49 protein-coding genes, 1 other RNA gene and 1 pseudogene (2 of these 51 only partly in view) are annotated in these 57,671 nt (G+C 45.3%); 37 read left to right on the forward strand and 14 right to left on the reverse strand.

Annotation, left to right across the window (positions count from 1 at the left end):
* The 4 genes and pseudogenes from tnpB to J8N69_RS12150 all read left to right on the forward strand — a co-directional run.
* On the forward strand, nt 1-37 hold the 3' end of the coding sequence (gene tnpB, locus J8N69_RS12135) for an IS66 family insertion sequence element accessory protein TnpB (RefSeq protein ID WP_168827675.1). It extends 329 nt beyond the left edge of the window; the window shows 37 of its 366 coding nt (coding positions 330-366); its start codon lies off the left edge, out of view; the stop codon is at nt 35-37.
* A 218-nt stretch (nt 38-255) separates the two neighbouring features.
* Nucleotides 256-1,737: pseudogene (gene tnpC / locus J8N69_RS12140) on the forward strand (IS66 family transposase); the annotation flags it as partial.
* Between the two features lie 783 nt (nt 1,738-2,520).
* A complete protein-coding gene (locus J8N69_RS12145) occupies nt 2,521-3,681 on the forward strand; it encodes an alpha/beta hydrolase family protein (protein ID WP_168825872.1) in 1,161 nt (386 codons plus the stop codon).
* Between the two features lie 4 nt (nt 3,682-3,685).
* Nucleotides 3,686-4,465, forward strand: coding sequence for a cyclase family protein (locus J8N69_RS12150; protein WP_168825874.1), 780 nt, complete (start codon nt 3,686-3,688; stop codon nt 4,463-4,465).
* A 79-nt stretch (nt 4,466-4,544) separates the two neighbouring features.
* Here the strand turns inward: J8N69_RS12150 and J8N69_RS12155 are convergent, their stop codons facing one another.
* The gene (locus J8N69_RS12155; protein ID WP_168825876.1) at nt 4,545-5,462 is read right to left on the reverse strand and encodes a LysR substrate-binding domain-containing protein; all 918 of its coding nucleotides are present in this window, start codon (nt 5,460-5,462) and stop codon (nt 4,545-4,547) included.
* Nucleotides 5,463-5,604: 142 nt separating this feature from the next.
* Here J8N69_RS12155 and J8N69_RS12160 point away from each other — a divergent pair, with 142 nt between their 5' ends.
* The 11 genes from J8N69_RS12160 to J8N69_RS12210 all read left to right on the forward strand — a co-directional run bounded on the left by J8N69_RS12160 (nt 5,605) and on the right by J8N69_RS12210 (nt 18,928).
* Nucleotides 5,605-7,218, forward strand: coding sequence for a DUF1302 domain-containing protein (locus J8N69_RS12160; protein ID WP_168825878.1), 1,614 nt, complete (start codon nt 5,605-5,607; stop codon nt 7,216-7,218).
* A 47-nt stretch (nt 7,219-7,265) separates the two neighbouring features.
* Nucleotides 7,266-8,597, forward strand: a complete 1,332-nt coding sequence (locus J8N69_RS12165) for a DUF1329 domain-containing protein (RefSeq protein WP_227803885.1) — start codon at nt 7,266-7,268, stop codon at nt 8,595-8,597.
* A gap of 271 nt (nt 8,598-8,868) precedes the next feature.
* Nucleotides 8,869-9,822 (forward strand): VOC family protein, encoded by a 954-nt coding sequence (locus J8N69_RS12170; protein WP_168825883.1) that lies wholly within the window; start codon nt 8,869-8,871, stop codon nt 9,820-9,822.
* A 235-nt stretch (nt 9,823-10,057) separates the two neighbouring features.
* Nucleotides 10,058-11,227, forward strand: a complete 1,170-nt coding sequence (locus J8N69_RS12175) for an MFS transporter (RefSeq protein ID WP_168825884.1) — start codon at nt 10,058-10,060, stop codon at nt 11,225-11,227.
* A gap of 8 nt (nt 11,228-11,235) precedes the next feature.
* A complete protein-coding gene (locus J8N69_RS12180) occupies nt 11,236-12,321 on the forward strand; it encodes a WD40/YVTN/BNR-like repeat-containing protein (protein WP_168825886.1) in 1,086 nt (361 codons plus the stop codon).
* Complete coding sequence (locus tag J8N69_RS12185) at nt 12,318-14,714, forward strand: efflux RND transporter permease subunit (RefSeq protein ID WP_168825888.1); 2,397 nt, start codon at nt 12,318-12,320, stop codon at nt 14,712-14,714. The genes J8N69_RS12180 and J8N69_RS12185 overlap by 4 nt, the downstream gene beginning before the upstream one ends.
* Nucleotides 14,711-15,070, forward strand: a complete 360-nt coding sequence (locus J8N69_RS12190; RefSeq protein ID WP_168825890.1) for a Rieske (2Fe-2S) protein — start codon at nt 14,711-14,713, stop codon at nt 15,068-15,070. The genes J8N69_RS12185 and J8N69_RS12190 overlap by 4 nt, the downstream gene beginning before the upstream one ends.
* Nucleotides 15,071-15,132: 62 nt before the next feature.
* The gene (locus tag J8N69_RS12195) at nt 15,133-16,263 is read left to right on the forward strand and encodes an FAD-dependent oxidoreductase (RefSeq protein WP_168825892.1); all 1,131 of its coding nucleotides are present in this window, start codon (nt 15,133-15,135) and stop codon (nt 16,261-16,263) included.
* Nucleotides 16,264-16,353: 90 nt separating this feature from the next.
* Nucleotides 16,354-16,929 (forward strand): cupin domain-containing protein, encoded by a 576-nt coding sequence (locus tag J8N69_RS12200; RefSeq protein WP_168825894.1) that lies wholly within the window; start codon nt 16,354-16,356, stop codon nt 16,927-16,929.
* Nucleotides 16,930-16,953: 24 nt separating this feature from the next.
* On the forward strand, nt 16,954-17,934 hold the full coding sequence (locus J8N69_RS12205; RefSeq protein ID WP_168825896.1) for a fumarylacetoacetate hydrolase family protein: 981 nt from the start codon (nt 16,954-16,956) through the stop codon (nt 17,932-17,934).
* Between the two features lie 16 nt (nt 17,935-17,950).
* Nucleotides 17,951-18,928, forward strand: a complete 978-nt coding sequence (locus J8N69_RS12210) for an NAD-dependent epimerase/dehydratase family protein (protein WP_168825898.1) — start codon at nt 17,951-17,953, stop codon at nt 18,926-18,928.
* Between the two features lie 302 nt (nt 18,929-19,230).
* Here the strand turns inward: J8N69_RS12210 and J8N69_RS12215 are convergent, their stop codons facing one another.
* Nucleotides 19,231-19,317: a cyclase family protein gene (locus J8N69_RS12215; protein WP_227804040.1), complete on the reverse strand. Its 87-nt coding sequence runs from the start codon at nt 19,315-19,317 to the stop codon at nt 19,231-19,233.
* A 322-nt stretch (nt 19,318-19,639) separates the two neighbouring features.
* Between J8N69_RS12215 and J8N69_RS12220 the strand changes: the two genes are divergently transcribed.
* The 4 genes from J8N69_RS12220 (at nt 19,640) to J8N69_RS12235 (ending at nt 23,522) form a co-directional block, all read left to right on the forward strand.
* Nucleotides 19,640-20,128 carry a MarR family winged helix-turn-helix transcriptional regulator gene (locus tag J8N69_RS12220; protein ID WP_168825900.1) on the forward strand — a complete coding sequence of 163 codons (489 nt, stop codon included), beginning with the start codon at nt 19,640-19,642 and terminating at the stop codon, nt 20,126-20,128.
* Between the two features lie 222 nt (nt 20,129-20,350).
* Nucleotides 20,351-21,295, forward strand: a complete 945-nt coding sequence (locus J8N69_RS12225) for a PDR/VanB family oxidoreductase (protein ID WP_168825902.1) — start codon at nt 20,351-20,353, stop codon at nt 21,293-21,295.
* Nucleotides 21,296-21,347: 52 nt separating this feature from the next.
* Nucleotides 21,348-22,442, forward strand: a complete 1,095-nt coding sequence (locus tag J8N69_RS12230) for an aromatic ring-hydroxylating dioxygenase subunit alpha (RefSeq protein ID WP_168825904.1) — start codon at nt 21,348-21,350, stop codon at nt 22,440-22,442.
* Nucleotides 22,443-22,496: 54 nt separating this feature from the next.
* Entirely contained in the window at nt 22,497-23,522 is a 1,026-nt protein-coding gene (locus J8N69_RS12235) for a TRAP transporter substrate-binding protein (RefSeq protein ID WP_211085085.1), read from the forward strand.
* A gap of 157 nt (nt 23,523-23,679) precedes the next feature.
* On the opposite strand, the gene sbmA is transcribed toward J8N69_RS12235, so the two are convergent.
* Nucleotides 23,680-24,969 (reverse strand): peptide antibiotic transporter SbmA, encoded by a 1,290-nt coding sequence (gene sbmA, locus J8N69_RS12240; RefSeq protein ID WP_168825908.1) that lies wholly within the window; start codon nt 24,967-24,969, stop codon nt 23,680-23,682.
* A gap of 214 nt (nt 24,970-25,183) precedes the next feature.
* Between sbmA and J8N69_RS12245 the strand changes: the two genes are divergently transcribed.
* Nucleotides 25,184-26,044 (forward strand): PhzF family phenazine biosynthesis protein, encoded by an 861-nt coding sequence (locus J8N69_RS12245; protein ID WP_168825910.1) that lies wholly within the window; start codon nt 25,184-25,186, stop codon nt 26,042-26,044.
* A 59-nt stretch (nt 26,045-26,103) separates the two neighbouring features.
* On the opposite strand, the gene J8N69_RS12250 is transcribed toward J8N69_RS12245, so the two are convergent.
* Both J8N69_RS12250 and J8N69_RS12255 read right to left on the reverse strand, forming a co-directional pair.
* Complete coding sequence (locus J8N69_RS12250) at nt 26,104-27,339, reverse strand: aspartate aminotransferase family protein (RefSeq protein ID WP_168825912.1); 1,236 nt, start codon at nt 27,337-27,339, stop codon at nt 26,104-26,106.
* Between the two features lie 54 nt (nt 27,340-27,393).
* The gene (locus J8N69_RS12255; RefSeq protein WP_168825914.1) at nt 27,394-32,211 is read right to left on the reverse strand and encodes an NAD-glutamate dehydrogenase; all 4,818 of its coding nucleotides are present in this window, start codon (nt 32,209-32,211) and stop codon (nt 27,394-27,396) included.
* Nucleotides 32,212-32,528: 317 nt separating this feature from the next.
* Between J8N69_RS12255 and J8N69_RS12260 the strand changes: the two genes are divergently transcribed.
* The 5 genes from J8N69_RS12260 (at nt 32,529) to J8N69_RS12280 (ending at nt 37,164) form a co-directional block, all read left to right on the forward strand.
* Complete coding sequence (locus tag J8N69_RS12260; protein ID WP_168825916.1) at nt 32,529-33,548, forward strand: GlxA family transcriptional regulator; 1,020 nt, start codon at nt 32,529-32,531, stop codon at nt 33,546-33,548.
* A 481-nt stretch (nt 33,549-34,029) separates the two neighbouring features.
* The gene (locus tag J8N69_RS12265) at nt 34,030-34,797 is read left to right on the forward strand and encodes an ABC transporter ATP-binding protein (protein ID WP_168825917.1); all 768 of its coding nucleotides are present in this window, start codon (nt 34,030-34,032) and stop codon (nt 34,795-34,797) included.
* Nucleotides 34,798-34,927: 130 nt separating this feature from the next.
* Nucleotides 34,928-35,686 carry a transporter substrate-binding domain-containing protein gene (locus tag J8N69_RS12270; RefSeq protein ID WP_168825918.1) on the forward strand — a complete coding sequence of 253 codons (759 nt, stop codon included), beginning with the start codon at nt 34,928-34,930 and terminating at the stop codon, nt 35,684-35,686.
* Between the two features lie 74 nt (nt 35,687-35,760).
* Complete coding sequence (locus tag J8N69_RS12275) at nt 35,761-36,450, forward strand: ABC transporter permease (RefSeq protein WP_168825919.1); 690 nt, start codon at nt 35,761-35,763, stop codon at nt 36,448-36,450.
* A 3-nt stretch (nt 36,451-36,453) separates the two neighbouring features.
* Nucleotides 36,454-37,164, forward strand: coding sequence for an ABC transporter permease (locus tag J8N69_RS12280; protein ID WP_168825921.1), 711 nt, complete (start codon nt 36,454-36,456; stop codon nt 37,162-37,164).
* A 114-nt stretch (nt 37,165-37,278) separates the two neighbouring features.
* Here J8N69_RS12280 and J8N69_RS12285 read toward each other — a convergent pair whose 3' ends face one another.
* The 4 genes from J8N69_RS12285 to J8N69_RS12300 form a co-directional block, all read right to left on the reverse strand.
* A complete protein-coding gene (locus J8N69_RS12285; RefSeq protein WP_168825923.1) occupies nt 37,279-37,617 on the reverse strand; it encodes a P-II family nitrogen regulator in 339 nt (112 codons plus the stop codon).
* Nucleotides 37,618-37,775: 158 nt separating this feature from the next.
* Nucleotides 37,776-38,876 carry a uroporphyrinogen decarboxylase gene (gene hemE / locus J8N69_RS12290; RefSeq protein WP_168825926.1) on the reverse strand — a complete coding sequence of 367 codons (1,101 nt, stop codon included), beginning with the start codon at nt 38,874-38,876 and terminating at the stop codon, nt 37,776-37,778.
* A gap of 188 nt (nt 38,877-39,064) precedes the next feature.
* Nucleotides 39,065-39,844 carry a DUF2927 domain-containing protein gene (locus J8N69_RS12295; RefSeq protein ID WP_168825928.1) on the reverse strand — a complete coding sequence of 260 codons (780 nt, stop codon included), beginning with the start codon at nt 39,842-39,844 and terminating at the stop codon, nt 39,065-39,067.
* On the reverse strand, nt 39,831-40,367 hold the full coding sequence (locus tag J8N69_RS12300; protein ID WP_168825930.1) for an NUDIX hydrolase: 537 nt from the start codon (nt 40,365-40,367) through the stop codon (nt 39,831-39,833). The genes J8N69_RS12295 and J8N69_RS12300 overlap by 14 nt, the downstream gene beginning before the upstream one ends.
* A 222-nt stretch (nt 40,368-40,589) precedes the next feature.
* Here J8N69_RS12300 and astE point away from each other — a divergent pair, with 222 nt between their 5' ends.
* From astE to traF (J8N69_RS12340), 8 genes are all read left to right on the forward strand, one after another.
* On the forward strand, nt 40,590-41,606 hold the full coding sequence (gene astE / locus J8N69_RS12305; RefSeq protein WP_168825931.1) for a succinylglutamate desuccinylase: 1,017 nt from the start codon (nt 40,590-40,592) through the stop codon (nt 41,604-41,606).
* Nucleotides 41,607-41,775: 169 nt separating this feature from the next.
* The gene (gene znuA / locus J8N69_RS12310; protein WP_168825933.1) at nt 41,776-42,759 is read left to right on the forward strand and encodes a zinc ABC transporter substrate-binding protein ZnuA; all 984 of its coding nucleotides are present in this window, start codon (nt 41,776-41,778) and stop codon (nt 42,757-42,759) included.
* Between the two features lie 115 nt (nt 42,760-42,874).
* Nucleotides 42,875-43,861, forward strand: coding sequence for a KpsF/GutQ family sugar-phosphate isomerase (locus tag J8N69_RS12315; protein WP_168825935.1), 987 nt, complete (start codon nt 42,875-42,877; stop codon nt 43,859-43,861).
* Nucleotides 43,862-43,932: 71 nt separating this feature from the next.
* Nucleotides 43,933-44,799 carry a 3-deoxy-8-phosphooctulonate synthase gene (gene kdsA / locus J8N69_RS12320; RefSeq protein ID WP_168825936.1) on the forward strand — a complete coding sequence of 289 codons (867 nt, stop codon included), beginning with the start codon at nt 43,933-43,935 and terminating at the stop codon, nt 44,797-44,799.
* Between the two features lie 3 nt (nt 44,800-44,802).
* Nucleotides 44,803-45,384: a KdsC family phosphatase gene (locus tag J8N69_RS12325; RefSeq protein ID WP_168825937.1), complete on the forward strand. Its 582-nt coding sequence runs from the start codon at nt 44,803-44,805 to the stop codon at nt 45,382-45,384.
* Nucleotides 45,384-46,184 (forward strand): 3-deoxy-manno-octulosonate cytidylyltransferase, encoded by an 801-nt coding sequence (kdsB, locus tag J8N69_RS12330; protein ID WP_211085087.1) that lies wholly within the window; start codon nt 45,384-45,386, stop codon nt 46,182-46,184. The genes J8N69_RS12325 and kdsB overlap by 1 nt, the downstream gene beginning before the upstream one ends.
* A gap of 336 nt (nt 46,185-46,520) precedes the next feature.
* Complete coding sequence (gene traF / locus J8N69_RS12335) at nt 46,521-47,813, forward strand: conjugal transfer protein TraF (protein ID WP_168825938.1); 1,293 nt, start codon at nt 46,521-46,523, stop codon at nt 47,811-47,813.
* 116 nt (nt 47,814-47,929) lie between these two features.
* Nucleotides 47,930-49,381, forward strand: coding sequence for a conjugal transfer protein TraF (traF, locus tag J8N69_RS12340; protein WP_168825939.1), 1,452 nt, complete (start codon nt 47,930-47,932; stop codon nt 49,379-49,381).
* 15 nt (nt 49,382-49,396) lie between these two features.
* Here the strand turns inward: traF (J8N69_RS12340) and J8N69_RS12345 are convergent, their stop codons facing one another.
* The 3 genes from J8N69_RS12345 to J8N69_RS12355 all read right to left on the reverse strand — a co-directional run bounded on the left by J8N69_RS12345 (nt 49,397) and on the right by J8N69_RS12355 (nt 50,589).
* Nucleotides 49,397-49,978 (reverse strand): 5-formyltetrahydrofolate cyclo-ligase, encoded by a 582-nt coding sequence (locus J8N69_RS12345; protein WP_168825940.1) that lies wholly within the window; start codon nt 49,976-49,978, stop codon nt 49,397-49,399.
* Between the two features lie 4 nt (nt 49,979-49,982).
* A non-coding RNA gene (gene ssrS, locus J8N69_RS12350) (6S RNA) lies at nt 49,983-50,160 on the reverse strand.
* 129 nt (nt 50,161-50,289) lie between these two features.
* Nucleotides 50,290-50,589: a cell division protein ZapA gene (locus tag J8N69_RS12355; protein WP_168825941.1), complete on the reverse strand. Its 300-nt coding sequence runs from the start codon at nt 50,587-50,589 to the stop codon at nt 50,290-50,292.
* Nucleotides 50,590-50,733: 144 nt separating this feature from the next.
* Between J8N69_RS12355 and prfB the strand changes: the two genes are divergently transcribed.
* From prfB to J8N69_RS12375, 4 genes are all read left to right on the forward strand, one after another.
* A protein-coding gene (prfB, locus tag J8N69_RS12360) for a peptide chain release factor 2 (protein WP_168825942.1) occupies nt 50,734-51,829 on the forward strand; the annotation gives its coding sequence in 2 pieces (ribosomal slippage) (nt 50,734-50,805 and nt 50,807-51,829; 1,095 coding nt in all).
* 88 nt (nt 51,830-51,917) lie between these two features.
* Nucleotides 51,918-53,420, forward strand: a complete 1,503-nt coding sequence (gene lysS, locus J8N69_RS12365) for a lysine--tRNA ligase (RefSeq protein ID WP_168825944.1) — start codon at nt 51,918-51,920, stop codon at nt 53,418-53,420.
* Between the two features lie 111 nt (nt 53,421-53,531).
* Nucleotides 53,532-54,590: a histidinol-phosphate transaminase gene (hisC, locus tag J8N69_RS12370; RefSeq protein WP_168825946.1), complete on the forward strand. Its 1,059-nt coding sequence runs from the start codon at nt 53,532-53,534 to the stop codon at nt 54,588-54,590.
* A 165-nt stretch (nt 54,591-54,755) separates the two neighbouring features.
* Nucleotides 54,756-55,667, forward strand: a complete 912-nt coding sequence (locus J8N69_RS12375) for a pirin family protein (RefSeq protein WP_168825947.1) — start codon at nt 54,756-54,758, stop codon at nt 55,665-55,667.
* Nucleotides 55,668-55,765: 98 nt separating this feature from the next.
* Here the strand turns inward: J8N69_RS12375 and J8N69_RS12380 are convergent, their stop codons facing one another.
* Both J8N69_RS12380 and J8N69_RS12385 read right to left on the reverse strand, forming a co-directional pair.
* Nucleotides 55,766-56,716 (reverse strand): D-ribose ABC transporter substrate-binding protein, encoded by a 951-nt coding sequence (locus tag J8N69_RS12380; protein ID WP_168825949.1) that lies wholly within the window; start codon nt 56,714-56,716, stop codon nt 55,766-55,768.
* 101 nt (nt 56,717-56,817) lie between these two features.
* Nucleotides 56,818-57,671, reverse strand: partial view of an ABC transporter permease gene (locus tag J8N69_RS12385; protein WP_168825951.1) — the 3' portion only. The gene runs 181 nt beyond the window's last position; 854 of the gene's 1,035 nt are visible here — the last part of the coding sequence; its start codon lies off the right edge, out of view; it ends in the stop codon at nt 56,818-56,820.

The following is a 57,671-nucleotide window of genomic DNA, read 5'->3' on the forward strand; positions in this document are numbered from 1 at the left end:
AGGCCATAAAAAATTGCATTATGAGTCTGTTTTTTAACGCGTTTTAGGGGCTGTTATGATAAAATAACGTACATGAAAACAGCCCCTAATACGCACAACATCTCGGTCAATTATGCGACTCTGTCACAGGCGGAGTTGTTGTCGTTGCTGGTCAAAAAAGACCAAGATCTCGTGCAAAAAGATCAGGTGTTAGCGCAAAGAGATCAGGTACTAGAGCTGAAAAATCAGCTCCTTGATGATCACCATCAGGTTATTCAGCATCAAAAAGCCTTGCTGGATGAAAGAGACCGTAAAATTGCACAGTTAGAGGAGCTCCTGCGCTTAGCCAAGGCTCAGAAGTTTGCGGCAAGCAGTGAAAAGTCCGTCTATCAAATCGATCTGTTTGATGAGGTGGAATTGGAAGCGGCCATTGCGGCTCTGATCGAACAACTGCCCGAAGACGTGCTTCCAGAAGCGGTTCGATCTCGTAAACGCCAACGTGGCTTCTCTGACAAACTGACTCGCGTACGGGTGGAACTGCGTTTGTCAGAAGAAGAAAAAGCCGGTGCCACGTCTACCTTTTTCAGCAAGGTCAAAGAAGAACTGGACATCATACCCGCCCAGGTTCGAGTGTTAGAGTACTGGCAGGAAAAAGCCGTCTTTAAAACACAAGAGGACCAAGCAGACCACATCGTTGTCGCCAAACGTCCTCTTCACCCACTCGGTAAATGTGCCATTAGCATCAGCGCGCTGGCTTACATCATCGCTGGAAAATATGCGGATGGCCTGCCCTTGTATCGCTTGGAAAAACAGATCGAACGTTACGGAGGGCATTATGACCGCACCAGCATGGCCCACCACGTCATCCTGCTGACTGACAGAGTCCAGTCCCTACTGAATCTTGCTTGGGAAACCCAATTGGAAGCGGGGTACCTACAGGGTGACGAAACCCGTATCCAAGTGCTCAAAGAAGACGGCAAAACCGCCCAATCGGATAAATGGATGTGGGTGATACGCGGCGGACCGCCAGACAAACCTATCGTGCGTTTTGAATACAACCCTTCCCGAAATGGGGAGGTACCCGTGCAGCTGCTCGATGGGTTTAAAGGTGTCCTGCAAGCCGATGGCTATGGCGGCTACAATGCCGTGTGCCAGAAATACAACCTAACTCGCATTGGTTGCTGGGATCACGTGCGCCGTAAATTTATTGAGGCCAGCAAAGGCGCTGACACCAAAAAGAAAAACAAAAACTCACCCCCTACCAAAGCCGAGGTGGCATTAAGCCATATCCGTAAACTCTACAGGATTGAAACACAGATAAAAGACCTGAGCGACGCTGAGAAACATCGCGTGCGCCAAGAGCAAAGCCTTCCGGCCCTCAACACCTTTAAAGAATGGCTCGGCAATAATGTCGATAAAACCCCAAAAGACCAGCTGACCTACAAGGCCATCCGCTACGCCCTCAACCAATGGGAGACACTCACGGGATACTGCGAGGATGGGCAATTGCACATCAGCAATGTCTTGGCTGAGAACGCCATCCGCCCCTTCGCAATTGGACGTAAGAATTGGTTATTCGCCGACACCTCACAAGGGGCCAAAGCCAGCGCGGCTTGGTACAGTCTTGTCGAAACCGCCAAAGCCAACGGCCTAGAGCCTCATGCGTATATTTTGCATATCCTGCAGCACATCGCTAGCGCCGACACCGTTGAAAAATTAGAAGCCTTATTGCCTTGGCGTGTTAAAGCGGCGCTGTAAAGGCACACGCCCATCAAGCAAACGGACACAACAGCAAAAAGCACGGGATAAAAAAGAAACGGGTAGGCGTAAAATAAAAAAGTAAAATAAAAAAATAGAAATCGTAAAAGCAAAGAAGAGAAATCAAAGAAAGGCTTTACCGCCGCATCCCTGCAGCCACTGAATCTTCCTGAAAAGAGACAGAGCCTCCCTCCTGGAGGCGTAGGCAAATCCGTTCGCCCTCTGTCTATATTTACCCTAGCCTTTTTTGACACCTGATGCAACCTCACGTATCAATTTACATTATCGATGGATGATCACTACAAGGTCATTTACAACAACACAAAACAAATTAAACGACAAGAATGCTGATTTAAGGGCGCTTACCCTCTAATGAGGCTTTTCTAAGCTAACAGAGTGTCTAATAGTACTAACAAGTTGAGATCTGATTTCTTAAATTTTCTAAAAACTCATAATATTTTTTCTAAGACCTTTCGATCAGATCGAATGGTTGATTCTGTTTAAAGGTTTTTTATGAAAAGCTGAAGTGGTTTATAGTAAATGTGTTTTTTAAATGATAGTAGACTGTTTGTTTGTTTTGTTGCTGATGTTAGCTCATTCATTAAATGTATAAAAATATAAAATTATTTTTATACAGATATCTAATTTTATTGTGATTTTAATGTCTTTTAAATTAAGTTTTGATGAAAATGTATTAATTTTTAAATCACTGTTTATAAAATTATAAGTGTTTTTCTGTTCGATGAATGATCTGACATTATTATAAAAATTAGAGGTGTAGGTATGGCGTTATTTGAATATTTCCCAAATTATGTTTGGAACTTGTCTGTTTCTATTGCGGTAGAGAGCGGCGCTAGAATGGGCGAAATTATCGATATGTGTAAGCCACTGCGCGAAGCTGCGGCAAACGGTGACGACGCCGGCACTGTCGAGTTTCTCCAGCAGTGGGTGAAAATGGCGGACAAGCTTATTGGTCTGGCCGATGAAGATGAAGCGGCAGGCTGTTATTTTTCTGCTGGCAGTAAGTTAAAAAGAGCCGCTCTGTACCTGATGGTTGCTGAAAGAATGCAGGGCCAAGGTCACCCTAATCGCATGGAAACATGGCGCAATGCACAGGCTGCTTTTCGTAAAAGTATCCAACTTAGCCAAGACAATTGCGAATACGTTGAGGTGCCGTTGGAAAATGGTGGCACCATGCCAGCATTGTATGTTCGAGCGCCTGGTGAGGGTCCTCATCCTACTGTGGTTTATTGTAACGGTTTGGACAGCTGTAAAGAGATGTTGTATTGGTCAAACTTGCCGCAAGCCTTGGCCAAACGCGGCATATCGACCCTTTGTGTTGATCAGCCGGGCACTGGTGAAACCTTGCGTACATATGGACTGCCTGCGGTACCCAATAGCGAAGTTTGGGCATCAAAAGCAGTGGACTGGCTAGAGCAGCAAGACGATGTTGACACCGCTCGTATCGGAATGACAGGTATCTCCCTCGGTGGCCATTTTGCCCCGCGTGCCGTTGCTTTTGAACCTAGATTCGCCGCTGGCGCCGTGTGGGGAGCTAACCACAACTGGGCAGAAGTACAGCAAAAACGTCTAAAACGCGAGGGAGAAAACCCCGTTCCGCATTATTGGGCACATGTCATGTGGGTATTTGGCGCAACCGATATGGACGATTTTTTTGCTAAAGCGGAAGGTATGAACCTGAATGGCGTGATGGAAAAAATACAGGTTCCTTTCCTCGTGACGCATGGTGAAAAAGATCGCCAGATTAGCCTTGATTACGCTCATCAAAGTTACGATCAGCTGATCAACTCACCCCATCGTGAATTTAAAATCTTTACCGAACGCGAAGGCGGCGTCGAGCATGTTGGCGCCGACAATATGAGTTTTGGCTGCGATTATATTGCTGATTGGTTCGCGAAAACGTTAGGCGGCAAACGGGGGTAAAAACATGTCTCGTCAATTTATTGATTTATCGATTTATCTTGAGAACGATGTCATCACCGATCCGCCGTTTATGCGTCCAGAGATTACCTATCAGACGCACGCGGAAACCGTTCCTGAAGCGAATCACTTTTTTCCGGGTGTTGCGGCGGATGAATTTCCAGGAGGTCATGGATTTGCGGCGGCTGAGACGGTGAAGCTCACCACTCACAATGGCACGCATTTGGACGCTCCTTGGCACTTTCACCCGACGATGAACAATGGCGAAAGGGCGATTACCATAGATGAAGTGCCATTGGATTGGTGTTTTCGCCCCGGCGTAAAGCTGGATTTTCGTCACTTTGAAGACGGCTATGTCGTCACCGCGGCGGATGTCGAGGCGGAACTGAAGCGCATTGGGTATGAGCTGCAGCCCATGGATATTGTCTTGGTTAATACGGCGGCAGGAAGCGCCGTAGGGAATCCTGATTTTTGTAATATCGGTTGCGGTATGGGCTATGAAGCGACCATGTATTTATTGGAGCGCGGGGTGCGAGTAACAGGTACGGATGCTTGGTCGTGGGATGCCCCCTTTAGCCATACTGCTAAGCGTGTGGCCGAAACCGGTGATTACTCTTTAATCTGGGAAGGCCACAAAGCGGGTCGGGATGTGGGGTATTGTCATCTGGAAAAACTGCACAACCTTGAAGCCTTGCCAGCCTTTGGTTATACCGTGGTTTGTTTTCCTCATAAGGTGCGCGGTGGTTCGGCTGGCTGGACTCGCGCTGTTGCTATTATCGATGGTTAAGCGAAAAGTTCACTAAGCGAGCAATTCAAGGCGGAAGTAAGCACGTGTTTTACTTCCGCTTTTAATTGCAATGCTGTGTTTATTCTACACCCATATTAAGAGCCGCTTCTTTTAATATATTGCGTAACCAAATCAGTCCTTCGTCATTGTTTCTATATTGATGCCATTGTACGCATTGTTGCATTGGTGGGATGTCAAAAGGCAGGGGGAGAATTTCTAATGGCCATACCTTGGCCATTTTTTTCGCTAATCTGGCGTGGATGGTCGCGATGTTTTCCGAGCCTATGACCAAGGCGGGTAGAGAGGCGAAGCTAAAGGTTGTGGCGACTAAGCGGCGTTTGATTCCGTATTTCTCTGTGATCGAGGTTTCCAGAAAGTCTTTTTTAATATCCCCTGGGCGCATTAATACATGACCCGCTGCCGCGTATTTTTCAGTGGTTAGCGGGTCTTTTGCTATTTGGCTGTGCTTCCAAACGACACAGACAAACTCTTCTTCATACAGCACTTCGCTAGGGTGTTGTGCCGACATAAAATTAGAGGGAATGATTAATAGATCGGCTTTGCCTTGCTCTAGTTGCTCATGTGGGTTGTTTTCTACTTGAGCTAAGAGCTGAAAGCGAGCTGTGCTTTTTTGTTTGCCAACGATTTCTAAAGCATGGGGAATAAGTACGGTTTGTGTGTAATCGGAACAAAAAATACTAAAAATTCGATCTGTTGTTTTTGGGTTGAAGCTGGGTTGCACAAGTATGGTGCTTTCGATGTTGTTGAGAGCATTTCGTACGTGTATTTTTAAATTTTCGCCTAACGGGGTAATGACCATCCTCCTGCCTATTTGCGTGAGCAAATCGTCTTCAAAATACTCTCGTAATCTTGATAAAGAGTTGCTCAGGGCTGAAGGGCTCATATTGAGCTTTTTGGCACCTTTAGTGATGCTTTGCTCGGAAAGCAGAGTATCTAATGCTACCAATAGATTGAGGTCGAGTTTTTTAAATCGCATAGTTTTTTCGTTGCTTGTTATTTTTGATCATTCGATCATATCGAATGGTCGATTCTATTTAAAGGGTTTTTCCGAAAGGTTGCAGTAATTTACATTGGACTTGTTCTTAAAGCATAAAAATAAAATTTGAGAGGAAGGACAAGTGAAAATAATCAACTCGACGCCATTTCGGCTGAAGGTCGTTGCGTTAGCAATTGCCTCAAGCGCAAGTACAGGGTACGCCTTTAATATTGAGACAGGTAATCGAGACGTAAGAATCAGTTTCGATAATACGGTGAAGTATAGTGCCGCCGCTCGCCTCAAAGATCAGTCTGACACCCTTACATCTGATGATAACTATGACGATGGTAATAATAACTTTGATAAAGGTCTGGTATCTAATCGTTTAGACCTACTTTCAGAGTTTGATGCCTCATACGACGGTTTTGGTGTTCGTATTAGTGGTGCAGCTTGGTATGACGATGTCTATCAGCAAGACACTGATAATATGACTAGCACCAATAATAACTATGGTTCCGCAAGGAAGTTTTCTGGTCAAACCAAAGATATTATGGGTGGCGGCGCTGAGTTATTAGATGCGTTTGTGTATGGTCGTTTTCCTGTGGTTGATGGCATGGAGGGTACGTTACGCGTAGGCCGCCACTCCCTTTTGTGGGGGGAAAGCTTGTTCTTTGGTGCTAACGGTATCGCGGGTACGCAAGGTCCTGTGGATGTTGTGAAGCTGATGTCTGTTCCAAACTCTCAATTTAAAGAGACGATGATACCAACCGGTAAAGTGTCTGTTGATCTACCAGTGTCTGAAACAGTCTCCGTTGGTGCTTATTACGCCTATGAATGGCAGAAGTCACAATTGCAACCAGCCGGGGCTTACCTTTCTTCAGGAGATTCGGTTGACGGGGATCGAATTCTCGCAGGCACAATCGGTAACTTTGATCATAGTGATGATGTTGAGCCATCTGACTCAGGACAGTACGGTGTTCAAGTCAAGTTTAGCGACTATGAAAGCGATATTGACTATGGTCTGTATGCCATCCGTTTTCACGCCTATGCGCCAAGTGGAAACTATACAACCACGATACCTCAAATGGGCCCTCCTAAAGCGCGGGATTATCGTTGGGCCTATGCCGAAGGTATTGAAGCTTATGGCTTTAGTATGTCGAAAACCATTGGCGGATGGGGTTGGGCTGGTGAAGTGTCTTATCGTACCAACAGTCCATTAGGTACTAAGCCTCAAGGTCGAACTACCTCTCAAGAGCCCTATAACAATAACAGTAACCCAGGTTATGCGATTGGTGATACCGCTCATGCGCAAGTTAGCTGGATTGCCAGTGTGCCTAGCTTTATTTCTCAGGAAGCCTCCTTTGTTGGTGAGCTTGCATGGAACACTCGCGTAAAAACGACAGAAAATGAAGACTTGCTGAATCCGAATGCAGATAAGTCGGCGGCGTCTCTGCGAGTGGTGTTTACGCCTACGTATCGACAAGCTTTCGACGGGGTGGATTTAAGCCCATCTATTGGTGCTAGCTATACAGTCGGTAACTCCTCGGCGCTTGGGTCTTCATTTGGTACCGACAAAGGCGGTGATATCAACATAGGTGTGAAAGCGCTTTATCTGAATCGTTGGAACGCCTCTTTAAACTACATGAAGTTTTATGGGCCTGAAGGTGTTTTTAATGATGACACCAATAGCCAAACCTATAAACAGTCCCTCAAAGATCGCGACTTTATCTCCGCTTCTATTAGCACCACCTTTTAATTCTTTGGAGAATGATGATGTATAACAATAAAAAACACGCTCTTAGTATGTTAGCTACCTCGGTAGTACTAGGTTGCTTTTCGCTGGCTTCTTATGCGGCCGTTAGCCCAGAGCAAGCGGCTCGACTGGGGGCAGACCTAACCCCGTTTGGTGGTGAAAAAGCGGGTAACAGTGACGGTTCTATCCCTGCCTGGACGGGCGGTTTTAATGATCCGATTGAAGGTGAAGTATTAGGTGGGAAGCGCTTAGACCCTCTTGCTGATGAGAAGCCTTTATACACAGTGACTGCAGCAAATATGGACAAGTATGCTGAGAAGTTAACCGATGGTGTGAAGGCAATGCTGCAAAAGTATCCGGATACTTATCGTCTAGATGTTTATCCAACCCATAGAACGGCGACGGCGCCTGAATGGGTATACAACTACACCATGCAGAATGCTTTAAAAGCTAAATTAGATGGTCATAAAATCCTTGATGCGTTTGGCGGTGTGCCTTTTCCCATTCCTCAAAACGGATTGGAAGCCATCAATAACCATCGCCTTTCTTGGAAAGGGGTGAGTTGGGAAGCCGATATTAACCAGTATCAAATTACCTCAAGTGGCAAGGCTGTGTTAACCACCGATGGTTTATTGAAGAACCAAATGCCCTATTACTTTGAAGAAGGTTCCAGTGAAGGGTTTGATGGCTTTTTTTGGGAAATCAACCTTGAAAACTACGGCCCACCAATTCGTGCGGGTGAAAGAATAGCAGGTCGTACCAATTTGGATGAGGGCAAAACTCAGTCTTATGTTTATTTAGCGGGCCAACGTCGTGTGCGTAAGCTCCCCAATGCTTGTTGTGACACGCCGACGCCAGCAACCGCGGGGTTAATGTCCTTTGATGAGTTAAGCGTATTTTCGGGCACGACTGAAGTGTTTGATTGGAAGTTGCTCGGTAAGAAAGAGATTCTGATTCCCTACAATGAAAACCGTTTTTTACAGTACAGCGATGAAGAAGCGATTGCCGCTAGCCACTTAAATCCTGATGCTGTTCGTTGGGAGTTGCATCGAGTATGGGTGGTTGAAGCAACGCTTGCTGAGGGTAAACGCCATCAGGCTGTGCGTAGTAAATACTACCTTGATGAAGATACTTGGCAAGCTTCTTTGGCGGATCGTTGGGACTCAAATGGTGACTTATGGAAAACCCTATGGCAGTTCAATTACATCATGCCTGAGTTCCCAGGCACGATTCCGCAAACCTTTGGTTTTTATAACTTACTGTCCGGTGAGGCTTATGTGGCCAATATGATGAATGATAAGTCATTCCACAATAGACCGGTTGCTCGTTTTCCTACCAGTACTTTTACTGGTCAAGGTTTAGCGCGTCAGGGTACTCGATAGGTTCATTTAATACTCAGTTAATCCGATTATTTTTGTATCAAAGGGAGAGCGTTGCCTTACCCCTTTTGGCCGCGCTCGTCCTTTGATGCAGGTTTTGGACTGACTGAAAAAGTGTATTTTACAAAAGAGAATTGAAGATATTTACCGATTGTGAAGGTGATATTCAGCACTCTAGTTTTGATCATTCTGCCAATGCTGGGGCGTATATCGCCGATTGGGTGGCAGAGACATTGAATGGTCATACGACCTAATCGCAAAGAGGATAGAAATAATGAAAATAGTGGGTTTAGAAACTATCGTTTTTGGTGTTGAAGATGTCGCTTCTTGCGCTATTTTTCTAACCGACTACGGTTTGTTTCCTGTTGATGTCACGGAAACAGGCGGGCGTTTTGAAGCATTAGATGGTACTGCAGTCGTGTTGGCGCATGTCTCTGATACCAGTCTTCCTGCCAGTATTGGTAATGGTTGTATGATGCGAAAAACCGTCATGGGCGTTGCTGATAGCGCGACGATTGAGGCGATTACTGAAGAATTACGTAAAGATCGAGAGGTACGACAACTAGCCGATGGCTCTATTGAATCGACAGATGACTCTGGTTTTGTGATTGGCTTTCAGGTGACTGCTCGTAAAGAATTGAATTTGGCGGGTGAAATTTCTAATGTGCCGGGATCGCCATTTCAACGTCCCGTTAACCACCAAGCAGTACAGTTAGAGGTGGACTCAATTCGTCCTCGAACCTTGTCTCATATTGTGTATTTTGTGCCTGACCCGGTAAAAGCAGAAGCGTTTTATGTCGAGCGATTGGGCTTTCGTTGTACCGATAGATTTGAAGGTGCAGGGCCATTTCTACAACCAGCAGGAACGTTAGATCACCACACCCATTTCTTGATTGGTGCGCCACCATTTATGCAAGGCGTTGAGCATTTCACTTTCCATTTTGCCGGGCCTACTGAAGTGATGCAAAACGGTTCTCAGTTTATTGAAAAAGGTTATCAAGCTTTTTGGGGGCCGGGTCGACATATTATGGGATCGAACTGGTTCTGGTATTTCAACAGCCCTTTTGCATGCCATATCGAGATGGATGCCGACATGGATTTACATGATCAAAACTGGAGCCCTCGTTCGCTCCCTATGGGTGCAGACAACTCACAAGCCTTCTTGCTGCGTTACAGAAAAAAATGGTCACCAGGAAAAGATACCCCTCATAACGGCGATTATGAGTAGTGGTATTTAAGTAACAAAATGTGTAAACAAGTCGTTGGTATAAGAGATAACGTTTTATGGGGGGAGCGGTAATTCTTTATTACTGCCCATAAAAACGGAAGGTGACGATACGTCGCTACCACGCAATAACAATAAACAAAGTGGATGGTAATAGTATGTTGATGATGTCTGTGAGATACGGGATTTTTTGCTTTACGGATCGAAGAGAACCAACCTTTCTTATGGGAGGTGTGCAATGAGCCATCGTTTTGGATTTAAAGGCAATTTTGCTTTGATGGTGTCTCATAGTGCCGGCATGTTAGACCTAGTGGCGTTGCCTTTATGGATTGGTGTTTTGGTGACTTCGTATCATTTTGATAGCCAGCAAGCCGGTGGTTTAGTGACGTTGTTTTTAATCGGGGCGGTGTGCGCAAGTGTGTTAATTGCTCCGCGTTTTAAACAATTAAATCGACGTATGGTGGCGAGCGTTGGCTTTTTGGCGTCAGGGTTATGCTTTTTTACCGCTTCTCAAACCAATGATTATGTTCAGTTAGCCGTACTGCATGTGGTGGCAGGTATCACGGCAAGCGCCGCACTCAGTATGGCGCATGGCACTTTTGCACGAGCTGAAAATCCGCATCAGTTGTTTGCTATTGCCGGCCTTACGTTAGGTATTATGGCGTTCGTCTTTATGGGCGCGACACCCAATATTACTAAGGCTGCGGGCGGGCATTCATTGTTCATTATCTTTGGCGGAATTATGACGTTTGCTGCGCTTGTTTGTGCTGTGGCCTTTCCTTCGCTGGTGTTTGATCATGAAGAAAGTACGAAGGCTAAACCGGTTGCCACTAAAATCTCATCTAGCGTTTGGTATGGCATTGTCGGCATTAGCTTAATGGCAGTGACTCAAGCCATGACGTTTAGCTTTATGGAGCGCGTCGGTAATGAGCGAGGTTTTGCGGCGGATTCTGTGACCTTAGTGTTGGTCGTGCTTGCGCTGATTAATATTTTTGCAGCGGTGTTTGCTGGGTTTTTTGAAAAGCGTCTTTCGGTCCGGGTTGTGTTATGCGCGGGCCCTGTGCTGCAAATTATCTTGTCTAATATTATGATGAACGCAACCAGCTTCGCTTTTTATGCCGCGTCAGCATCCTTCTTTGTTGCCCTGATGATATTCACTCATACCTTTGTTTTTGGCTTATTGGCTCGTTTAGACGCGTCGGGTCGCGCCATGGCGGCAACACCGGCGATGTTAATGATAGGCGCCGCGATTGGTCCAATTTTGGGGGGAACCATCATTAAGTTTGTGGGCTATCAAGGTATTGGTATCGCTGCTTTTATATTCGGTACGATTTCACTTGTGTGCTTTTTGCGTGTTTTTCAGCGCAGCGCCGATGTCATTCAATCTGAATCTGAATCTGTGGCGTGAGGTGAATAATGTTTAATCAGAAGAAAGCGATAACACACCCTGCTAGCTTCTTACGTAAGCTCGCTAGGTTCACTCTGATGGCTTTGCTACTTTGTCGTATTGAGTGGAGCATAGCGGCCGTGGCGGATGCGATGGATCGACCTGCTATAGCGTCTAACTTGGGCGCGCATTCTGCCTTAATGTCGGTGGCATCGGTGGGGGATCATTATATTGCCGTTGGTGAACGGGGTTTGATTCTTCGTTCAGATGCCGAGGGAAAAAACTGGCAGCAGCGGCCTTCGCCAGTCAGTGTCACGTTAACTGGCGTAAGTTTTACGGATGAACATAACGGCTATGCGATTGGTCATGGCGGTATTGTATTACGCACCACTAATGGCGGCGAAGCATGGCAGGTTCAGCTTGATGGTCGCACATTAGCTGAAAACCTTTTGCTTGAGGCTGAGAAATCCAATGATCAGGAGGCCATTCAACAGGCTAATTTTTTGTTATCGGATGGCCCTGATAAACCTTTTTTAGATGTGTTGGTGCTGGAGCGAGAGCATCTTGTGGTCGTTGGTGCTTATGGCTTGGCCTTTGAAAGTGAAGACGGCGGCCAGACTTGGACGTCTTGGATGGAGCGTATTGAGAACCCATTTGGCCTGCATTTATACAGCATCCGTAAACAAGGTGAGCGTATTTTAATTGCCGGTGAGCAGGGCTTTGTTGCCCTTTCAATGGATGACGGCCAGTCGTTTGAAACCATCGAAACGCCTTATGGCGGCAGCTTTTTTACCGCTCAACTATTAGGACAAAGTGACATAGTGCTGGCTGGTTTGCGCGGTAATACCTTGCTATCCAATGATAATGGACAACACTGGAAAATCATTAAAAACCCTATTGGTTCGTCGATTATGGCGTCTTTTATCCACTCTAATGGCCAAGTCGTCATGGCTAATCAAGCGGGAACCTTGCTGGGTCTGAAAGAGAATCGACTGGTCCCACTTACCCGTAAACGCCTTCCACCTTTAACCGCTATGCTAGAAAAAGTGAACGGTAGTGTACTTGCTTTAAGCATCAATGGGCCTGTTTCTATTGATGTAGGAGATTTCAAATGAAACATCACTCATCGGCTTCATCAGAGCATGAATTTGACCCTAGTTCTGGTTCTTTTATTGAGCGAACGTTATTTAATCATCGTTTAATCGTTATTATCATTTGTGCCTTGGTGACGGGGTTATTGGGTTGGCAAGCAACCAAGTTAACCATTAATGCGAGCTTTGAAAAAACGTTACCAACTCATCAAGAGTATATTCAAAACTATTTGGAATATGAAAATGAGTTAACCGGTTTAGGCAATGCGTTACGCATTGCCGTGGTGAACCCCGAAGGCAGTATTTATGACGCTCACTATCTAGAGCTATTGCGCCAGTTTAGTGATGAAGTGTTTCTATTGCCTAGCGTAGACCGAGTGCAAATGAAATCGCTTTGGACGCCTTCAACTCGTTGGATTGGCGTGACCGAAGAGGGTCTAGATGGCGGTCCAGTGATTCCTGAAAATTACGATGGCTCCGCGGCGAGTTTACAAGAGTTGAAAGCCAACGTGGCTCGCTCTGGGCAAATTGGTCAGTTAATCGCCGCCGATGAAGAATCCACCATTATCTATATGCCACTGTTAAGCGAAGAAGCGACAGGGGAAGCGTTGGATTATGCCAAGTATTCAGACCTCATTGAAGGCCTGCGCGCCAAGTACCAAGCCAAAGGTTTGGACATTCATATTACCGGTTTTACCAAGGTCATGGGGGACTTGATCGAAGGCGTACAGGCGGTTTTGTGGTTTTTTGCCTTAGCGGTGGTGATTGCGACCTTTATGGTGTTTTGGTACACCCGCTGTGTGCGTTCAACCTTTCTAGTAGTGTTTGCCTCTTTGTTAGCCGTGGTATGGCAACTGGGTATTTTGCCGACGCTAGGTTACGTCTTGGACCCTTATTCAATCCTAGTGCCTTTTTTGGTGTTTGCTATCGGTATGAGTCATGGCGCCCAGAAAATGAACGGCATTATGCAGGATGTTGGCCGTGGTTTTGACAAGCTAGTCGCGGCGCGTTTTACCTTTAGGCGTTTGTTTCTTGCCGGCTTAACCGCGTTGTTGGCCGACGCCGTTGGTTTTGCGGTTTTGTTGGTGATTGATATTAAAGTCATTCAAGAATTGGCGATCGCGGCTTCTATTGGTGTGGCGGTGTTGATTTTTACCAATTTGATTTTGTTGCCCATTATGCTGTCTTATGTTGGTGTCAGTCAAAAAGCAGCAGACCGCAGTGTTATCAATGATATTGATGCTGAAAATATTAAAAAAGTGCCTGCTCTTTGGGTATTTTTAGACAAGTTTACCCAACGTAAATGGGCCATTGGCGCCTTGATAGCAGGGGCAGTTCTGGCCGTTGGGGCTTTCTCCCTAAGCACTCAATTGAAGATCGGCGACCTGGATCAAGGGGCGCCTGAACTACGTCAAGACAGCCGCTATAATCAAGATATCGCCTTTATGAATCAGCATTATGGCGCTTCCAGTGATGTGATGGCCATCATGGTTAAAACACCTGAAGGTCAGTGTTCCCAGTACGATACCTTGAAGAAAATAGACACGCTTGAGTGGCAATTACGTCAGTTGGCTGGCGTGGAGTCCACCAACTCTTTGGCGCTATTGTCTCGTCGTGTATTGTCTGGTTTAAATGAAGGTAACCCTAAATGGTACGAATTTTTACCCAACCAAGGAATGTTGAATTACATCACCGCGGGCGCACCACGGGGGTTGTACAACAGCAGCTGTAGTCTATTGACGGTTTATGTCTATCTGCAAGATCACAAAGCCGACACCTTGAGTAACATCGTTAATCATGTGGAAGCTTTTGCTAAAGACAATAATACCGACGATGTGCAGTTCCTTTTGGCGGCGGGCAGTGCGGGGATTCAAGCGGCCACCAATATCTCTGTAAAAGCGGCTTGGCACCAAATGCTGTTTCTGGTTTATGGTGCGGTGGCTTTGTTGTCTCTTATTACATTCCGCTCGTTTAAAGCCGTTATTGTGGCGCTGCTTCCTCTGATGCTGACGTCCATTATGGTTGAGGCTCTGATGGTGTTACTCGGCATGGGGGTGAAAGTCGCTACCTTGCCAGTTATCGCCTTGGGGGTAGGCATTGGTATTGACTATGCCTTGTATGTTTTATCCATTACCTTGGCCGGATTACGTCAAGGCACCAGTTTATCTCAGTCTTATTTAAGAGCGCTTAACTTCACCGGCAAAGTGGTGATGCTAACTGGCGTGACCTTGTCCGTTGGGGTGATTACCTGGGTGGCCAGTCCGATTAAATTCCAAGCGGATATGGGCTTGTTGCTCGCCTTTATGTTCATTTGGAACATGTTAGGTGCATTGATTCTATTGCCTGCACTGGCGCACTTTTTACTTAAGCCCAAATACCCAAGTGACACCAAAGTGCAGGATGAGTCTGCGATATGAGTGATTTTGATGAAAAAGCACTTTGTCATATTGATGATATTGATGAAGGGGCGACAAAAGGCTTTTTGGAAAACGCCGCTGGGCACGATTTGTTTTTTGTCGTGAAGAAGGATGGCCAGTTATTCGCCTGGCGAAATGCCTGTCCTCATGTGAATGGGGCACCAATGGCGTGGCGTAAGGATGCTTATATGGATGCCAAAAAGCAACATGTCGCTTGTCATGCCCATGGCGCTTTGTTTGAACCAACCACGGGATTGTGTATCCAAGGACCTTGTCTTGGTAAGGCATTGGAGAAAATCCCGATTCATATTAGCCAAGCGGGCGTGGTGTCAATTCAAGTAACAAACGTTAACTAAATAGACAGTAACTAAATAGACAGTAACTCATTGTACAAACAACAAAAATAAGGGTTCATTACATGGCTGCAGTAAATAGAGTATTGGTCATTGGTGGTGGCTTTTCCGGTATGGCCACAGCAATTAAAATGCGTCGTCATGGCATTCAAGTCGATCTGGTTGAAATTGATCCAGAATGGTGTGAATTGGGCGCGGGAATCAGCATTAATGGTGCGTCGATGCGAGCGTTAGAAAACCTTGGCTTGTACCAGCAAGTGGTTGAACAAGGCTGTGTTACCGATGGCGTGGCGATTCATTTAGCCCATGGGCCTTTAGTTATGGAGTTACCAACTCCCAGCCCTGTTGGCTCTTCTGTAGGAGGCAGCGGCGGTATTTTTCGTCCTACTCTCGCGCGTATTATGTCTGCTGCGACCCTTGAGTCGGGTGTTAATGTTCGCTTGGGTTGTACTTATACGCAAATGATTCAGTCCGACAAAGACGTGACAGTAAGCTTCACCGATGGCACGACGCAGAGCTATGACCTTGTGGTCGGCGCGGACGGTGTGCATTCGACAATACGCAAAGAGCTTTTCCCTGAAGTGCCTGATCCTGAATACATAGGCCAAGGCGTGTGGCGTGCCATTTTGCCACGTCCGGCTGAGATTAATCGTGTCACCATGTGGGTGGGAGATCACCTTAAACTTGGCGTGAACCCCGTGTCCGATACCCTTATGTATATGTTTATTACCGAAGATCGCCCCACGAAAGAGCACATAGACATAGAAACTTGGCCGCAAGTGTGTGCTGATTTGATGGCGCATTTCCCGAACCCTATTGTTCAGTCGTTGATTCCTCATGTATTAAAAGAAGAGGCCAATATTGATTATCGCCCATTGGCTAATTTATTGGTGAAAACGCCTTGGAACAAAGGCCGTGTAGTGATGATTGGCGATACAGTCGCGGCGACCACCCCTCATCTTGCTTCTGGAGCCGGAATTGGCATCGAAAGCGGTATCGTATTGGCGGACGAATTGGCCGCAAATGATGATTTGAAAATGGCGTTTGATAAATTTCATCAACGTCGTTGGGAGCGTTGTCGTATGGTCGTGGAAAATTCTGAGCGCTTGTGTCATATCGAAATTAATGGTGGCGATAAGGCCGAACACTCAAAAATTATGGGACAGTCATTAATGGCTTTAAGTCAGCCAATTTAATACTCCCTTTGGGCAGTGATGATATTTATAACGGATCACTGCCATTTTTTATTTATTAGGTTTTTTGCTTTATACCCAAGAGGTTTTTCGATGAATTTCCCTGATATTTACCGTGTGGTCACAGGCCATGATGAAAATGGCAAGGCGGTTATTTTAGAAAACGGTCCACTTAATACTGTGATGGATTTAGAAGCGGTTCCGGGTACTCGATTTCATGAGGTCTGGAATACTGCTGAGAGCCCAGTTCATATTGCTCATACTCAAACAGATCCCACCCTTGGCCCCGTTATTTTACCACCGATGAAAACGGGTACTCGAATTCGATTTGTTGATATTCCGCCAGATACTGAGGAGTTTTTGACTCAGGGTAAAGGCAAGATGAAAGCGATGTTTTCAAAAGTTGGTGATGAAGACGCTTCAACCGTAAAAGAAGATTCGCCTCATCCTTTGATGCATCGCACTGAGTCTGTGGACTACGGCATTGTCATTGAAGGCGAATTAACCTTGATCGTCGACAAGGGCGAGGCGGTTTTGAAGCCGGGCAGTGTGGTGGTTCAGCGCGGTACCAATCATGCTTGGGCAAATCGTTCTGGAAAAATGTGCCGTATTTTATTCATCTTAGTCGGTGGACAGTACGACGACGAACTGGCCAACGCTTTGCGTTAACAAGAGCGTAATAAGGAAGAATTTATGAAATTTGCAACGTTACCGAATGGCTCATTAGATGGCCGCTTAGTTGTCGTATCGAAAGACTTAACAAAAGCAGTCGATGCGACGCTTATCGCCCCTAATTTATTATCAGCCGTGCAAAACTGGCAGGAAAAATCAGCAGACCTACAAGCTTTGTACGATCTGTTGAATGCAGGAAAAGTCGATTTTGCCTTTGATTTTGATCCGTCTGCTTGTCTTGCGCCGTTACCAAGAAGCCCTCAGTGGTTAGACGCTTCGGCTTTTATCAATCATGGTAAATTGATGGAAGAGGCTTTTAATACCAAACCCATTCCAGATTTTGAGACGATTCCGGTGATATATCAAGGGGCGAGCGATGACTTCCAAGGCCCAACGGTCGATATCCCCATGCCAAGTGAAGCGGATGGAATCGACTTTGAAGGGGAGTTTGGCGTGGTGATGACAGAGGTTCCTATGGCGGTTTCTGTTGAAAAAGCGGCCAATACTATTTGCTTAATCGTACAAATAAACGACTGGAGTCTACGGGCTTTTGGTCCTCGTGAGATGGCAACGGGGTTTGGCTTTATACAAGCGAAGCCGTCTTCCAGCTTTGCGCCAGTTGCCGTAACACCTGATGAATTGGGGGATGCGTGGTGTAATGGTCGAGTGAATATGCATCTCAATGTAACTTGGAATGATCAGCGTTTTGGTGAACCTCACGGTAGTGAAATGAACTTTTCTTTCCCGCAATTGGTTGCTCATGCGGCACGCACTCGAAAACTGACAGCGGGCTGCATTATTGGCTCGGGTACGGTCTCTAATAAATCTCGTGAAGCAGGATCTGCCTGTATTGCTGAGCGACGAGTGATTGAAAAAATCGATCTAGGCGAAATCAGAACTCCGTTCATGCGCTTTGGGGACAAAGTCCGTATGCAAGCAAAATTTGATGATGGACGTGATGGTCCATTTGGTGTGATCGAGCAAAAAGTCATAGCGAATTAGCAAAAGGAGTGGTCAGATGCACGTACTAATTACCGGAGCAAATGGCTTTGTTGGGCAAGCGCTGACAAAACATATCTTGTCTCAAGGCTGTGTGGGAGACCGCAGGGTGTCGCGTTTGACCTTGCTGGATCGTCAGTTTGATGGGGGTCTTGTCGATCAATCGACAGACGGTTTAGTCGTTGAACATCAGGGTGGTGATCTTGCAGACGATCAATGGTTAAAAGACACGCTAGGGCGTTTCCCAATGGATGTTATTTTCCATCTGGCCAGTATTCCCGGTGGTATGGCGGAACAAAATGATGAACTTGGTCGTCGTGTCAATATTGATGCCACGATGACCTTGCTGGAAATCTGCAAAGCGCAAACCGAGTTAACAGGGCGCAAACCAGTATTCGTGTTTGCCAGCAGCATTGCCGTCTTTGGCATTATGCCAGATTGGGTAAGCGACAATACGCCATTAAAACCGCAGATGAGCTATGGTGCTCACAAAGTTGTCGGTGAAGTAATGGTCAATGACTTTAGTCGCCGTGGTTGGATTGATGGTCGTTCATTGCGTTTGCCCGGCGTACTGGCTCGTCCTCCCGCAGAAACTGGCCAATTGTCGGCTTTTTTGAGCGATATTATCCGTGAGGTATCCCAAGGCCATGCTTTCGTTTGCCCTATGTCTGCTGAGTCGAAAACCTGGGCATCTTCTCTGCCGAACATCATTGAAAATTTATTGCATGGCGCCGCAGTCGAAGAAAGCAAGCTCAAGTCGAATCGAACTTTTACTTTACCCACTCTCTGTTTCAGCATGGCACAAATGGTTGACGCCATTGGCTTGGTTTATCAGCAGAACGCAAATGAGCTGGTTAGTTATGAACCCAATCCTATGATTGAAAAATTGTTTGGATGCTTTCCTCTGCTAGAAACTCTGGCGGCGGATAAGGTAGGTTTTAGACACGATGTGGATTTGAACAATCTTGTTAGACGGGCATTGTTCAAAGGTCATTAATAGGCAGTCATTCCCAATAGAAAAAGAATACTCTAAGTCCTAGAGTATTCTTTTTTACCGCTAAATCTCAGTGATTAATCAAAAATCGCGACGGCGCGAATAAAGCCAGCAGAGCCGTTTTTGATCTTATAAGGGAAGCAAGACACCATAAACCCATTGGTCGGTAAGCTGTCTAAATTAGAGCGCTTTTCCATTTGCCCGTAGCCAATATCTCGACCGGCGTTATGGCCTTCCCAAATGATTGACGCATCCCCGGATTCTGAAAACGTTTCACGGGTATATTTGAATGGTGTATCCCAGCGTCATGCATCAGTGCCGACCACGCGTACATCACGTTCTAAATGCCAAGGAGCGTCCACGTGAGTACCATTATGGGCACTCATCACCATTTTCTCGACCGCCCAAGCTTCATCGCCTAGCTTTTAGGCCAGGGAACATGTTTGCCATTTCTGGCCAGCCTTGTTGATGGTCAATGTATTCTTGTGTCTGTAAAAAGCCTCATAGTCGTTCTTAGTTCTAGCAAGCTTAAGAGATGACCTGGATGTGAAAATTTCTGCTTTAGATTGGAATCAACCTGCGTAACGGCAATTAAATATTGTCAAACTAGACAATCGTCAATACCATATGCTAATACATTGAGTTAGTTGCGATTTTTTGCTTTTTCCCCTTCGTATCCATGATTATCAATCTATTAAATGAGTATTTATAGATATGCCAAACGACCAGTATGAAGATACCCATTCCCTTAATTTGGAACGCTATGTTCCTGCACTTGTTACTTTTTTGGCCAATAAACTATCGACCGGCGCGTCTTCTTTATACCGAGAACTTTTTGGTATTGGTATTGTTGAATGGAGGCTGATCTCGCTACTTGTAGTAGAAAATGGTATATCAGCTAATCGTATGTGTCAGGTAATTGGTTTAGACAAATCAGGTGTAAGCCGTTCTCTAAAGTTTCTTGAAAATGAAAAATATGTCTACTCTAGTGTCGATCCAGAAGACGCCCGTAGATTTATTATTTGGATGACTAACAAGGGAAGGGCTCTACACGATAAAGTATTTGAGGTCGCTATCGCGCGCGAAAAACTACTACTTGAAGGTTTTAGCAAGAAAGAAGTTGATACCCTGATAAAACTGCTTAACCGATTAAATGACAGTGTTAGTAAGGTAAATAGTTTCCGCCCTAATCTCCCCAAGTAATTCTGAAACACCTCACTTCCCGCCTTAGATTTTTATCATAAGCATATGATTTAAATTGATTTTCTCACAATAAAACTTAAAAAATAATGGAAAACAAGCTCGTCAAGTGATTTTCTTCAACGAAATAAAGTTGCTATAGCAACTTTATTTCGTTGACATCACAACTATATTGACGCTATAAAGATTGCATAAGCCAGCTAAAAACAACTAAGGCAGTCTTAAATGATTAACGTTCTTATTAAGAAAAAGAAGCTTGAAGCGCCTGATATCGTTAGTTTCGAACTTACAAGTTTAGAAGGTGAAAAGCTTCCTGACGCTACCCCTGGGGCTCATATAGACGTATGTGTTAGTAGTGGAATGACTCGACAATATTCTATTTATAACGACCCTCAAAAAACGGATAGCTATAAAATTGCAGTATTGAAAGATTCGAATTCTCGTGGCGGCTCGGTAGCCTTGCATGAAGACTTTCATGAGGGCGATGTGATTGGTATTTCAGCTCCGAGAAACCTGTTTGAACTAAACAATGAGGCCCCGTCTTATATTTTAGTGGCAGGAGGTATTGGCATTACCCCTATCTTGTCAATGGCTGATCGACTGCAATCTGAGCAGCGTTCCTTTTCCTTGCACTATTTCGCACGAAATATTGATAAGGCTGCTTTCTATGACCAAATCATCTCCTGTGATTGGGCCGATAAGAGTTCATTCTATTTCGATGACGAAGAGAAAGAATCCTTTCATCAAGCGCTGCTTAACGCTAATCATCAGGCTCACCTGTATGTATGCGGGCCAAATGGTTTTATGGAATTTGTGTTTTCTTCGGCTAGGAAAGTTGGTTGGTCAGAGTTTAGGTTGCACAAAGAACATTTTTCGTCTGCCCCACGTGAAGATGCTGAAAATCAAGCTTTTGACGTTGAAATTGCCAGCTCAGGTGAACGCTTTCATATTCCTGAAGGCCGTTCTGTGTTCGAAGTATTAGATGATGCTGGTGTTGACGTTAATGTGTCTTGTGAGCAAGGCATATGTGGTTCTTGTTTAATAAGAGTCATATCTGGAGTTCCGGATCATAGAGATCAGTTTTTATCGAATGATGAGCGGGCTAAAAATGATCAATTTACTCCCTGTTGCTCTCGATCACTGACAAAAATGCTAGTACTTGATCTTTAGTATTCATCCAAAAAAGTAAATAAAAATAAAGTAAATAAAAAAGGAGACTTGTATGAGTGTTCAATATGTTAGCGCAGCTGAACTAATCGATTCTGATACTGAATCAACATCCCCATTTCCATTAAATATGTGGTATGTAGCGGCCTTGAGCTCTGAGCTTCAAGATAAACCTTTGCCCCGCACATTGCTTAATAACCACATTGTATTTTTCCGTACAGCTGATGGAAAAGCTTCGGCGCTTGAAGATAAATGTTGTCATCGATCTTTGCCTTTATCTCTGGGGACAGTCGAAGAGAGTGGTATTCGTTGTGGTTATCACGGATTATTATTTAATGGTGATGGAAAGTGTATAGAAATCCCGGGGCAAGACAAAGTTCCGCGTAAAGCCTTAGTATCCGCTTATTTTATTTGCGAACAAGACCATCTTATTTGGATCTGGTTTGGAGATAAGAATAATCAAGAACCAACTTGTCTTCCACCAAGTTACCCAGTTCATAATGCCCCCGAATATTTATTTGGCGGTGATGTATACCATTACGATGCCCCATATCAGTTAATACACGATAATTTATTGGACCTTAGTCATTTAGGGTATGTCCACCTTCATACGATTGGTGGAAATGCAAAATTGCATATGACCGCTGAGACTAAAGTTGAAAGCGACGAAAAAACAGTTCGTGTTATTCGTCATATGCCTGATTCTGTTCCACCTCCAACTTATTCTTTAGCTTATCCGTTTACAGGTAAAATTGATCGTTGGCAGGAGATTCTTTTTAAAATATCGCACCTAGAGATTTGGACTGGTGCTGTAGACGCAGGCTCTGATTCTTTAGAAAATCCTAATCGTGATGGATTTCATATGAAAGGTTTTCATGGCATTACGCCTGAGACGGAAACGACTTGTCATTATATATGGACTATGTCTACGAACCCTAAAAATGATCCAAAAGAAACGGCTAAAAAAGTCATTGAACAAACTAGATTGACTTTTGATGAAGATAAAGTGGTCATTGAGGCTCAGTATAAAAACATGCAAAGCTTTAAACATAATAAAATGCTGGATATACATGTGGATCTGGCACCAAACAGAGCGCGTCGTATTATCGAAACATGTCTAGTGCTAAATTCTGATGTATTAGAGAAATAGATGGTTGCAATGATTAAGTAATAAAAAATCAAAAATAATAAAAAGGTGATGAATATGAATATGAAAAATAAAAAAATAATTCTTTTTTTAGGTTGTATGTGGTCAACTTTTGCGTTTTCACAAACATACACATTACGTCTTGCTCATTTTTGGCCAGCCAACTCGAGCGTTGGCAACGTTATACAAGACTGGGCGAATTCAATTGAGAGTGATTCAAATAAACAACTAAATATTGAAATATATCCAAGTCAAACGCTTGCTAAAGCGGCACAAAGTTATACAGCAACGGTGAGCGGGATTGCCGATATTACTGTCACAGCTCAAGGCTATATGGCTGGTCGGTTTCCACTTACTCAGGTGGTGGAACTTCCTGGTTTGATTACTAATGCTGAAAATTCAAGCTGTGTTATCCAAAAACTTTATGACAATAAATTAATATCGGCAGAATATAGTGATACACATCCGTTATTTTTATTTGTTCATGGGCCAGGGCATATCCATACTAGCGACAAACAAGTTTCTACGCCAAGTGATTTAGAAGGAATGCGTATTCGCCGTGCAACAACGGTTGTAGCGGATTTGCTTAGTTCAATGAATGCTAATCCTGTCGGTATGCCAGCCCCAGAAACCTATCAATCGGCACAACGTGGCGTTATTCAGGGTGTGGCTTTTCCTTGGCAAGCAATGAAAGATTTTCGTCTAAATGAATTATTATCACATCATACAGAAATAGGTCTATACACACTCTCCTTTATCACTACTATGAATAAAAGTGCCTATAATAAACTGCCTGACGATCTTAAAAAAATACTCGATCAACACAGTGGTGAATACTGGTCGCGTGTGATGGGGAAAGCGTTAGATGATTTGGATGCTGATGGCCGGAAAGAAGCCATTGAGGCAGGGCATACCATTGAAACAATTAACAATGTTAATAGTGATCCAGTATGGGGGCCTATTACCAAAAAAGTGATAGCGTCTTATATTGAAAATATGGATTCTCAGTCAGAAAAAGCAGAAAATATTTATAATAAAGCTTTAGAGTATTCAACATTATGTGAATCAAATAAAGTGCTTTAAGTATTTATATAATACGGAAAAATACTAATATGAGCTTTTTATAATGGCGTCTAATCTCTACTAGATTTGTGTAAAAGGTAAAAGGTAAAAGGTAAGAAGCAATAAAAAAGCCTCGCAGATTCACTGCGGGGCTTTTTGTGTTTTTACGATTCGATTATTATTCAGCAGGTGGGTGTGTTTCTAAATAGCGGCTGTCTTCTTCTGGTAGCGGCTGATCATCGATGGCCGCTTCAAAGGCTTTTAGACGTTTGTAGATGGATAGCAATTCTACGATGGTGGTCCAAGAGTTAACCAAAAATTGAAACGAACCTTCTACTTGACTAAAGGCGTTGCTGATACGTTGGAAGATACCTAAGGTAAGGGCGCCAGCGACAATAGAAGGGCCAAGAGCAATAAGAGGTACTAAAACCCCAGCCTGTAAATAACCATATCGAACGATGTTGAAATACAAATAGTTTGCATATAGGTTGAAGTAGTTTTTGCGTACGTTTGAGAATAACTCTGATAGTTTAATGGGTTCTGCTCGCTCGGCATTATCTTCACCATAAACGAGTTCTTTTCGATAAGCGGCTTCAACGCGTTGGTTTTTGAACTCCAGCCCGGGCAGGCGAATACCCGCTACAGCCAAGAGTGTGGTGCCTATTATGGACCAAATAATGGCAATAAATACTAGGGCTTGCGGCACTTCTCCTATAAATGGCAGTTCTTTTACATAAGCCGATAGCCCCCACAAAACAGGGAGAAACGCCAATAGTGTCATCATTGAGTCGAGGAAGCGCACTCCCAAGGTTTCAACAATGCTGGCAAAACGCATGGTGTCTTCTTGGATACGCTGCGATGCCCCTTCTATGTGGCGTACTTGTTGCCATTTGGATGCGTAATGGTTGTTCATTGCGGTGCGCCAGCGAAAAACATAATGGCTAACAAAGAAGCTGTTTAATACCGCGACAGCAATAAAGACGAATGCAATGCCGGCAAACGTAAAAAGTTGAGCGAAGTATTCATCGAGCGTGATGCTATTGGGGGCGCTCAAGGCTTTCTGTATCAAGTCATAAAAGCTGCCATACCATTCATTAATCATCACACTGACTTGTACTTGGAACCAGGTGATGAATACAATCAATCCCGACCCAACGACAGACCATTTTGCCCATTTTTGACCGCCATAAACCACCCATGCGCCGATGAATAATCCATAACAAACCGCCATATATTGGTATAACCAAACATCTAATGCGGTACTTTGTGCGCTTTGAAAAGCGGCTTGTGCGGCGGCGTCAGCGCCTTCTGCTAATGCTGCTGGAAAATACACACCAAACAGAGACCCTAAACTGAGCAGGCCGCCTAAGTCTTGAACTTTTGCATACCAGCCAATAACGCAAACAAGAGCCCAAAGGGCAAAGCTAAGAAAGAAGAGCTTGGGTTTGGGAAAGAAAGAATGAAACACGGTTTAGTTTCTCTATATCAGTTGAATGATTCATAAGCCATTGATCTACCTGAGTTGTGTCATGGCGCTTTATCGGAGCTTAAACCAGTCAAGTGATAATCACAATCAAACGACCTTTAAGGAATCAGCAAAAAACACGACAATCGACGGTAAGACAGCATTTTTTCACTGAACTGTCTGTTACGCTGTGAAATTAGGACAACAGGAATGTTTTATGGCACAAGTTGATGTGTACTTGGTTCGTGCTTTTTCTATATCAGGACAAGGCGGAAATCTGGCTGGAGTAGTGTTGCAAGCTGATGCACTAACGGATCAACAAAAGCAGGCCATCGCCAAAGCAGTAGGCGTATCTGAAACAGCTTTTGTTAGTCAGAGTGATAAAGCCGATTTTCAGTTATCTTTTTTTACCCCAACAGTGGAAGTCGACTTTTGTGGTCACGCCACCCTGAGTGCGTTTTGGTTGTTGCATCATTTACAAAAAATCCCGCTAGGTAATTATCAACAGGAAACTAAAGTCGGAGTACTGGATGTTGAGGTTGCATCAAATTGTGGTGTCTTGATGAGTCAGAGTTTACCCGTTTGGTTGACTGAATTTAGCGCAGAGGAAATTGCACCTATGCTTGGGATTGACCCCCAGCTTATTGTTCAATTAGGTTTACCTATTCAGGCTGTGTCGACAGGTTTAGTGGACGTGATGATTCCAGTGCCTTACGGCGCGTTGGATTGCCTTGTTGTGGATCTGGAGGCGATAACACGTTTTTGTCAACAGCATCAATGTGTTGGCTTTCATGTTTTTGAGATGAATTCTCCTGATGAACCTTATACGGCAAATTGTCGAAACTTTGCACCAGCGGTTGGTATTCCTGAAGAGTCTGCTACAGGCAGTTCAAGCGGTGCGCTGGCGTGTTATTTAAATCGACACTTTGGCTCCCAACAAGCGGTTTTTGAGCAAGGCCGAGCAATGAATATGTCATCGCGTATTGTGACCCAGTTACGTGTGGAAAGCGGCGAGCTGGTATGTGTTCAAGTGGGAGGTGAGGGGGCAATGTATAAAGTCATGTCGTTTGAGTTCTAGTGGTAATAAAAAATCGGGCCGAGGCCCGATTTTTTTAACACTTTTTACCACACGTCTGCTTACGCGGCTTGGTTGTTTGCCACAACGGTTGCAATGGCTTTATCAAGACGAGCAAGGCCATCGGCAATGTCTTGTTCGGTGATGATCAAAGACGGCGCTAAGCGTAATACGTTTGGTCCGGCGACCAATGCAAGTAAACCTTCGGCGGCAGCGGCTTTGATAATTTCACCGGCTTTACCGGTGAGACTATCGACCATTTCGGCACCAATGAGCAGACCCATACCACGAATGTCTTTAAAGACATGGTGCTTTTCGTTAATGGCTTTCAAGCCTTCCACAAAAAGGTCGTGACGTTTCGCCACGCCACCTAATACTTCTGGCGTGTCGACGATATCGATCACCGCTTCGGCGATAGAGCACGCCATTGGGTTGCCGCCATAAGTGCTACCATGGGTACCAAATGCTAGGCTTTTGGCGGCTTTTTCTGTCGCAAGCATCGCGCCAACGGGGAAACCATTGCCTAAGGCTTTGGCGGTTGTTAATACATCGGGTGCCACGCCTAGCTGCTCATAGGCGAAAAGCGTACCCGTTCGGCCAACGCCAGATTGCACTTCGTCATAAACCAATAGGGCGTTGTGTTGGTCACATAGCTCACGCACTTGTTTGGCAAATTCAAGGTCGGCTGGAATAATACCGCCTTCGCCTTGAATAGGCTCCATCACCACCGCACAGGTCTTATCGCTAATAATGGCTTTAAGTTGTTCAATGTTGTTGTAATCACAATGCTTGATACCGCCTGGCGTTGGCTCAAAACCTTCTTTGTATTTTGCTTGTCCACCGACAGAGACGGTAAACAAGGTACGGCCATGAAACGATTTATTAAAGGCGATAATTTCGTGTTTCTCTGGACCAAAATGGTCGAAGGCGTAACGACGAGCCAATTTAAACGCGGCTTCGTTGGCTTCTGCGCCACTGTTGGCAAAAAACACTCGGTCGGCAAAAGTTTTTTCGGTCAGTTTTTTGGCCAAGCGTAGGGCTGGCTCATTCGTCATGACATTAGACAAATGCCATAGTTGACCTGCTTGCTCACGCATAACCTTAACCAAGGTTGGGTGGCAATGCCCCAATGCGGTCACCGCAATGCCGCCGGCAAAATCGACGTACTCTTTGCCTTCGGTGTCCCACACGCGAGAGCCTTCACCACGCACAGGAATAATGGCGGAAGGGGCATAGTTGGGAACCATTACTTCGTCAAACGTTGCTCTCGTTACTTGTTCTGTCACTTTGATATCCATCTTAAAAAAAGACCTCTTAAAAATAGGTGGCCGTAAAGACGGCCACCTTTTGGTTTATATCAGATTTCTTAATTCACGAATAGCGACAGTGATCATCGCCAACGTTAATTCACTTTCTGTTTTTATTTCGCTGAACGTTGCTCGATAATGCTTGATACTGTCATTATTCGATTCGCGCCAATGCGCCAGGCGTTGCTCTAATTTTTTGATATCAGGGCTAGACTGTATAACTTCCTGAGTGAGGGTGCGCAGACTGTTGTCTACTTCGTCACCAAGCCCACCTTTTGCACGACGCTGCCACATATCGTCAGCGGGTAGTTCACTGACTCTATGGCGTAACCAATGCAGTTCTAGGTCCATTTCAAGCGCAAAGTAGGTTTGAGCCACATCCAACACTTCGGTTTCGGTATTAGTCGCAACACGAATAATGTCTAATCCGTAGAAGAGGTAGTGAAGAGACGACAATCTTTCCGCTATTTCGGCTGGAATGTTGTGCTCAACCAAGCGAGTGGTAATGTCGGCCAAGTGCGCTTGACTGGATTCCGTCAGAATGGCTTGCATGTTGGCGCTAATAATATCGACACCAGGTTTGTAGGTGTCTTTTAGGCGCTGAATGGACAAGCTTTCACGGGTGTTACGCAACAACCAGAGCGTGGCGCGTTCTAATAATCCTTGGATTCGAATCAGTAGACCGTTTAACACCGAGTTTTCTACGGTGAAGTCTAGGCCGTTAATGGCGTCCCAAAGAGCGGGAATAGCAAAAATGTCTTCGGCGGCCATGTAGGCTCGTACGACATTCAACGACGACGCACTGGTTTCCTCTTGCATATAAGTGCTAAAGGTTGGTCCCATGCGGTTGCCAAGGTTGTTCGTCACGTGTCCGGCGATGATTTCTTGAATCAGCGGATGTGACGCCATTTGGCCGTCGAAGTGTTTGGTCAGCTGGGTGGGGAAGTATTCGTTGATTTGTGTGGTTAAATCCACATCGTCACCAATACCATCTTCGACCAACTGCTCAGACAGTTTGATTTTAGAATAAGCCAATAACACGGAAATTTCGGGGCGGGTTAAGCCTAGCCCTTTGTTTAAGCGTTTCTTGATTTGCGCATCGCTAGGCAAGTATTCAATTTCACGGTTTAAGCGACCTTCGCGTACCAGTGATTGAATTAAACGCCAGTGATCGGCCAAGCGTTCAGGTGCTTGTGCGTTGGCCAAAGACAAAACATGGCTTTGGCCAAGGTTGTGGCGCAACACAAGGCTGCCCACTTCATCGGTCATTTCAGCCAGCAAGCTGTTGCGTTGCTTCTCGGTTAGATCGCCGTTTTCAACCACGCGGTTAAGCAGGATCTTGATGTTAACCTCGTGATCCGAGCTGTCGACACCCGCCGAGTTGTCAATCGCGTCAGTGCTAATTAAACCGCCTTTTTGAGCAAATTCAATTCGGCCTAACTGTGTAAACCCTAGGTTGCCACCTTCGCCAACGATTTTGCAGCGTAGCTCTTTGCCATTTACACGCAGTCCGTTATTGGCACTGTCGCCGGCATCGGCATGAGATTCTGTATCCGATTTCACGTAAGTACCGATACCGCCGTTCCACAGTAGATCAACCGGGGCTTTTAGAATTGCGTTGATCAAATCGGTTGGTGCCATGGATTTGACATTGCCTTCAATACCCAACGCTTTACGGATGTCAGCGTTGATCGGAATGGATTTCGCAGAACGATTGAAAATACCGCCGCCTTTGGAAATCAGCTCTTTGTTGTAATCTTCCCAAGAAGAACGAGGCAACTTGAACATACGTTCACGTTCCACGAAAGAGGTTGCCGCGTCGGGTGTTGGGTCGATGAAAATGTGCATGTGGTTAAACGCAGCCACTAGCTGGATGTGTTTAGACAACAGCATGCCGTTACCAAATACGTCGCCTGCCATGTCGCCAACGCCAACGGTGGTGAAGTCAGTGGTTTGGCAATCAATGCCAATTTCTTTGAATTGACGTTTAACCGATTCCCAAGCGCCACGAGCGGTGATGCCCATTTTTTTATGGTCGTAACCATTGGAGCCGCCAGACGCAAACGCATCGCCTAACCAGAAGTTGTATTTTGCTGAAATGCTGTTGGCTAAATCGGAGAAAGTTGCCGTGCCTTTGTCTGCTGCTACCACCAAGTATGGGTCGTCTTCGTCGTAACGTAATACCGACAGAGGTGGAACCACTTCGTTTTGTACTAGGTTGTCGGTAATGTCGAGCAAGCCGCTAATGAAGGTGGTGTAGCAATGGATTACTTCTGCTTGCACTTCTTCACGGGAGGCGTTCTTTTTCAATTGCTTGGCAACAAAGCCGCCTTTGGCGCCAGACGGTACGATAACTGCGTTTTTGACCATTTGAGCTTTAACAAGACCCAATACTTCGGTACGGAAATCTTCCATCCGATCGGACCAACGAAGACCGCCACGGGCGACTTTACCGCCACGCATGTGAATACCTTCAACCCAAGGCGCATAAACGAAAATTTCGAATTTCGGTCTTGGTAGTGGTACCGCTGGAATCAGTGAAGGATCCAGTTTGAAAGACACATAGTCTTTGACTTCGCCTTCAGCGCCCGCTTGATAGAAGTTGGTTCTTAGCATGGCTTGAATCACTGACAAGTAGTGTTTCAAAATGCGGTCTTCATCTAGATTGGCGACCTGATCCAATTCTAGCTCGATTTTTTCAAGCAGTTTGTGGACTTTATCGTCACGCTTAGCGTCTTGGCTTGGGTCGAAGCGTTGCTCGAATAGTTGCACCAAAAGACGGGCGATGCCGGCGTTTTTTTCTAAGGTTTGCTGCATATATTGCAACGAGAAAGGCACTTGTAATTGCGTCAAGTACTTAGTCAAAGCGCGTAGCATGGTGACTTGGCGCCATGTTAAAGAAGCACTGAGGACTAGGGCGTTAAAGCGATCATTTTCGACGCGACGGCGGAAGACCTGATTAAACGCGTCTTGGAAAGCTTCGCGCTGGGCGTTTTTCTCAAGGTTAACATCGGCGTCAACACTGATGGCAAACTCAACCACCCAAGTGTTGGTGATGCCGTCGCCATTGTGGTCAAGTTCATAGGGACGGGCTTCTAACACGCGTAAGCCCATGTATTCTAATATTGGCAATACATCGGATAAAACTAAGGTTGTGCCCGCGCCATAGACTTTGAAGAAGTAGTTGTTTTTAGCCTGACCGACTTGACGGTAAATGTGCGTTGAGGTGTCGCCTTCGCCGGCTAATTGGCTCAAACGCTCGATGTCTAATACCGCCGCGTTAGGGGAGAAATCTTCGCGGTAAGCGGCGGGCAAATAAGGCACGTAATCATTGAACAGAAGATTGCCGCTTTCTTCGCCATGGCTTTTATGAAGAGCGTTAAGCAGCTTGTCTTCCCAAGAGCTCATGGCGTCTTGCATCTTACGTTGAATGTCTTCTACGTCGATGGTTGGGCTGTTTTTAGGGTCAGCAATTTGAATGGTGAAATTGACTCGAGCCAAGACCAGCTGAGAAAATTGCACATTGAATTCAGAGCTGGTGCCATTGCAGGCGCTCATTAGAATGTCTTGCATTTTCATGCGCAGTTCTGTGTTGTAGCGATCGCGTGGCACGTAAACCAAGGCATTGAGGAAGCGACCGTAAATGTCTTTGCGTAGGAAAACGCGTAGCTGACGGCGCTCTTGAATGGCAAGAATGCTTTCGATGGTGCTAAACAGTTCGTCTACCGGCGCTTGTAGCATTTCGTCACGAGGGTAGCTGTTAAGAATGTGCTTTAAGTTTTTTCCCTTGTGGCTGCTTGGGTCCACATTGGCTTTTTCGACAATGACATTGAGCTTTTTACGCAGTAGTGGAATGTCTTGCAAACGGGCGATGTAAGCGGCAGAAGAATACAGGCCGAAGAAGCGCCACTCACCAATCACATTGCCTTTTTTGTCAAAGCGTTTGATGCCAAGGTAATCAAGATGAACAGGGCGATGAACTGTCGAAACCGCCGTCGACTTGGTTAGAATGAGGATGTTGTTGCTATCAACGGCGAGCTTGGCAAGATTGTCTTGTAAAACGATGTCACGTTTGACTTTTTTGTCGTTAATGTCGCGGAATGTACCCAGACCTGAGCCTTCCACCAATTTAAGATGCGTCTCATTGCCCTCGACCGCAAGATCATAGGCGCGAAAACCGATAAAGGTGAAATGGTCGTTAGCGACCCAGCGCAAGAAATCCAGAATCTCTTGGTGTTCTTCATTGCCTTTCAAGTGCGCTAATTGCTCTGACTCTTCGATGATGTTGCTTAATCTGGTTTTCATCGTTGGCCAATCCGTCACGGTCTTTTTGACATCGACTAGACTATCAAGCAGCTCTTCTTTAATTTCGTCTAGCAAGTTGATGTCTGACAAACGGTCAATTTCAAAGCGCATCAAGGCTTCATGAGAGTTTGATTCAAGGTTAATGCCTTGTAGCTCGCCTTTCTTGTTGCGTTCCACTGGCACCATTGGGTGAGAGGTCATGTGAATAGTATGGCCAAGACGTACTAGCGCCATATTAAAAGACGAGACAAGGAAAGGCATGTCGTCGGTTAAAATTTCAATAACGGTGTGGGTTGATTGCCAGCTGTGTTCTTCATAGTTGGGGTTGTAAACACGAACTTTTGGCTGGTGTGCTGGGCGTTGTTGTAAAAAGTCCCACAAGCAGACAATCGTGCCGTAAAGGTTTTCTATGGATTCATTAACCAAGTCTTCCGTTAGCGAGTCCTGGAAGTAAAGCTGGGCAAGTTGAATCAAGTGGTTTGCTTCGGGGGCGTTGAAGTGTTCGTTGATTTCTACTTCAACGCGTTCGATTAATTCGTTTTTTTTATGATCAGTCATTAGAACTTATCCCTCATCGTGGTGTTCTTAATAAAACTAGTGGTGTTCTTATTATAAAACTAGTCGTTAGCGCTGTATTACGAAAGTATTCGGTTTGGACTCTGGATATGATTATTATGAAAATTTCACTCCTTTGATAGTTGGTAACTTATCTAATTGCGACATATTGTTACTATGTCTGGTTAATAGGGGTAAAAAAGTCTTGCTCAATGTGAAAAAAACCTTTGTTATCCATTTTAAACGAAATAAACTCCTTTTTAGCCCACAGTTCGCAGGATAATATTTTGTACAAGAGTGAATTTGCATCAAGAGAAATCATGCAGGCAAGCAAAAAGCCGTTAAAGTACGGTTTTTTGCTGTTGCCACATTATTCTATGCTGGGTTTTTCTTCCGCCATTGAGACATTGCATATGGCGAACTGGGTGACAGGAAAAGAGCTTTATTCTTTTTGTACTATCAGCCATGAGGAACGACAAACCCCTTCAAACACGGGTGTTACAAGTGTTTCGGATTACCTAACCAGTGATGCTCCAGGGGATCTAGATGCGATTTTTGTCTGCGGGGCGTCTCCCGTGACAAAAAACGAAAATCAGACTTTAGAAAATTGGCTAAAGAAACAAGCCAAAAAAAGAGTCGGCCTAGGTGGTGTTTGCACGGGTAGCTATTTGCTGGCCAAAGCGGGCTTGTTAGATGGTTATCGCGCCACGATTCATTGGCGTAGTTTGGCGAATTTGCGCGACGAGTTTCCACAAACGATGGTCTCTAATCATTTGTTTGAAGTGGATCGTGACCGTTATACCTGTAGTGGCGGTACGGCCGCTATGGATATGATGTTATTTTTGATTGGCAAGCAACACGGCATGTCGCTGGCGAGCAGTATTTCTGAGCAATTTGTGTGTGAGAGAATTCGTACCCACGAAGACCCGCAGCGCATTCCTTTGCAGACCAGAATAGGGACGGGGCAGCCAAAATTAGTTGAAGCGGTGCAGTTGATGGAAGCCAATATCCAAGAGCCTCTTTCTTCTGACGATATTGCTTATCATGTCGGTGTTTCTAGGCGCCATTTGGAGCGTCTTTTTAAAAGTAATTTGGATACGGTGCCCTCTCGTTATTATTTGGAACTACGCTTACAGCATGCCAAGCAGTTGATTGTTCAAACCGATAAGACCATGACGGAGGTTGGCGTGGCGTGCGGATTTGGTTCTGCGCCTCATTTTAGTACAACTTACAAAGGTTTTTTTGGGCTAACGCCACGGGATGAGCGTAATAAAATTCACCCTAAACGCGATGAGCCTGTCCACACAGACAGGAAAAAGAGGCAACTCTGGAAAAAGTAATTTAAACTATGGGTTTGGTTGGTTTTGGCGTGTTTTTTGTATCATACCAACCTGTCTGGTGCTTGTTTAGTACGGGGCTAGGTGTTCGGGTAAACCTCATCCATTTAAGAGGTTGTCGCTAAAGGCAGTCAGCGAAGGTTGGATACGTTCTGTAGGCCTGATGAGGGGGGTACGACCGTGATCAGGCGTATGACGTTATTTAGCCTGCAATTGGTTGACTTATATTGTTTTTGTAGGTCGTGGCTTTAGCCCGACAAGGCGTCATTTGTCGTGGTGAGTTTTTTGTCGGCATGCTTTCTTTATAAGGGCAAATCGCGACCTACAAGATAGACGAAAGTCGTTTTGCGACAACCTCTTTAAGAGGGGTAGGTGTTTAAGTTTAATAAAGGTGTTTAAGTCATGGTGCGTTCAATAGCGTTATTGACTGAATGTTTTACAATAAGAAGCTCATAGAAGCTCATGACAAAAGAAGGTAGAAAACATGTCGAAAGTCCCTGCGTTAGAGCTTGTTAATATTCACAAAACGTTTGGTGATGTTGAAGTATTAAAAGGTATTTCTTTAAAAGCATATGACGGGGATGTCATTTCCATTCTTGGCTCTAGTGGCTCTGGTAAAAGTACTTTTTTACGTTGCATCAACCTGCTTGAGAACCCCACCCAAGGCGATATCATTTTTAATGGTAATAAATTGGATTTAGTGCCAGAAGGCGCTGATTTGGTTGCCAGTAATATGAAGCAACTAACGCAAATGCGTCAGCAAATTGGTTTTGTCTTTCAAAGCTTTAATTTGTGGCCTCACATGACAATTTTACAAAATGTGATGGAAGGGCCGCTCAATGTGTTAAAGCGCCCGAAGCAAGAAGTGGCTGAGTACGCTGAGCATTTATTGCGTAAGGTGGGGATCGCTGAGAAAAAAGACATGTATCCCAATCAGTTATCTGGTGGTCAGCAGCAACGTGTGGCCATCGCCAGAACGCTTGCCATGGACCCACAGGTCATTTTGTTTGATGAGCCTACGTCCGCGTTAGATCCAGAATTGGTCGGCGAGGTGCTTGGGGTAATGCGAAATCTAGCAGACGAGGGGCGGACTATGCTTATCGTCACGCATGAAATGAATTTTGCCCGTGAAGTGTCCAGTGAAGTGGTGTTTCTACATCAAGGTATAGTGGAAGAAAAAGGCACGCCAAGCCAGGTGTTTGGTGCGCCAAAGTCGGAACGTTGTAAGGCATTTTTATCCAGTACTTTCTAGGTAAAAGATAAACCATGATGGTGAACATGGTGGTGTACACGGTAATAGAAGAGACAAAATAGATAAGTTTTGCTTCGGACGTTGCTAAACTCAATCATACAAGAAAATAAATAAACAAAAGGTACTTTTTATGAAACTGAAAAAAATGGTTCTAGGTTCGGCGTTGTTGTTAGGCGTGGCTATTTCATCTGTGTCTGTGCAAGCGGCTGAGAAAGTTCGTTTCGTGACAGAAGGTGCTTGGGCGCCGTTTAACTTTATTGATTCCGCGGGTCAGCCGCAGGGTTTTGATGTGGATATTGCCCGTGCATTGTGTGCCAAAATGTCGACTGATTGTGAAATCTTAACGCAAGATTGGGATGGTTTGATTCCGGGTCTTAAAGTGCGCAAGTTTGATGCGATTATCGCGTCTATGTCGATTACGGAAGAGCGTCTGAAAGTCGTGGATTTCACCAATAAATATTACTCTGGTGGTTTGCGCTTCATGGGTCGTGTTGGTGAAAAATTTGATTTGACCGACCTTGCTGGCAAAACAATCGGTGCGCAACGTGCCACTTTGGGTGCACAATTCCTAGAAGACAACTTTGCTGACAAAGCGGATTTGAAATTCTATGACAATCAGGACAATGTTTATCTAGACCTTATTTCTGGGCGTTTGGACATTGTATTGTCTGACGAATTGCCAACCTATAACTGGTTGAAAACGTCTGAAAGCGGCTCTAAATTTGAGTTTAAAGGCGATGCATTCATGAAGACGGATAATATTGCCATTGCTATTCGCCAAGGTGATGACAAGTTGAAAGGCCAATTAAATAAGGCGCTTGATGCCATTCTAGCCGACGGCACTTATCAGAAAATCAATGCCAAATACTTCCCGTTCTCTATCTACTAAGGGTAGATGTTTGTTAGCGTTTCTCGGCGCGTTGCGCCGAGAAACGAATATTAAGCTTACTCTGAGAAAAAACTATGATTGATCTTCATGGATTCGGTGATCAGCTGCTGCAAGGTGCTGTTGTTACCTTGGAGCTAGCGCTGTCGTCACTGTTTGTCGGTTTAATTCTGGGGTTATTGGGCGCTTCGGCGAAATTATCCTCTTTCAAGGTGCTGCGTTGGATTGCCCATGGCTATACCACGATTATTCGCGGTATTCCTGAGTTACTCACCGTTCTAATCATTTATTTTGGCGCAACCAGTGTTTTGATGGCCATTGCTGGCGTCTTTGGCTATGACGAATATATCGAAGTGGGCGCCTTTGCCGCTGGGGTTACGGCACTGGGTTTGACGTTTGGCGCTTACGCAACGGAAGTCTTTCGGGGCGCATTGCAATCTATTCCAAAAGGTCAGCATGAAGCCGCGATAGCTTTAGGAATGGGGCCGATTCGAAAGTTTTATCGAATTATTTTGCCGCAGGTATGGCGAATCGCCTTGCCAGGGTTAGGGAATTTGTTTTTGGTCTTGCTCAAAGACACCGCGTTGGTCTCGGTTGTGGGGTTAGACGATATTATGCGTAAAGCCAATATTGCCGTGAGTAGTACCAAAGAGGCGTTTTTGTTTTATTTGGTGGCGGCCTTTATGTATTTGGCGTTGACAATTATCTCTATGGTGTTTGTTTCCTACATGGAAAAACGCGCTAGCCGTGGTTTGATAAGGGGATAATGTATGGATTTTTCGGTTGTTGTTGAATATTTTCCTCGATTGTTAGAAGGGGCGTGGGTCAGCCTACAATTGGTTATTGTTTCTATTGTCTTGGGTGGTGTGTTTGCTCTGCCGATTGCATTGGCGAGAATTTCCCCAGTGGCGTGGATCCGAGCGGTGCCTTTTGCTTATATCTTTTTCTTTCGTGGCACCCCTCTGCTGGTGCAGATATTTTTGGTGTACTACGGTGCGTCACAGTTTGATGTGGTACGAGAAAGCTTTTTATGGCCAATATTGAGGGAGCCGTTTTGGTGTGCCATTATCGCTTTTACCTTAAATACGTCCGCGTATACGGCTGAAATTTTTCGTGGGGCGATCCAAGCGATTCCTCAAGGTGAGGTGGAAGCTTGTAAAGTATTGGGGATGACAAAAGCGCAGATGTATCGTCGTATTTTGTTACCACGTGCGTTTGGTATCGTGTTACCAGCGTATGGTAATGAAATTATTTTGATGCTGAAAGGCAGTGCGTTGGCCAGTACCATTACTATTTTGGATCTGACGGGAATGGCAAGAACCATTATTGCTAGAACCTATACTCCAATGGAAATCTTTTTGGCGGCTGGGGCGATTTATTTGCTGATTAGCATTGTGATTATTGCCATATTTCGTCAAATTGAACTGCGTCAAAATCGTTATCTTGGGACCTTATCGATTAAGGTGCCAGACAAGGGTTGAGGTAGAGAGATACATTTCAGCAAAGCGAAAAAGTAAACGATGGTTTTTTCGCTTTGCTGGTGTATTTTTCAGGTACTGAATCAGATTTAGCTGATATTCATACTGATGCGCAGATTAAATTGCGTCAGCGCCCGTTTCGCCAGTACGAATACGGATGATTTGTTCAAGTGCGGTGACAAAGATTTTGCCATCGCCAATTTTGCCTGTGTTGGCGCTTTGTTGGATAGCCTCAATGGCACGTTCTACTTGATCTGTTTCTACCGCAAGTTCTAGTTTCACTTTTGGCAGAAAATCGACGACATATTCTGCACCACGATATAGCTCAGTATGACCTCGCTGGCGACCAAACCCTTTCACTTCTGTGACGGTGATGCCGTTAATCCCAATTTCAGAGAGCGCTTCACGCACTTCATCTAGTTTAAAAGGCTTAACAATGGCCGTTATTAATTTCATTTTTTCTCTCCATACGAATAAAGCATCACTAAAAATACCACTCTATCGTAAAAGTCGCCACCGGCATGATGGCGGTTTGTGGTTAATTAAAATAGGGGGCTTCGTTATAGGTGCCCCTCATTGCGCTAATAAAGCTTTTTTAAGCAAGTAAATGTAAATTACAGTCCATTCAAGGCGTCTAGGTCGTCATACTGTGGTTCATGGTATTTTCGTCCTAGGTCGTGAACGGCGTCAATCAAGTATTTTGGGTGATCAGGGTTCACGAATTGATGGATGCCGTGGCCAAGGTTAAAGACATGGCCGCTGCCAGTGCCAAAACCAGACAGCACGTTTTCGACTTCGCGCTCTATGACGTCTTTGCCTGCGTACAGTACACAAGGGTCGATATTACCTTGCAACGCCACATTATGGCCCACGCGAGCTCGCGCTTCGGCAATGTCTGTCGTCCAGTCTAAACCTAGAGCGTCTGGCCCTGTTGCGGCCATGTTTTCTAACCATTGACCGCCATTTTTGGTGAATAAAATAACCGGGATTCTTTTGCCTTCGTGAACCCGAATAAGGCCGTTTAGAATCTGCTTCATGTATAACAATGAAAACTGCTGATACATTGGGCCACTGAGTACGCCGCCCCATGTGTCAAAAATTTGCAGCGCCTGCGCCCCAGCCAATATTTGGCCATTTAGGTAGGCTGTGACGGATTTAGCCAGTTTATCTAGCAGAGCGTGCAGGGTATTCGGGGATTGATACATCATTGCTTTGATGTGACGGAAGTCTTTGCTGGAGCCGCCTTCCACCATGTAAGTCGCTAGCGTCCATGGGCTGCCAGAAAAACCGATTAATGGTACTTCTCCGTTTAAAGCATGGCGAATGGTAGTGACGGCCTTCATAACGTAATCGAGATCGCTGGCCGTCGTAACGGGAATGGCATCCACATCGGCTTTGCTACGAATAGTGTGTTTGAATTTAGGCCCTTCGCCGGTTTCAAAATACAGCCCTAAACCCATGGCGTCTGGAATGGTTAAGATGTCTGAAAATAAAATCGCCGCGTCTAATTCATAGCGTTTCAGCGGTTGTAAAGTCACTTCGCAAGCAAACGCATCGTTTTTACAAAGACTCAAAAAGTCGCCTGCAGTGGCGCGACTGGCACGATATTCTGGCAAATAGCGTCCGGCCTGTCTCATCATCCATACAGGGGTAGTATCGACCGGTTGTTTGAGTAATGCGCGCAAGAAGCGGTCATTTTTGAGCTCAGGAAACATTAAGACTCTCCAGGGTAAATTTCAGTGGACGCATTTTACCTAAGTTGCGTAGGAAAAGCAGAACGAATAAGCACAATTTATGAGAAGGCGAGATAAAAGGCCAATATTATTGATCTATGGCAGGCTTTGTTAATGGCTATTTGTCGTGCTTATTTGCTGTCGAGCCAATCGCTGAATCTGTCGGAGAGTCAGTCGCCTAAATGCGTTTTTAAGCTGTATTTTTGCACGCGTTGAGCGGCATTTTCTATGTCTTGATTGGCGTGCAGGTCTGTTAAAACCCCTGGGAATGCGGCTCTGGTTTGTTGTACGTTCATGCCAGGCGTAAGGCGAGGGGAATATAATGCTTTAAGCAGTAAGTAATCCAATGGGCTAAGATAGGTGTCGATGCTGACATCGTTAAAAATCGAAGGAAACACCTCGTTAGAGTCGTTTGGAAGCCCAAGCAATTGGGTGATCTCTTCGATAATGCAGTCTAAAAAACGCGCTTTTCTACGAGCGTGGTCGACGGGAATAATAATACTTCCTCGGGTTATTTCGTATTGTTTATTATGACGAAAGTTCCCTAGACAAATGGCTTCGTCGAGCGCCGCTCGAATTTTTTCTGGATCGCCTATGTATTGTCTGACTTTGTTTTCCAGATTGTCGTAAGTGGTGAAGATGACAAAAATATTGGCGTCTTTAGGCTCCTTAGTAAAATCAATCGACAAGCCAGTAATGTGAGCAAGATGTTGGGCATGAACACTAAGCAGTTCTTTTTGTAGGCTGGCATCGCCACCGTCACTTTCAAAAAACAGTTTGATGGGCGTGTTCCAGCGTATGAGTTTGGGGTGTTTGGTTTCTTTGTATTCTCGCTCTAAGGCAATTTTTATAAAGCTTTCTTGGAGATAAGCATCGTCCTGCCAGCGCGCTTGTCCGAAAGAACAAGAGGCAATGAAAAAGGCGAATAAAAAAAGGCTATAGCGGATCATCGGCTTTAGGGTGGGTAAGTAGGTCGGTATAATGTTGAAGCGCTGCGAAGGAGTCGGGCGTAAAAAGCAGCTTGTCTTTGTTGTCAGAAATGCTGTTTATGCTCATTTCATGGATTGAGGCAACTTCTTTGGGTTGTAAGTTTAGTTCGCCATGTTGCGCGCTATCATAGTGACAGGTATAGATCTTGCCCCAGATTTTGAACCCTTCGCCTTCGGTAAGAAACACTCCTTGGCTTTCAAGCGGGGCGTCAAAACCAAGCTCTTCTTGCAATTCTCTGTGCGCGGAGTCGATATAGGACTCATCTTTTTCCACGACACCGCCTGTTGTAATGCCGTAATAACCGGGGCAAAAGGCTTTATTATCGGTTCTTTTTTGAACGAGCAGGTTGCCTTTCTGGTTAAATACCAAGATATAGGTCACGCGGTGGTAGTCTTTACCAAAGTTCATTAACCGTCGTGGCACATCGCCAATAACCCGGTTGTTTTTGTCGACTAAGATAATGACCTCGTCATTTTCAGACATAAAATACTCTGTTTAAAAAGTGAATCCAGTGGAAGGCAAAAGGGTATCGGCATTTTTGCTGAAAGAAAAGGTTTCTTGGCCTTACTTTTTGGCCTTGTTGGGTTATTTTAAAAAAAGCGACCTGTTTTTTGGTTTTGTGCACAGGTGCGTAGATTGCGAATCATCTTTTGCAAAAAAGCAGTATGATGAAAGTTTATTTTTCAGCTTCATTAGGTAGAGAAAATGACCATTTTAAACCATGATTTTTTGGCTTTAACGCTGGCAAACCCAGAGAGTATTACGCCATTTCAAGTGTCTTTTTCTAGCGGAGTGGGGTTTGTTGAAGAGACTGGTATTTTACGACTTGAGCCCAAGCAAGCGAGTGCGGTTAGCTTGGTATTATCAGTGGGTATCCATGGTAATGAAACGGGTCCAATTGAGTTAGTTAATCAGTTGGTCAGTGATATTTTGACCAATAAGGTGACTTTAGGAGTTCGTCTATTGGTGATTATTGGTAATCCCGTGGCGGCAAATGCGGCGCAACGTTTTTGTGATGTCAATTTGAATCGATTATTTAACGGTGCTTGGCAGCATTATGAGGGCTTTGAGGCAAAAAGAGCCCAGCGTCTTGAAAAAGCCGTCAGTGATTTTTACGCTTTGTCGCCAGCCGATAGCGAACAAATACGCTTACATTATGACCTGCATACTGCTATTCGGGGTTCAGTGCATGAAAAGTTTGTGATTTATCCTTTTGTCGAAAAGGCTGTTTATAACAAACAGCAGTTGGGTTTTCTGGCGGCTAGCGGGATAGAGGCGGTGTTGCTGTCTCATCAGTCGACCACCACGTTTTCTTATTACAGTCATGCAGTGCATGCGGCACATGCTTTTACCGTCGAGCTGGGCAAGGTTCATCCATTTGGAAAAAACGATGTGTCGCGCTTTAGTGAATTGGAAAAGGCTTTACTTTTGTTGATCGAAAAAGCGCAATTCGCTCAGACCCCATTGTCTGCATTGCGTGTGTTTTCTGTGCAGGACGCCTTGGTTAAAGATGACGACAGCTATCAACTGAACATTGCCCCTAACGCCAGTAACTTCACCCAATTTGAAGCGGGTTATCAATTGGCTCACTCTTTAAAAAGCGAGTATCGGATAAAGCAAAATGGCGATGCGATTGTATTTCCTAACACCAATCTTCCTATTGGGCAGCGAGCGGGTTTAGTGGTACGTGCTATTGCCGCCGAGGACTTGTCGCTGGTTTAGCGGCTATTGGTTTTGGTTATTGGTTTAGCTGCTACGAGACGTTGAGATGTTAAAATGAGTGTTAGGGTGTTTTTTTAATAATACCGATAGGAGATTCAGGCTGCCCCCTTGAATCTCTTTTTTTTATATCGTATTGTTACGTTATAACGTATTTAAAAGGTGTTAAATAATGAATAAGGTGTTTTTTGCGTTGGGTGTTTCTGTGTTGTCACCCTTGGCTTTGGCCAAACCCGTTATAGCGACCAGTGTTAAGCCTGTTTCTATGATTGTCGCTGCGATTGCGGGCGATAAGGCAGAGATCCAACAAATTGTCTCGAGCACCGCATCGCCTCATGATTTTGCGATGCGTCCTTCAGATTTAAAGAAAATCATTAATGCCGATACCGTGGTTTGGGTAGGCGAGTCGTTAGAAGGTTTTTTGGAAAAGCCGCTTGAGAATGCTGGCAAAGAAAAATCTTCCATTGAGTGGTTGGCGCTAGAAGGTATGAAGCTGCATAACTTTGCTCAAGAGCACGACGACCATGAACCTCATGCTGGCGAACATCATGACGAGCACGCAGCCCATGCTGGCGAACATCATGACGAGCACGCAGCCCATGCTGGCGAACATCATGACGACCATGAAGGTCACGATCATACCGGTATTGACCCGCATGTATGGCTTTCGCCAGATAATGCTTTAGTGTTAGCAAAAGCGGTGACAGTGCGTTTGGCTTCTTTAGATTCGGCAAATGCGGCGTATTATCAAGGTAATTTAGCGGCCTTTGAAAAAGGGCTTAGTGCTAAAGATGCCGAAATACGTCAAGCGTTGAATAAGGTAAATACCGTACCTTATATTGTGTTTCATGACGGCTATAGCTATTTTGAACAGCATTATGGCTTGCAAAATGCGGGTGAAATTACCGTTAGCCCAGAACGTAAGCCGGGTGCGAAAAAAGTCGCTGAAATTCGTCGTGAAATTGAAGAGCACAAAGTGCAGTGTGTGTTCAGTGAGCCGCAATTTAGTCCCGCTATCGTGACTACCTTGCTGGAAGGCTCTAACGTAAAAACAGCGTCTTTGGACCCATTGGGTGGCGAAGTGAAGATGGGCAGCAATGCTTACTTTGCATTTTTAGACAATTTGAGCGGCCAATTCCTTAGCTGCTTAAGATAATGCTTTCTCGCGACCAAAGAGCAAATGACGAAAATTTGCTCTTTGGTAGGCGACCTGCTTCCTCCTCTGTATAATAATGCCACTTTATGATTATTGCATTGAGCAGCGAGGCTTTATGAGCGATCCAATTAATTTGAGTGCCGATTCGAGTACCGACTCTTATCTCCTTCTTGAGAGCGCTCGACGCACTTTATCGACCCAAGCTCAAGCTCTAGCGAATTTAGCCAGTCAAGTAACCGAAGAATTCCCCAAAGCCGTTCGAATGATTCTGGCCAGCAAGGGCCGTACGATTATTTGTGGTATGGGAAAATCCGGCTTGATAGGCAAAAAAATCGCCGCGACATTGGCTTCGACGGGAACGCCGAGTTTCTTCCTTCACCCTGGTGAGGCTTTTCATGGTGATTTAGGCATGATTCAGCCGGAAGACGTTTTGGTGTTGATTAGCTTCTCTGGTGAAACCGAAGAGCTGATGCGCTTATTGCCTTCGCTAAAAAGTTTCGGTAATCCGAGTATTGCCATGGTAGGAAACATTGATTCTACCTTGGCGAAGCACTGTGATTGCGTGCTGGATCTGTCTATCGACAAAGAAACCTGCCCCAATAACCTTGCCCCAACTACATCGACAACTATGACCACCGCCATGGGCGATGCGTTGGCCGTGGCGTTGATGGAGTGTCGTAATTTCCAGCCACAAGACTTTGCGCGTTTTCACCCGGGTGGAAGCTTAGGTCGTAAGTTATTAACTCGCGTTAAAGACCTGATGCACAAAGACAATCTGCCTATCTGTACGCCAGACACCACCTTAAAAGACGCTATTTCTGTGATGACTCATGGCAGAATGGGGGTGGTATTGATTCAAGACGCAGGTAAGTTACTGGGAATCTTTACCGATGGTGACTTACGTCGAGCCATGTTAAAAGAAAGCGAAGGCATGATACATAAAACCATGGCAAGCTTGATGACGCCGAACCCTAAGACTATCAATGAAAATGTGATGATAGTGCAAGCTGAAGAACAAATGCTACGGGATAAAATCACCTTGCTGGTGGTGGTGGACAACACGCAAACGCTAACTGGCATATTGGAAATTTACGATCGATAAACGCTTCTACTCATTTTACGCCGCTTTAGACTTGTTTAGAGTGAGCAAACTAGATTAACAATGGAGTTCTCATGACGCAGTCATCTCAAGCATCAAAAATCATTAAAATTGGTCACAAAATTGAACTTGCCAATCACCTTCCTTTTGTTTTGTTCAGTGGTGTGAACGTATTAGAGTCCCGTGACCTAGCCATGCGAGTGGCAGAAGAGCATGTGAAAGTCACCGACGCCTTGGGGATTCCTTATGTGTTTAAAGGCTCTTTCGATAAAGCGAATCGTTCTTCTATTAACTCTTTCCGTGGCCCTGGCATGGAAGAAGGCTTGAAAATTTTACAAGAGATCAAAGACACCTTTGGCGTGCCAGTGATTACCGATGTGCACGAAGCTTATCAGTGCGCGCCAGTGGCTGAAGTCGCAGATGTGATCCAATTGCCTGCTTTCCTATCGCGCCAAACAGACTTAGTGATTGCGATGGCCAAGACAGGCGCAGTAATTAATATCAAAAAAGCGCAGTTTTTAGCCCCTCATGAAATGAAGCATATTCTGACCAAATGCGAAGAAGCGGGTAACAGCAATTTGATGCTTTGTGAACGCGGCACCATGATGGGTTACAACAACTTGGTGGTCGACATGCTGGGCTTTGGCGAAATGAAAAAATTTGGCTACCCAGTAATGTTCGACGTTACTCACTCTTTACAGCGTCCGGGTGGCCGTGAAGATTCTGCCGATGGCCGTCGTGCACAAGTGACCGAATTGGCGCGCGCGGGTATGTCGCTTGGCTTGTCTAGCTTGTTCTTAGAAACGCACCCCGATCCTGATAATGCTAAATGCGATGGCCCATGCGCTCTACCTTTGGGTAAATTGGCACCTTTCCTGAAGCAAATGAAGCAGCTTGATGAGTTAGTGAAAACCTTCGAAGTATTGGACACGAGCGCTTAATAAATGGATACAGCTTTTCTTTCTTCTTATCCTGCGCTGGATAGCGATCAAGGCTTGTTGGCTAAATTGCAAGTCTTGAAATTGGTGGTTTTTGACGTAGATGGTGTTTTGACCGATGGTCGCTTGCTCTATACCGAACAAGGCGAAACCATAAAACGCTTTAACGTTAAAGACGGTGTGGCGATGAAGCTGTTACCCAAATGGGGGGTTCAGGTCGCGGTGATTACCGCGAAAGACTCTGCTCCATTAAGGCAGCGGATGAAAGAACTAAAAGTCGAGCACTTTTATCCCGGCTGTCATAACAAGGCTGCCGCCTTTGACGAATTAATTGAACGCTTGGGTATTACTCCAGACGAAGCGGCGTATGTGGGCGATGATGTGATAGATCTTCAAGTCATGCCCAAGGTTGGCGTTGCCTTGTGCCCAGCGGATGCGCATGTTTTATTGCAGCGCCATTGTCCTATTATACTCAGTAAAACGGCAGGTGAAGGGGTGGCAAGAGAAGTGGCGGACATGGTGTTGGCGTCTCGCATGTCGTTGGAGCAAGCCTATGAATTGGCGCAAAAACCGGAGTTCGAAAAATAATGACTGATTCTGCCAAGATGAGCGAATTACCTGACTTCCACATTGTTATCCCCGCTCGATACGCCTCTCAGCGTTTTCCGCAAAAATTAATGGCCGATTTAGGCGGTAAGCCCGTTTTGCAATGGGTTTACGAGTTAGCGCTAAAAGCGGGTGCGCAATCGGTCACGGTGGCCACTGACCATGAGATTATCGAAAAAGCCGCATTGGCCTTTGGTGCGCCCGTGGTGATGACGCGGGATGACCATGAAAATGGCACCGAGCGTCTGGCGGAAGTTGCCGCGAAAATGGGCTGGAAAGGCGATGAAATTGTGGTTAACGTGCAAGGTGATGAGCCCTTTTTACCTGTTAAGCTGATTCACTCCAGTGTGATTGCATTAAGCCAAGATGAAGAAGCAGAAATGGCGACGGTTGCTTGTGTGATTGATCAGGTCGAAGACTTTTTTAACCCTAATGTGGTGAAGGTGGTGTGCGATGAGAAGCAGCGCGCGCTGTATTTTAGCCGTGCGCCTATGCCATGGGACAGAGACGGCTTTGCTAATAATGTCAATCGTACGGGCTTGCTTCCAGCCGATTTTCCGGCACTGCGTCACATTGGCTTGTATGTCTACCGCGCTAGTTTATTGGCGCGATACGCTGATTTACCTATGTCGCCGTTAGAGCGCTGGGAAAAGCTTGAACAACTACGTTTCTTGCATCAAGGTATTAAAGTGCAAGTGGCCTTGGCTGATGGTTTACCGACTCATGGAGTGGACACATTAGACGATTTGGAAAAGCTTCGTTATCAGCTGTCTTTGGCGTAATTTTTCTCTCTATATCAGACGAGTAATGGACTGTTTACTTGATTAAAAAGCCGCAATCATAAAAATGGTGCGGTTTTTTTTGTTTGTATTGCTTGCATAAAATACATTCTAATTTCATTTTAGATATATCTTTTATGCGTTTATCATGGGTTTTTTGTCTTAATCCAGCATTTTTTCATATGTTTTTAACCTTTCATATTATTGATAACGATTTTCATGTATGAAAAGTGTCCTGTTTTTGCATGAAATGTGTAAAAAATGGGTTTACACTTATTCTTACTGCAACAAATACGTTTTATCATTTTGTCTTCACTTTGATTTATGAAGGATTGAATCATGAAAAAGCTTGTCATTGTCTCCACTAGTTTGTTAAGTAGCGCTGTAATGGCTGCGATGCCGGTCAATCATCCTGTTGGTTCTAGTTTTACCCTGAGTAATGCGCCAAATATTAGAGCGTTATCAACGGTGCATGGTAACCCCGCGTCGCCTTTTTTGATGGTGAATCAAGAAGATGACGACAACTTCCGTTTTGGTATTCTAGGCCCGCTTGGTGTGGGGGTCGAAATGGGTGATGTGAGTGACTTGGGGGATCGCGCGGAGGAAATAGAAGACATTTTAGACGCGGATTATTCGTCTTCGACTCCCACAGAACTGCAAGCTGAGGCAGATAAGGCCAATGAGATTTTAAAGGGTATTGGTGATACCGCGTATATTAAAACCTCATTAAGCATGCAAGTGCCCTTTATGCCATTGATTTACAAAACGAAAAACAAGGGCGCCTTCATGATAGATGCCAGCCTTTCAGGGGTGGTGCGTGCCAATGTTATTGCAGATGATATTACCGCTAATACCGCCACAGATGAGCTGGAAACAGATACGTCTTTTTATGCTCAAACCGCAACAGATTTAAAAATTGGTTTTGGTTACAGTCAGGCCATGTGGGAAAATTCTCATGGTATGTTGATTGGTGGGGTAAAGGCCAACCTGCATGACATTTCTTTGGGTCGCGCTTTGGTCTCCTTAAATGATGACAGTGATAACGCCGATGACGCAGCTTCCGATGCTATCTCTGATGATGCGGTCAGCAGTACGGGGATTGGTCTTGATTTGGGTGCGGTGTGGGTATCGAACTATTATCAAGTAGGCGTGACCTTTGCCAATATCAACGAGCCGGAATTTGATGGCGCACCGATTAATAGCACGTGTGGCACCGAAAGCTGTGATGCGGCAGCAAATTTGATCTCTGCTGGTAAGCTTGATGCGTCTGGCAGTAAATACGTGATGGAAATGCAAACCACAATCGATGCAGCCGTTTCTACTAAAGGTAAGCAAGTGACTTTGGGTCTGTCTTACGACACTAATGCCGTAAAAGACGCGGTAGGTGATGAATACCAATGGGCAGCAGCGTCTGTGTCTTACTATGGCGACTCACACTTCCTTCCGGGTCTTCGAGTTGGTTACCGTCAAAATATGGCGGGTACTGAGTTAAGTTATGGCACTTTTGGTTTGACGATTTTAAAGCGCCTGAATATCGATTTGGCAGTGGCTTTAGAAACAGTTGAAGACGAAGAGGGAGATGAGTTACCTCGCAGTGCTTATTTCTCAATCAGTTATGATACTGCTTTCTAAAGTGTAAAGAATTTCTAAAGAAGGCCGATAACCTTATAAGGTTTTCGGCTTTTTTTATGGGCGGGTTTTACGCTTTTTGGCCAGATTAAAGTGGCAGTGATTGATATGAGCAACATATGAAAAAATATTTGGCGGTTTTTGCTCTTGGGCTATCTTCTAGTGCAATGGCATCAATGAATATTTACCAGCCGATTGGCTCTAGTACGGTATTGGGAAATTATGGTAATCGCCATGCGCTGTCGACGGCGTCAGGTAACCCTGCGTCTTCTTATTTGATGGCAAATCTGCAAGGCTTTCGGGTGAACTTTTTGGGCCCGTTAGGCATCGCCGTTGAAGGTGGTGGTATTAATGGTTTGAACGATAGAGTGGATGACCTTGAAGCTATCTTTGATGAAGACTTTACTTCAGGTGTTGATTTGGATGCCATTGAGACTGGTGCCCAAGATGCTTATCAAGCAGAGTTTGATTCGAGCGGAGACACAGTGGCGGCAGAAGCCGCAGCGAACCAATATGTTGTCGATGCTGTTGCGGACGTACTGGCTGATATTGACAGCACTCTTGTTTCGGCGGACGAGGTGATTACAGACATTAGCAATACTACCTATTTGAAATTTGCCACCACGGTGCAAGCACCTTTTTTGCCTATTATTTATAAAACTCGACGTCGTGGGGTTTTTACACTTGATGCCAGCGCTTCTCTTGTTGGGCGTGCGAGTATATTGGCCGATAATTTAACATTGACGGGGTTGGAGGATTTAGAAGGTTTAGACGATGCAAATGATATCGACAGTGTTGACATTAGTGACGTTAACCTTGAAACCGATACCGCCGTTTATTTAAAAAGAGCATCAGACTTGCGCTTTAGTGTCGGCTACAGCGAAATGGTGTCACGATCTGAGTATAGTGCGCTTATTCTGGGCGGAAGGTTGAATTTTCATAAGCTGGCGTTAGATCAAAAGCTCACCGTTCTGACAGAAGATGAAGATTCTAGTGTGTCTTATGGCGACTTTTTTTTAAGCCGAGACGAAATTTCATCGGGAGTATCATTAGATCTAGGGCTTATTTTGGCGGCGCGGAATTACCAGTTAGGCGCTTCTATCGCCAACGTGAACGAACCAACCTTTGATTATAAAGTACTCGGCAATTGTGCTGGATTATCTGGTGCGGACTTAACCAGCTGTCATGCGGCGATTCGCTTTGCCAACAAAGGCGCGTTGTCGTTAAGGGAAACCTATAGAATGGAAGCCCAAATGACAGTGGACGCAGCGATTAAAAGTAAAGACCAGCATTTCTCTTTGGCCGGGTCTTATGATGTGAATGCCATAGCGGATCCGTTAGGGGATGAATATCAGTGGGCTGTCGTGTCTCTGTCGTATTTTAGTGATAACTGGATATTGCCTGGTATGCGAGTAGGCTATCGAAGAAACCTAGTGGGTAATGAGTTAAATTACTTAACAGCAGGGCTAACGTTTTATCGACGTTTAGATTTCGATGTGGCCTACGCAGCAGAGAATGACAATGGCAATAGTGGTGCATTTTTCTCAGTTGGCTATAGCTTTGCTTTTTAAATCAACCAGCCTTGGTTAAACCAGAATAAGCTGAGTTGGCGTGATCACCGCTTGTAACGGCACGTCCCAGCCTTCTACTGGAAGGCTTTTTACTTCTTGGCAATCGTGCGCCATACCAATCAAGCGCGGTGATTTATCCGCTCTTTTGTCGGCAAAGGTTCTGTCGTAAAAGCCACCACCCATGCCAAGGCGTCCACCTTTAGAATCAAATCCAACCAAAGGCAACAAGACGATATCCAGCTCATCGCCAGATAAATAATCTGCTGTTAATGGTTCTTTAATGCCAAAAATGTTTTCTTGCCAGACGGTCTCTGCGGTGTAGCGGGCAAAGGTGAGTTGTTTGTCTTGTACAACGGGGAGATACGTTTCAATGTCGTTTTGCCAAAAATACTCACATAAGAGATGAGGCGATATTTCACCGTCATTGCTTAGGTACAAAGCAATACGTTGGGTGTTCTCGATGGCATGACTGAGTTGTTGTTTGAAGCAAGATAACAGCTCGGTCGCCGCAATAAGCTGTTCGTCGGCGGATAAGTTTCTTCTGCTTTGACGTAATTGGCGACGCAGGGTTTGTCTAGGGTCGAGATGAGAGGTCATAAAAGAGTTTCCCAAGTTGCCGTTTCGGCTATTGGCCTTGAACCCAGTGGTTCAAGGTGGAAAGAACTGTGATTCTTTAGGCTTTCCGACGCACGGACATGCACACCAAACCAGCAGGCTCTTTCCGGGGTATTACTCATAGGCTCAAGGGCGTTAAGCCGCTTCGAACAACCCAGGAAACGAATGCCAGTATAAAGTAACTCAACAGAGAAATCACTCAATAGCCCCATTCGTTTTCTGCCGTGAATGAAGAAAATTCGTGTTCTACGCTTGCAATCAAAAAAGTAGATCAAAGAATCAACCATGGCTGATTAGTCATTAACCAATTTTGTTTCATGGGTTAATGCCGCATCAAGCTGTGAGGTCAGTTCTCGCAACTGTTGCTCGTTAGCACGGGCGTATTTTCGATTATTCAGCATATCGTGAGTAATATTCAACGCCGCAAGCACGGCTATTTTTTCTACGCCGACAATTTTTCCGCTGGCTTTGATTTCGTGCATTTGATTGTTTAAATACTCAGCGGCTTCTTTTAAATCGGCTTCATGCCCTTTAGGGCAATTTATCTTATAATTTTGTCCCAGTATGGCGACTGAGACGGTTGGCTTATCCATATTGACTCCATTTGATAGCAAGGCCCACAAAAAATGGTCTGTTTTTCCATCATTGGGTAGCGAATGGCATTTTATGCTGCGAGTAAATTCGTTACAATTCCGGATTACTTTAATTCACACTGTTTATAGCAAATTGACGCCAATATGGAAATAAACCCGATACTTTCTAAGATAAAAGACCTTTCTGCTCGTGCTTTAACCCTTCGGGGGTATCTTTGACTATGAGTCAAAGAAAGAACGCTTAGAGGAAGTTAACCGTGAACTGGAAGACCCCGCTATTTGGAACGATCCAGAATACGCCCAAAAACTCGGCAAAGAGCGTGCTGCGCTTGAAGCTGTTGTTGAAACCCTAGACAGCATGGAATCGGGTTTAAGCGATTCTAAAGAGCTGTTGGACATTGCCGTAGAAGAAAACGACGCAGAATCCGTAGAAGCGGTTGAACTTGAGCTAGAAGCCCTAGAAGCCTTATTAGCCAAGTTAGAGTTTCGTCGCATGTTTTCCAAAGAAATGGATGAAAACAGCGCTTTCTTGGACATTCAGTCTGGTTCCGGCGGCACCGAAGCTCAGGATTGGGCCAACATTCTATTGCGCATGTATTTACGCTGGGGTGAAGACAAAGGCTTTAATGTCGAGCTGATGGAAGTCTCTGCGGGCGATGTGGCGGGGATCAAATCCGCGACCATTCGTTTTGAAGGCGAATACGCTTTTGGTTGGTTGCGTACTGAAACGGGTGTCCATCGTCTGGTGCGTAAGTCGCCATTTGATTCTGGCAATCGTCGTCATACTTCGTTTGCTTCCGTGTTTGTGTCGCCAGAAGTGGATGATAACGTGGACATTGAGATCAATCCTGCGGACATTCGTACTGACACTTACCGCTCCTCTGGTGCCGGTGGTCAGCACGTTAACACCACCGACTCGGCGGTGCGTATTACCCACGTTCCTACGGGCATCGTGGTGCAGTGTCAGAATCAGCGCTCACAACACGCTAACCGTGATTTTGCGATGAAACAACTGCGTGCCAAATTGTACGAATTTGAAATGATGAAACGTAACGAAGCGGCGCAAGCCCTAGAAGACAGCAAATCTGATATCGGTTGGGGCAGTCAGATTCGCTCTTACGTATTGGATGCATCGCGTATCAAGGATTTACGTACGGGTGTAGAAACGTCCAATACGGGTGCTGTGCTGGATGGCAATTTAGATCAGTTTATCGTGGCGAGTTTGAAGCAAGGCTTGTAACACCGCAGCCTGTCACGAAGCAGAATGCACGTTTTTAACTATTTTTGAACAATGACCACTTTTTAACATTTAAGAGCAATAGCAAATCATGGCTAACGAAAACAGCACAGAATCCACAGTACAATCCGACGACAACCGCTTAGTCGCAGAACGCCGCGGTAAATTAGCCGCGATTCGCGCTGAACGTAATGCTTACCCAAATACGTTTCGTCCAAACGCTTATGCCGCAGACCTTCAAGCAGAATTCGGCGAACTAGAAAAAGCCGAGTTAGAAGAGAAAGACCATAAAGTCAGCATTGCGGGTCGTATTATTCGTAACCGTGGTGCCTTCATGTTGCTACAAGACATGACGGGGCAAATCCAAGCGTACGTTAACCGTAAAGCCTTGAGCCCAGAATTATTGGCCGATCAAAAAACGTGGGATTTGGGCGACATCATCGGCATTTCAGGCCCTGTGCATAAATCGGGCAAAGGCGACTTGTACATCGACATGCAAGAAGCACAATTGCTAACCAAATCACTACGTCCGCTGCCAGACAAGCATCACGGTTTGTCTGACATGGAAATGCGTTATCGCCAGCGTTATGTGGATTTGATCGTCAACGAAGAGTCTCGTGAGACCTTCCAAATGCGTTCAAAAATCATCTCTACGATTCGTCGCTTCCTAGAAGATCGCCGTTTCATGGAAGTGGAAACACCGATGTTACAGACTATTCCTGGTGGTGCCTCTGCACGCCCGTTCGTGACGCATCATAATGCCATGGACATGAGCATGTACTTGCGTATCGCGCCAGAGCTTTACTTGAAGCGTTTGGTGGTCGGTGGCTTTGAACGCGTGTTCGAGATCAATCGTAACTTCCGTAACGAAGGTACTTCGACGCGTCACAATCCAGAATTCACCATGATCGAATTCTACCAAGCGTACGCCGATTACAAGGATCTAATGGACCTGACGGAAGAGATGTTGCGTACCGTGGCAGAAAAAGTGCTGGGTACAACTAAGGTCACTTACCAAGGTTCTGACTACGATTTTGGCGCGCCGTTTGTTCGCATGAGCATGCTGGATTCGATTTTGCACTACAATCCAGAATTGACCACAGCCGATCTAGAAACCCTAGAAAGCGCAACCGCGGTAGCGAAAAAACTAAAAATCGATGTGAAGCCTATTTGGGGCTTGGGCAAACTTTGGACGGAAATCTTCGAAGAAACGGCTGAGCACAAATTAGATCAACCGACTTTTATTACCGAATACCCAGCGGAAGTATCGCCACTGGCGCGTCGCAGCGACAACAACGACTTCATTACCGACCGTTTTGAATTCTTCGTGGGTGGTCGTGAAATCGCTAATGGTTTCTCGGAGCTTAACGATCCAGAAGACCAAGCTGAGCGTTTCATGCGCCAAGTTGCCGAAAAAGACGCGGGTGACGATGAAGCCATGCATTACGATGCCGACTACATCAACGCCTTAGAATACGGCCTACCACCCACCGCGGGTGAAGGTATCGGTATCGACCGTTTGGTGATGTTGTTCACTGATGCGCCGTCGATCCGCGACGTACTCTTGTTTCCACATATGCGCCCACAAGATTAATCTTAGGCCGCATAGAAAAACGTAATACAAAAATAAGGCCTCAATCGAGGCCTTATTTGATTTGAAGTCTTTTGCACCTTCTACTTTTGCTAAAAAATAATGGAGCACTCCATGAGTCGTTTTTGGACAGATAAAATTGCTTCTCTTGACCCTTATGTGCCAGGCGAACAACCGCAAGACAAAAAATACATCAAGCTAAACACCAACGAAAGTCCTTATTCGCCATCGCCTAAAGCGCTAGAAGCGATGGCAGCAGAAGTCAGTGAACGTTTGCGTCTTTATCCAGATCCAAATGGCGTCACATTGAAAAACGCCTTGGCAAAAAGCTACCAGTTAAACGCAAACCAAGTGTTTGTCGGTAATGGCTCGGACGAAGTCTTGGCGTTGGCTTTCATGGGGTACTTTGCAGGCGGTAAGCCTTTGGCTTTCGCTGACATCACCTATAGCTTTTATAAAGTCTACGCAGGCTTATACAGCATCGAACCCAAACTGATTCCGCTCAATGAGCATTTTGATATTGTCCCTGCGGATTATGAAAACCTAGACGTGTCGGGTGTGGTGATCACCAACCCTAACGCGCCAACAGGTAAGGCTTTGCCGTTGGCCGATATTGAGACGATTCTAAACGCAAATCCTGATGTCGTGGTGCTGGTGGATGAAGCGTATGTGGACTTCGGCGCACAAAGTGCGGCGTCTCTGATTAATCAATACCCAAACTTATTGGTTGTACAAACCTTGTCTAAATCCCGTGCGTTGGCAGGGATTCGTGTGGGCTACGCATTGGGGCATCCAGATCTAATCGAAGGGCTAGAGCGCTTGAAGAACTCCTTCAACTCTTATCCAATCGACCGCATCGCCTTAGCCGGTGCCACTGCCGCCGTAGAAGACGAAGTCTATTTAAAAGCGATTTGCGACAAAACCATCGCCACCCGTGAACAGTCTGTCAAAGATCTTGAAGCACTTGGCTTTAACATCGTCCCATCAGCGACTAACTTTGTCTTCGCCACCCACCCAGATAAAGACGCCGAGCAAATTTACCTTGCCCTAAAAGAACAAGGTATCCTCGTTCGTTACTTTGGTAAAAAGCCGCGCATCGGCAACTACCTACGCATCACCATAGGCACAGACGAAGAAATGGCCGCGCTTACCGCGGCATTGAAAACCTTGTAAGCGTCGTGCCAGCAGAACCTTCCTCTTTGCCAAAGGGGAAGGTTTCGCCTTCTCGCATCAAGATTTTAGGGCAAATGCCCCTCATCGACAGAGCCAAATGACGTATTTCATCTATACTGGCAGGAAATCTGTTGATAAGAATAGTGACTTAAGAAGGTAAACAATATGAGCATAGAAACAGCAAATTTCGAGTTAGAGAGTGAGTCTAGGAGTGGCTGCGAGGCGATTGAGGCTATTATTGAGCCACAACAGAAAGATCTCGGTGAGTTCATGGTGCGACGGACTCTACCAACGAGCGCACGCAAAATGGTCGGCCCATGGATTTTCTTTGATCATATGGGGCCCGCTAGCTTCCCCGCCGGTTCTGGCGTCAATGTTCGTCCGCATCCTCACATCAATTTGGCCACGGTGACCTATTTGTTTGAAGGGGAAATTTTACACCGAGATTCTCTGGGTAGCCTTGCCACTATTACGCCTGGCGATATCAATTTGATGGTGGCAGGTAAAGGCATTACTCACTCAGAGCGAGAACGTCCAGAAGTAAAAAATGTTCCGCACAAGCTACACGGCTTACAATTGTGGTTGGCCTTGCCTGAAAAAGACGAAGAAATTGAACCGGCCTTTTATCATTACCCTGCGGCGAGCATTCCCACCGCGACGGTTGAGGGCGTGACGCTTAGCGTCCTAATGGGCACCGCTTATGGGGTGACCTCACCAGTCAAAACCTATGCTGAAACCTTGTATGTCGAAGCGCACATGCAAGCCGGGCAGCGCGTAACCTTACCTAACGCTGAAGAGCGTGCCATCTATGTGGCGAAAGGCGGCCTGAAAATAAAAGACACCGTGATACCCGAATTTGCCATGGTGATTCTATCAACGGCAGATGGCGTGGTTATTGAAGCCACCGCTGATTCGAGAATTGCCCTCATCGGTGGTGAAAAAATGACCAAACGCTTTATCGAATGGAACTTCATCTCCAGTCGTAAAGACCGCATCGAACAAGCCAAACGAGACTGGCTGGCAGGAAACTTTCCAAAAGTCGTGGATGATGAAGACGAATTTATCCCCTTGCCTTAAGTGAAACGGCCTAGCATTTTTAATATGTGAGGGGTTTTAAATGTATATTGAAGTACTAAGAGAAGGGCTACGAATGTAGCCCTTACGTTTTTTGCTACTTAGTGTTCAGACAGCGTGAAAGCAGAAGTGTAATACTTGATGTTTTCAGATGTGATCAAATAACAATCAAATAATTGTTTTTCTGAATCAACGCCTGTGCTGCCAGTTTTAATGAAGCTATCAGCCTGGCGAATGGCTTCGGCCGCAAAAACGGCGACAGGTTGTAGTACAGTGTATTCCATTTCGCCGTTTAAGATAGCTTCGGCCGCATCTGGAGAGCCGTCAAACCCACCGACTTTTATTTGATCAAGCTTACCTGCTTCTTTAAGCGCAGCTATGGCGCCTAGAGCCATATCATCATTACCGCTAATAACGCCTTTGATGTTTGGGTTTGCTTGTAGAATCGATTGCATTTTAGTGTAGCCTTGCGTGCGGTCCCAGTTAGCGACTTCGCTTGCGACTTTTATAAGGTCTGGGTATTGAGACAAAACCGTTTCGAAGCCATTAGAGCGCGTCTGAGCGTTGTTATCACTTGGTGCACCGAACAGCTCAACATAGTCGCCTGAATCTCCGACGCTTTCTATCCATTGCATGGCCCCTAATGCTGCGCCTTGTGCGTTATTTGAGACCAATTGTGCTTTTGCGAGGCCACTTTGGTTGATTTCAGCATTAATAATGATGACGGGGATACCCGCCGCAACCGCTTTGCGTACAGCACCAATAGAGCCATCAGCGTTAGCAGGGTCTAATATAATGGCTTTTGCTCTGTTAGTGATGGCTGTATCAATTAGCTTACTTTCTGTATTTGTGTCGCCTTTGTGAGCAGAAACATTAGCCTCGTAGCCCATGTCTTCAGCCGTTTTTTTAGCAACCTGACCTTCGGTAAACCAGTAGGGGTTAGAAGGGTTGTTAACTATAATAGACATTAAACCATCTGCCCAGGCACTGCTTGCCATTAGGGTTAAGCTAGCGGTAGAGGCAATCAATAAACGCTTTGTCATGTTAAACATGTGAAATACTCCAATTTATTATTTTAAGAGTGTGCCGAAGCTCGGCGAGTTGTTTGTGCCCGTTGACTGTTATTTTCTAAAGTAAACAGGCACAACATTTTTTAGCGGTTTTTTGCTTTTGAGCTGTATTGCAAGCTGTTAAGTAATACCGCTAAGACGATAACAGTGCCGGTGAACACGGTTTGCCAATATTCAGAGACGCCAATAATAACCAGCCCATCAGATAGATAACCAATAACCAGTGCGCCAAGGATTGTACCTCGCACAGTACCTCTACCCCCTGTCAGCGCAGCACCGCCAATAACGACTGCCGCAATAGCGGTTAGCTCGTAGGTATTGCCAGCGGTTGGGCCTGCAGAAGTTAATTGAGAAGAAAGAACAAGGCCTGCCAATGCTGCGCAGATGCCTGATACCATGTACACCACTATTTTTACGCGTATGACTGGAACACCAGATAGATTTGCAGCGCTTTCGTTACCACCTGAGGCATACAGCCAGCGACCAAAAGCAGTGCGGCTGAGTATTAGCCCACATATCAAGGCTACAATGACTAATATAATGACGCTAACAGGGATGCCTGCTACACGGTTAAACCCCAGCCATTCAAAGCCGGTATTACCAAGCTCTGTTTTTCCATCCAGTTTGTTGTATGTCAGACCATTAGTGATAAGAAGGGCAATGCCTCGAGCGACATACATGGTGCCAAGTGTTGCTACGAATGCAGGTACTTTGAAATGGGCTACTAATATGCCGTTAACACAGCCTACCACTGCGCCTAACGCACAAGTGAGCACGATTACAACCCAAAGTGATGGGTAGAAGGTAACGCCGAGTAGCTCTATATTAACGCCTTGAATTAAGTAACCTGCAAATACGCCACATAACCCAAGTGTTGATCCTACTGATAAATCAATTCCGCCATTCAAAATAACCAGAAGCATCCCAAGTGCTAACA

The sequence above is a fragment of the Marinomonas profundi genome (genome assembly GCF_020694005.1).
Lineage (GTDB): Bacteria > Pseudomonadota > Gammaproteobacteria > Pseudomonadales > Marinomonadaceae > Marinomonas > Marinomonas profundi.

Coding starts and splice junctions, on each gene's coding strand:
- J8N69_RS12380 (WP_168825949.1), bottom strand. CDS start 56,716: ATGTTTAACATGACAAAGCGTTTATTGATTGCCTCTACCGCTAGCTTA.
- J8N69_RS12270 (WP_168825918.1), top strand. CDS start 34,928: ATGAAACTGAAAAAAATGGTTCTAGGTTCGGCGTTGTTGTTAGGCGTG.
- J8N69_RS12170 (WP_168825883.1), top strand. CDS start 8,869: ATGAAAATAGTGGGTTTAGAAACTATCGTTTTTGGTGTTGAAGATGTC.
- J8N69_RS12280 (WP_168825921.1), top strand. CDS start 36,454: ATGGATTTTTCGGTTGTTGTTGAATATTTTCCTCGATTGTTAGAAGGG.
- J8N69_RS12275 (WP_168825919.1), top strand. CDS start 35,761: ATGATTGATCTTCATGGATTCGGTGATCAGCTGCTGCAAGGTGCTGTT.
- astE (WP_168825931.1), top strand. CDS start 40,590: ATGACCATTTTAAACCATGATTTTTTGGCTTTAACGCTGGCAAACCCA.
- J8N69_RS12150 (WP_168825874.1), top strand. CDS start 3,686: ATGTCTCGTCAATTTATTGATTTATCGATTTATCTTGAGAACGATGTC.
- kdsA (WP_168825936.1), top strand. CDS start 43,933: ATGACGCAGTCATCTCAAGCATCAAAAATCATTAAAATTGGTCACAAA.
- traF (WP_168825939.1), top strand. CDS start 47,930: ATGAAAAAATATTTGGCGGTTTTTGCTCTTGGGCTATCTTCTAGTGCA.
- J8N69_RS12200 (WP_168825894.1), top strand. CDS start 16,354: ATGAATTTCCCTGATATTTACCGTGTGGTCACAGGCCATGATGAAAAT.
- znuA (WP_168825933.1), top strand. CDS start 41,776: ATGAATAAGGTGTTTTTTGCGTTGGGTGTTTCTGTGTTGTCACCCTTG.
- J8N69_RS12165 (WP_227803885.1), top strand. CDS start 7,266: ATGTTAGCTACCTCGGTAGTACTAGGTTGCTTTTCGCTGGCTTCTTAT.
- lysS (WP_168825944.1), top strand. CDS start 51,918: ATGGCTAACGAAAACAGCACAGAATCCACAGTACAATCCGACGACAAC.
- J8N69_RS12180 (WP_168825886.1), top strand. CDS start 11,236: ATGTTTAATCAGAAGAAAGCGATAACACACCCTGCTAGCTTCTTACGT.
- J8N69_RS12285 (WP_168825923.1), bottom strand. CDS start 37,617: ATGAAATTAATAACGGCCATTGTTAAGCCTTTTAAACTAGATGAAGTG.
- J8N69_RS12210 (WP_168825898.1), top strand. CDS start 17,951: ATGCACGTACTAATTACCGGAGCAAATGGCTTTGTTGGGCAAGCGCTG.
- J8N69_RS12315 (WP_168825935.1), top strand. CDS start 42,875: ATGAGCGATCCAATTAATTTGAGTGCCGATTCGAGTACCGACTCTTAT.
- kdsB (WP_211085087.1), top strand. CDS start 45,384: ATGACTGATTCTGCCAAGATGAGCGAATTACCTGACTTCCACATTGTT.
- J8N69_RS12145 (WP_168825872.1), top strand. CDS start 2,521: ATGGCGTTATTTGAATATTTCCCAAATTATGTTTGGAACTTGTCTGTT.
- J8N69_RS12260 (WP_168825916.1), top strand. CDS start 32,529: ATGCAGGCAAGCAAAAAGCCGTTAAAGTACGGTTTTTTGCTGTTGCCA.
- J8N69_RS12225 (WP_168825902.1), top strand. CDS start 20,351: ATGATTAACGTTCTTATTAAGAAAAAGAAGCTTGAAGCGCCTGATATC.
- J8N69_RS12255 (WP_168825914.1), bottom strand. CDS start 32,211: ATGACTGATCATAAAAAAAACGAATTAATCGAACGCGTTGAAGTAGAA.
- hemE (WP_168825926.1), bottom strand. CDS start 38,876: ATGTTTCCTGAGCTCAAAAATGACCGCTTCTTGCGCGCATTACTCAAA.
- J8N69_RS12185 (WP_168825888.1), top strand. CDS start 12,318: ATGAAACATCACTCATCGGCTTCATCAGAGCATGAATTTGACCCTAGT.
- J8N69_RS12345 (WP_168825940.1), bottom strand. CDS start 49,978: ATGACCTCTCATCTCGACCCTAGACAAACCCTGCGTCGCCAATTACGT.
- J8N69_RS12375 (WP_168825947.1), top strand. CDS start 54,756: ATGAGCATAGAAACAGCAAATTTCGAGTTAGAGAGTGAGTCTAGGAGT.
- J8N69_RS12175 (WP_168825884.1), top strand. CDS start 10,058: ATGAGCCATCGTTTTGGATTTAAAGGCAATTTTGCTTTGATGGTGTCT.
- traF (WP_168825938.1), top strand. CDS start 46,521: ATGAAAAAGCTTGTCATTGTCTCCACTAGTTTGTTAAGTAGCGCTGTA.
- J8N69_RS12245 (WP_168825910.1), top strand. CDS start 25,184: ATGGCACAAGTTGATGTGTACTTGGTTCGTGCTTTTTCTATATCAGGA.
- J8N69_RS12265 (WP_168825917.1), top strand. CDS start 34,030: ATGTCGAAAGTCCCTGCGTTAGAGCTTGTTAATATTCACAAAACGTTT.
- J8N69_RS12250 (WP_168825912.1), bottom strand. CDS start 27,339: ATGGATATCAAAGTGACAGAACAAGTAACGAGAGCAACGTTTGACGAA.
- J8N69_RS12220 (WP_168825900.1), top strand. CDS start 19,640: ATGCCAAACGACCAGTATGAAGATACCCATTCCCTTAATTTGGAACGC.
- J8N69_RS12325 (WP_168825937.1), top strand. CDS start 44,803: ATGGATACAGCTTTTCTTTCTTCTTATCCTGCGCTGGATAGCGATCAA.
- J8N69_RS12355 (WP_168825941.1), bottom strand. CDS start 50,589: ATGGATAAGCCAACCGTCTCAGTCGCCATACTGGGACAAAATTATAAG.
- J8N69_RS12295 (WP_168825928.1), bottom strand. CDS start 39,844: ATGATCCGCTATAGCCTTTTTTTATTCGCCTTTTTCATTGCCTCTTGT.
- J8N69_RS12205 (WP_168825896.1), top strand. CDS start 16,954: ATGAAATTTGCAACGTTACCGAATGGCTCATTAGATGGCCGCTTAGTT.
- J8N69_RS12235 (WP_211085085.1), top strand. CDS start 22,497: ATGAATATGAAAAATAAAAAAATAATTCTTTTTTTAGGTTGTATGTGG.
- J8N69_RS12230 (WP_168825904.1), top strand. CDS start 21,348: ATGAGTGTTCAATATGTTAGCGCAGCTGAACTAATCGATTCTGATACT.
- J8N69_RS12190 (WP_168825890.1), top strand. CDS start 14,711: ATGAGTGATTTTGATGAAAAAGCACTTTGTCATATTGATGATATTGAT.
- J8N69_RS12195 (WP_168825892.1), top strand. CDS start 15,133: ATGGCTGCAGTAAATAGAGTATTGGTCATTGGTGGTGGCTTTTCCGGT.
- J8N69_RS12300 (WP_168825930.1), bottom strand. CDS start 40,367: ATGTCTGAAAATGACGAGGTCATTATCTTAGTCGACAAAAACAACCGG.
- J8N69_RS12215 (WP_227804040.1), bottom strand. CDS start 19,317: ATGGTGATGAGTGCCCATAATGGTACTCACGTGGACGCTCCTTGGCAT.
- hisC (WP_168825946.1), top strand. CDS start 53,532: ATGAGTCGTTTTTGGACAGATAAAATTGCTTCTCTTGACCCTTATGTG.
- J8N69_RS12155 (WP_168825876.1), bottom strand. CDS start 5,462: ATGCGATTTAAAAAACTCGACCTCAATCTATTGGTAGCATTAGATACT.